Source organism: Colwellia sp. MB02u-6 (genome assembly GCF_014077095.1).
Taxonomy (GTDB): Bacteria; Pseudomonadota; Gammaproteobacteria; order Enterobacterales; family Alteromonadaceae; genus Cognaticolwellia.
Genome location: NZ_JACGVG010000032.1, coordinates 1 through 57,671, shown reverse-complemented (window position 1 = coordinate 57,671; position 57,671 = coordinate 1). Strand labels below are relative to the sequence as shown.

Sequence of the window (57,671 nt, the reverse complement as noted above, 5' to 3'; positions counted from 1 at the left end):
ATAAAGTGCTGGAATAATTAATAAACCAGCCATAAAAGCAATAAAGGTATCGAGTGCGGTAATAGAAATAGCGAGCTTACCTATATCGTCATCTTTCTTCATATAAGAGCCGTAAACCATCATGCCACCGACGCCAATAGAGAGTGAGAAGAAGGCTTGGCCCATGGCAGAAATAATTAACTTTGGATTAGTGACCTGTGAAAAATCGGGTATTAAATATGTTCTTAAGCCTTTTTCTGCACCGGGTTGTTGCAATATATAAGTAATTAACGCGACTAGCATGATCAATAAAACTGGCATTAATCGCGCAGACCATTTTTCAATGCCGGCGTTAACCCCTTGATGAATAATAGCCGCGCCAAGTAATATAAAGACGGGTGTAAACAATAAATTTCTTAACGTGCTTGATGTAGCAAGCCACTGAGAAATTTCATGATAACCCAATAATTCTGCAAGTGGTGATATTGCATGTGCGAGCATCCAGCCAGCCACAATGGTGTAGAAACTTAACATCATGATGGCGCCGCCTAAACCAATCAGACCGGCATATTTACCAAGCCTAGGTGAGGTATCGCGACAAGAATCTTCTAATGCTGAAACTGGGTTTTTCTGTGCTTGGTTACCAATATAAACTTCGGCATAAAGTGCCGGTAGGGCAAGTAATATGGTAACGACTAAATAAACAAATAAAAAGGCGCCACCACCATTATTGGCTGCTTGAGTTGGAAAACCCCAAATATTGCCTAAACCAATGGCCGAACCTGCGGCAGCGAGAACAAAACCTATTCTCGAATGAAATGAATCTCTGATATTACTCATAAATGATAATTATTATTGTAGTTATTAATGCTTTGGTTTGAGCTTACCTAGTTAACACGGGTTAGCAAAGTTTTTTTAACGATTTATTGGTTTTGATTTTATGTTTTTATCATTTTATTTTCACAGGGTGACTTATGGGCTATTAAACCGGCAATAGTTAATAGAACGTCAAGGATTAAAATTTTAAATGTACAATAATGGTACGAGAAGATGGACAGTGTAAAAGGTAAACTGTTTAAAAATAAGCTGCTAAGACACTTTGTGTTTCATTATCTTATCTAAATCGATGGCCTGCACTAAGATAAAGTAAACACAAAGCTATTAATCAATAGTTTTGTGTTTTACTTAGTTCATCCTGTGCTTAGGATTAAGGACGGATTTGTCCTTGGCCAGCAACACGATATTTAAATATGGTTAGTTGCTCAAGACCTACAGGTCCACGTGCGTGAATTTTACCGGTAGCAATACCGATTTCAGCGCCCATACCAAATTCCCCACCGTCTGAAAACTGAGTTGATGCATTATGCATCACTACCGCTGAATCAACGGCGCGCATAAAAACTTCTGCTGTTTCTGCATTTTCAGTAATAATAGCGTCAGTATGTTTAGACGAGTGCTGGTCAATAAAATCAAGCGCTTCTTCTAAGTTTGCTACAACTTTGACCGATAAAATAGCGTCAAGATATTCGGTGTCCCAGTCAGCGTCATTAGCGGGATTAATTCGTGCGTCACAGGCTTGAGCTGCAAGGTCACCTCGGACCTCACAATGCTCTAAGGTATTGAGCAGTTTAGGCAAAAACTCAGCAGCTATTGCTTGGTTTACGACTAAACTTTCGGTCGCACCACAAACACCAGTTCTACGTAGTTTGGCATTTTTAACAATACTCAATGCTTTTGCTAAGTCGGCGTCTTTATCAATATAAATGTGGTTATTGCCATCGAGGTGCAGCAATGTTGGCACCTGAGCTTCGTTTCTCACTAGCTCTACAAGGCCACGGCCACCACGAGGTATAACTAGGTCAACATATTCAGCACAACGCAGTAATGCAGCAACTGCAGAACGGTCATCAGTATCAACGAGTTGTATACAAGTGGTTGGTAAATTAGCTGCACGCAAGCCTTCTGCCATACACTCAACAATAATGCGAGTAGAATTAAGACTTTCAGAGCCGCCACGCAATATTACCGTATTACCTGATTTTAAACATAAGGCACCAGCATCTGCACCCACATTGGGGCGAGACTCATAGATCATGCCAATAACACCGATAGGGGTTGATACACGGGTTATTTTTAGGCCATTGGGACGATCAAATTCTGCTAGGGCTCGACCAATAGGATCGGGTAGTTTGGCAATGCTTTCTAGAGCGACAGCCATAGCTTCGACTCTTTCAGGGTTCAATTCAAGGCGATCAATAAATGACTCAGCTTTACCCGCTTTTCTAACACTTAAAACGTCTAAAGCATTTGCTTCGAGTAGTGCTGGCGTATGCTGACGTAAAGCATCGGCGGCAACGGTTAATGCTTGGTTTTTTTGTTCGGTAGTGGCACTGGCCAGAATCTTGGCTGCGGCTTTAGCCTGCTTACCAAGATTTTCAATCATAGTTTCAGTATCGATAATTTTATTACTATTTGACATAAATGAGTTTCCTTTTGCTTATTCGCTTCACTCTAAACTGTTTGGTAAATTCAAGATTATGCTATTGAATGGTTAACTTTTATTTTTATTGCCAATATTTATATTAAAACAATAGTAAAAGTTCAGCTTAAAGCACTTAGTAGTATTCATTGTGCTCAATACTACTTTAGATGTTAATTTAATCGTTATTTATTTAACCTTGCGCCACTTCATCGCCTTGGCGAAGAAATATCAACGCAGCGCCACTGGCTGTTGAGCAGTTGCTAAAACGGTCGAGTTAATGAGTGTATCTCATTTGACATTTTGCTTAGACGCTGCCAATTCTGCTTCCATTGTACCATTTTTACTGATCACTTAGTTGCATCATATTTAGACGTGCTGTTCGTGCGTCATTGCCAGTTCCATTAATCCACCCAGTGTGTCGAGTATCCGTGCTTTGGTGGTGCGAGGTCAAAAACCCAGTGTTATCGCTGATTCAATTCAGTAGCGCGTAACTTTAAAAGCACAAATTGGCCGTTTCCTACCAATACTGTCACTCGGTTTAGCTCAGCTTCGCTGGCAGCCAAATCCGTATAACCCAATGCTTTAGTTAACCCCACAACAGTGTCTAATTGCGCTAACACCTTGACCAATTTGCGCCAGCATATTTTACATCAAAGACAGAATCGTTTGTTTGCCAACCCGCTTTTCTATTGAAGATACCGAGTAACCCTCGGCGATAGCAATAAGGTAACCTGAATCAGCAAGGTAGCGAAAATAGGCTAACCCTATTTTTTAATAAGTGCGCTTTAATCGCCATAACCTTGATTAGACAGCTCTTTAATTGCTTGTGTGACAACAATACTGGGAGGCTTTTTGACTAAAGAAGGATTAATGATGGTCATTGTCTGATCAGTAGAAGTTACCTAGTGAGTCAATAATGAAGCACAATCGTCCCACAACTAATCATAATTAATGACACAAAACTCCAAACACTTTTAGTTTGCTATTGAATGAAATACAGTCTGTTTTGTAAGTGTTCAATATAATCTTAAAAACTCGTGTTACGGAGGTGATTTTAAGTTCAATTGAAAAAATAGGGTTTTTAGTATATAATCTCCCAAATCATTTGTCGATTGTTGTCAAATTTTAACGTTTTTTAAAACGTTTCAGCAATTTTATATCTATCATCCCCAAGGTAATATATTGCTAGTAAAACTAATGTTTTGATAATAAGATAATTATACAACGACAAATAATATTACGGAAATATCTGAAGATTGATGTACCAACATTTTATTGGTTCAGCCCAGATATTTAATTATATTAATCAGAAAACGGAGTCATTTTGCCCTCATTCGAACAACCAAAATCAGAAAAAGTTTCACGAATCAAACCTCGTATAGTCATTAAAGTTGGCTCGAGCCTATTAGCAAACGTGAAGAATTTAACACCTAGTTTCGCCTTCATGCATGGCTTGCTTAGTGATATTTCTACGTTACGTGATCAAGGATACGAAGTTGTACTTACGTCCTCAGGATCAGTTGCATTAGGTCTTAATACCGTTGGCTGCACCATTGAAAATGCCAGCGTTCAAGACAAGCAAGCAGCCGCGGCTTGTGGACAACCCATCTTAATGCATGCTTATAAGCAAATTGCATTAGAGTATGGTTTTGATATTGCACAGGTATTAGTTACCTTAGATGATCTCGAAAATCGACGTCGCTTTCTTAACGTCAAAAATACGGTACACCGTTTGATAAAACAGGGTGTAATGCCGATTGTCAACGAAAATGATACCGTGACTACCGAAGAAATTCGTGTTGGTGACAACGATAGACTAGCAGCGAAAGTCGCTCAAATGATTGGTGCTGAGTATCTATTTATTTTAACTTGTATCGACGGCGTTTATGACCGGAACCCTTCAGAAGAAGGTGCGGTATTTGTTGAGTCTATCGAAGATGTAAGCAGTTACATGGAAGCGGCAAGCAGTACCAGTTCTTTAGGTACCGGTGGTATGCTAACTAAATTGCAAGCAGCAAATATGGCACAGAATGCGGGTTGCACCACGATTATTGCGAGAGGAACAATGGAAGATCCTGTTACTGCAATACTACGTGGCGAACGCAAGCACACCAAATGTATTGCCCATTCATCTCCTTCATCGGCATGGAATATTTGGTTAACAGATCGCTTGCAAATGGCTGGTAGCCTAGTGATAAAACAAGATGTAGCTGACTCATTATATGGTGGTGACGATGGTTTTACCTGCCATGATGTTGTTTCTATACACGGAAATTTTGAACGCGCAGACGTGCTTCACGTCTATGATGAAAAAGGTGAAGAAATAGCACGTGGTTTGTGTAATTTCTCATCAGATGAAACGGCTATTATTTCAAGCCGTCCAGAAGAGACTGTTGAGAATATACTTGGCTATGCTGCATCACATCGTTTGATTAACAGTGAAAATTTAGTCGTATTGGCTGAACATCATCTTTCTTGGGATGAACCTGTTCAAGGTGAATAGTTAATCACTTTGATATAACAACAAGGGCCGTTGTTGAATACTACTTTCGCTATATCTGCGTTACTGTCGTATTTAACCGGCCTTATTTTAATTTAAAAATTGCTACTACCCCTTCATTTATTTTTACTTCGAAAAATTTAATAAAATTGATATTTACTCTTAGCCTAAATGCTTCAGTGATAATTGCCATAACTGAGTTTAAGTTTCAGCTAGGCTGTTGATCATGATATTTCTGCGCACAACAAGATCAAAAACTTAATAAAACTGTCAGAACCTGTTATTAAAGTCATCGTTAGTATCGATTTGATTAATGAGTAACTCAGCTTTTTCATAACAGAAAATGAATCATGACAAGCCATAAAACTTAGTCAGTATTTAGGCAACTTATAAATCTCATAACAAAGCAGCCGTTTATGTTAACCCTTAACGTGAGCAAGTAATTAATCAAATGGGTATGAATAGCTTTTACTGATTTTAAGATCACCAGCACAGATCTCAGTTGACGTATTCCTTATTTTAATTAATATTCATAACTAAACAGATTGCAATGGAGCTTAATATGCAAAATAACTCAGACCTTGGTTTACAAGATAGTCAGTTAGTTAAAAATTGTTCATACATTAATGGTAATTGGCGTAGCAGTGAAGCTCAGATCATTGTGACCAATCCAGCTGATGGCAGTGAAGTAGCAAAAGTAAGTAATGCTGGTGTTGTTGAAACCGAATTGGCGGTAAATGCCGCTAAAAGCGCATTAAAAATGTGGTCGGCAAAATCGGCCAACGAGCGCGCAGGCTTAATGCGTAATTGGTTTGATTTGATCATGCAACATCAAGACGATCTTGGGCGAATATTAACCTTAGAACAAGGTAAGCCACTTTCTGAAGCTAAAGGCGAAGTAGCTTATGGCGCGGCATTTATTGAATGGTTTGCAGAAGAAGGTAAGCGGGTTTATGGTGATACAATTCCAGGACCATCAGGGGATAAACGTATTATAGTGATTAAACAGCCGGTAGGTGTTGTTGCCTCGATCACACCATGGAATTTCCCTAATGCTATGATCGCCAGAAAAGCCTCGGCTGCACTAGCGGCTGGTTGTACCTTCGTTGTTCGTCCGGCAACACAAACACCACTTTCAGCGTTAGCTATGGCTGAGCTTGCCGAGCGAGCAGGCATTCCTGCAGGGGTATTTAATGTGGTGGTTGGTGACGATGCTAGTGGTATAGGCAAAGTGTTAACTCAGCACCCTGATGTTGCCAAGTTTACTTTCACAGGGTCAACGCCGGTAGGAAAAACGTTGTTGAGCCAATGTGCTACAACAGTGAAGAAAGTCTCAATGGAGTTAGGCGGCAATGCGCCTTTTATTGTTTTTGCCGATGCTGACATTGATGCGGCTGTACAAGGGGCGTTGCTTTCAAAATATCGTAATGCTGGCCAAACTTGTGTTTGCACTAATCGTATTTTCGTTCAAAACCAAGTGCTGGAACAATTCACTGAAAAATTCACAGCTAGTGTGGCGAAATTAGCGATAGGTAATGGTTTGGATGACAGGATTACCATTGGTCCTATGATTTCTAGCCAGGCGGTTAATGATGTTGATAAATTAGTGCAAGCATCTATTGCTGCGGGCGCGAAAGTAATTTTGGGAGCTAAGAAAGACCCTGTGGGCGAAAACTTTTACCAACCAACAATTTTGAGTCATGTTACCAATGATATGCCCGTTGCTAAAAATGAAATATTTGGTCCAGTTTCTCCAATTATCGCCTTCGATAATGAAGCCGAGGTCATCGCTATGGCCAATGATACCGAATTTGGTCTAGCCGCTTATTTTTATGCCAGAGATATTGGCATAATTTGGCGCGTTGCTGAAGGGCTTGAGTATGGAATGATTGGTATTAACGAAGGTATTATTTCTGATGCTGCTGCGCCGTTTGGTGGTGTTAAACAATCAGGTAGTGGCCGTGAAGGCTCGAAATACGGCTTAGATGATTATTTAGAAATTAAATATTTATGCCTGGGTGGTTTAGATAAGTAGCACTTTTGTGCCAGTACTATCACTTGCTTTATTGATCATAACGCAGTTTATTTTCACTGGGTATTGCGATTTTTCGGCCATTTAAAATATGGCATGAATAGTTAAAAAATAGGGTTAAATCTGCTGTGACTTTTAGTGACGCCAGATTTTTATGTAAGTCATACTGATAATTAAAGGTCGTCGACAAAGTTATCAGTATGACAAAGGTGTTAACTTATAACGCGTGAATCCAAAAAGCCCCTTAACTAATGACTCTTTTTGTTATCCAGCTGCAAAATAAGTGTTTTTAATTCTGTTATCTCTTGTTTTAAGTCACTCAACGTTGGCTGATTTTTGTTCTTTACTTTTGAGCGCTCTTCTTCCATCACATTAACCACAATGCCAATGACCATGTTGAGAAAGGCGAACGCGGTAAAAAAGATAAAGGTCATGTAGTAAATCCAGCTATAAGGATAAATTTCCATCGTCTCATATTGGATGTCGGTCCAATCTTCAAACGTCATCACCCTAAAAAGTGTTAGCATCGATATCGCGATGTCACCCCATAATTTTGGGTTAATGGTATTAAACAAAAAACTACCAACAGCAGCATAGATATAAAAAATAATAAACATCAATAACACGACATAGCCTAATTGAGGCATGGCCTTAACCAGTGAGTTAATGAGTATTCTAAGTTCAGGCACAACAGATACCATTCTTAAAACACGAAACACTCTAACTAATCTGGCCAGTAAAGCCATTTCAGAATCATTTACTGGGATAAGGCTGATAACAACGACTAGCGTATCGAAGATATTCCAAGCTGATTTAAAAAAGTTTATTTTCTTTTCTTCTGTCAGAAAGCGTAACGAAATTTCAAATAAGAAAAAAAGTGTGATGAAAGTATCGAGCAGTGAGGTAATAGAAATAGCTGTATTTGAAAGCGGGAAAGTCTTAGCGCCAATTTCAAGTGCAGAAATTATAATGACACAGATAACACTTAATTCGAAAAATTTATTGTTTTTTAACTTGGTGAATGCAACTTTAGTTTTCTGATACATTGAGGTAACTTTACTCATGGATTTGGGTATATTTAATCTCGGATTATAAGCCTTTTGTGACGCTCTTGGCTAAGTTTTTAGTAAAGTTTTAGTAACTATTTATGTTGAAATAACAGCCATTGTTCTGGGGGAATTGTCGAGGTCTTACAGCCCAAATGTAAAAGTAATGCAAGACAATATAATAAAATATAATAAAATATAAGACAATGTAAGATAAGGTAAAAATCAATTACCCTTTGCATTGTTAGTAAAATAGTAAAATGATATAACTACCGACCACATATACTTTTATCAATTGAAATAATAGATTATAGCTATATGAGCAAATATGTTTAAATATAAGCATTTACTAGTTAGTAAACAATCAGCGCATTTTAAGGTGTTATGGATGACAGTTCCCAACCGAACGTTGTTATTATTTTTCTTGATTTTATTTGCAAATTTACTCATCGGCTTTACTGTGCAAAGCCAAGACTTCGATAAAAATTTTGGTCAGAAGCTATCCACAATCGAAGCCATGGTGGATCAAAACCAAGCTTTAGATTTAATCACCTTACTCAGTGCAGACAAAACCTTATCGACCTTAGATAAACTTTCCGTTTTAGCCAGTCAAAGCAGAATATATCATCAATTAGGCCAACTTGAGCACGCCATTGAAAGCGCCCAAAAAGAGCAGCAACTTGCTACTGAATTTGACTTAAAAAGACTGGCGGCTAATGCTTATAAAAGAGTGGGCGTTTATGCTTATTATAACGGTAAAAATCGCTTGGCTTTATACTCATATCAACAAGCACTTAATTATTACCTTACTCTCGACGAGCCTATTTCCCAAGCCAACTTATACAACAACATTGCTTTGGTTTATGGTAGAACAGCCCAAAATGAGCTTGAGTTAGCGATATATCAGAAAATTCAACCTATTTATCATGAGTTTGGTAGTAAAAAAGATCAACTTGACGTCTTAAATAATATTGCCAATTTGCATTTGCGCTTAAAGCGCTATGATGCATCAATTCAAATGTTTTATGACATCATAGAAAAACGCAAAGAAATTTCAGATATCATTGGTCTAGCCATGGCGTATAGTGATTTAGGCTCCTCCTATAAGTATGCTGGCGATTATCAACAAGCTGAACACTTTATGAAATTGGCACTTGGTTTACATCGTCAAAATAAAGATGATTATAATGCCGCGTCTACATTACATAACTTGGCCGAACTTAATAATGACCTTCACAACATCGACCAAGCGATAACTTATGCTAAGGAAGGTATTAACTTAAGTCTTGAACAGGGACACAACAATGCCTATGTAGGGGCAAAATATAGTCTAGCTACCGCTTATTTTTATCAAGGAAAGTATGATCTAGCATTGCAGCATCTTGAACAATCTACTGAAGTGATCAACCAAATTGGCAATAAAGAACAACTTAAGCACAACTTATCCTTACAAGCCCTTATATATTCAGCGCAACATCATCCTCTTAAAGCGGTTAAAAGCCTACGTGATTTTATGCAAACACAACTTGAATTAGCCAATAACCAACTTAACTCACAATTAGCTATTTTTGATTCTGAGCAACTAAAGCAACAAGTTGAGCAGTTAAAGCAACAAAAACGCTTACAAGTACTGGAAATGAGCCGTTCGTCACAAGTGCGTATTATTATTATGATTATGATTATTGCCAGCTTACTGATTGGTTTTTTAATTGCACGTCGACTAATAGAGCAGCGCTCAAAGCAAGCACTTGAGTCAAAAGTTAAACAAAGAACCACTGAACTTGAATATTTAATGCAAGAGCTACAAAGTGCAAATAAGATTAAAAGTCAATTTTTAGCGAACATGAGTCATGAAATTAGAACACCTTTAACCACAGTTATTGGTCAAGCTGAGGCGATAATGAGTGGTGATGTTGAAGATGAATTTATTGGTAAAGAAGTTAAAATTATTCATGGCAATAGCTTACATTTACTTGAACTGACTAACAACATTCTTGATTTAAGTAAAATTGAAGCCAATAAAATAGAACTTGAAATACAAACACAAAACTTGCACGACATTTTGCAAGAACTCGCGAATATGTTCAGTTTACAAGCAAGTTCTAAAGGCTTAACTTTTGACATTATTCATTGTTTGCCAGAGCCTTTTTTAATCGAGATGGATGGTTTTCGAGTTAAACAAATTTTGATCAACTTATGTGCTAATGCAGTTAAGTTCACCCCAAGAGGACATGTAGAGTTGAACATTAGTCAAAGCAAAGATAATTTGATGTTTAAAATTACTGACAGTGGCATTGGCATGAGTAGTTCGCAGTTGCAAAGCCTATTTGAAAGCTTCACCCAAGGGGATAGTAGTATTAGTCGACGCTTTGGTGGCACCGGCTTAGGGCTATGTTTATCAGACCAGTTGGCTAAAATCATGGGCGGTAAAATTGAAGTTGAAAGTGAGTTAAATCAAGGCAGTGTTTTTGCCTTTAGCTTACCTTGTACAGCCAGTTTTACTGAGCAACACAGTGAAAATAAAATATCGTCCACCGAAGTTACTATTGAGCAAGAACGCCCACAATTGCAGGGCACCATTTTACTGGCGGATGATCACAACGATAATCGACGACTTATTGCTCGGTTATTAGTGTCATTGGGGCTAGAGGTGTTAACTGCCCGTAACGGTCTAGAAGCGGTCGTTTTGTTTGAACAACACCAACCCGAGTTGATTTTAATGGATATTCAAATGCCAGAAATGGATGGTATCGAGGCATTTAATATTTTGCGGCAAAAGGGCTGTAAAACTCCGATTATTGCATTAACGGCAAACGCCATGTCGCATGAAATAGCACATTATTTATCCTTGGGCTTTAATGGTCATTTATCTAAACCTATTGAACGAAATATTTTTATACCAACAATTATAAAGTTTTACGATGGTAGCCTTTCGCACGAAAAAGCCAGTGAAATTTTTAGTAACCTTGATATGTCAGACTTAGTGCAAAAATTTAAATCGAACCTAGTCTTAGAGCAACAAGATTTAGTCTTACACATTAATAATAATGATCTTGAACAACTAGGTAAACTGTCACATCGCATTGCTGGAGCCGCGCAAATGTTTGGCTTTGCTGAGCTATCTAAATGTGCCCTGCAGTTAGAAACAGTTATTAAAAACAATCAAAAAAATCAAAGCTCGAGTGTGAATCATTACACCCAAGAATTATTGAATGAGATAGACCAAGTACTATGGTAAACGTATCTAAATAACCTTTATCATGTAAAATAAAGGTTATTTTTTAATAATTAAATTGTTTATTAAAAATTGGTGTTATATCTGATTAAGGCAACAGAAAAAATCAATTACTCAGAGCGTTGTTAGTCGAATACTAAAATGCTATAACTAGCAGCCAAATAATATATTTATCAATTGAAATAATAGACTAAAGCTAAATGAGCAAAAAAAGCAATTTACTTGTTAGTAAAAAATACGCGTATTTTAAGCTGTCATCGAAAGTAATTTTCAAGCGAATATTGTTATTACCTTTATTAATTTTATTGACAAATTTGTTCACCAGTTCTGCGGTGAAGAGTCAGAACCAAAGTCAATATATAGGTAAAAACTTTGGCCAGCAGTTATCGGTAATCAAAACCATGGCCGACAAAAAAAAAGCCCTAGTGTTAATTACCTCGCTCAGTGCAGATAAAAACTTATCAACCTTAGATAAACTCTCTGTTTTAGCTAGTCAAAGTAGAATACTTCATCAATTAGGCCAACTTGACCACGCCATTGACGTTTCCCAAAAAGAGCAAAAACTTGCTAAGGAGTTTGACTTAAAACAACTTGAAGCTGACGCCTATAAAAGAGTAGGAGTCTATGCCTACTATAAAGGTAAATATGCTTTGGCTTTACATTCATATCAACAAGCACTTAGTTATTATCTTATCCTCAATGAGCCCATTGCCCAAGCAAATTTGTATAATAATATTGCCTTAGTTCATGCAAAAACAAGTGAGTTCGAAAGTGCGTTGTTGAGCTATCAACTAGCGGAAAAAATATATCAAAAATTTGGTAGTGAAACCGATAAAATTGATGTGAAATTTAATATAGCCGATTTTCATTTAGAGCTAAAACGCTACGATATAGCGATATCTATGTATCATGATGTAATAGAAAGTCGGATAAAGATTTCAGATAAAAAAGGTATCGCTATGGCATATAGTGATATAGGCAAGGCTTACAAATATGCCGGTGATTATGAAAAAGCTGAGTATTATATGACACTGTCGCTTAACTCTTCCCGCAAAAATAAATATGATTTTTATACTGCCACAGTGTTATATCATTTAGCCGAACTACATAACGACCTTCACAATATCGACCAAGCCATAGCCTATGCCACAGAAGGTCTTCGCTTAAGTATTGAGCAAGAACACGACAATGCTTATGTAGGTGCATTATATAGTTTAGCTAAAGCCTATTTTTATCAAGGGAAATATGACTTGGCATTACAATATACTCAGCGTTCAAGTGAAATGGCTGAAAAGAGGGACCATAAAGATCAAATACAATATAACCTTTCACTACAATCACTTATATATGCCGCGCAGCATAAAAACTTTAAAGCAATGAAAAGTCAACGTGATTTTTTGCAAGTAAAATTGGAATTAGATAATAACGAACTTAATTCAAAATTAGCCTTATTTAACTCTGATCAATTAAAACAAGAAGTAGAACAATTAAAGCAACAAAAACGTTTACAGGCACTCGAAGTGGAGCAGTCTTCACAAACGCGTATCATTATTATTATTGTGACTATTGCCATCTTAATGATTGGTTTTTTAATTACACGTCGAGTAATAGAGCGGCGATCAAAGCAAGCACTTGAGTCAAAAGTCAAACAAAGAACCAACGAACTCGAATATTTAATGCAAGAGTTGCAAAGTGCTAATAATATTAAAAGTCAGTTTTTAGCGAACATGAGTCATGAAATTAGAACACCATTAACCACAGTTATTGGTCAAGCTGAGGCGATAATCAGTGGTGATGTTGAAGAGAAGTTTATTGGTAAAGAAGTTAAAATCATCCATGGCAATAGCTTACATTTACTCGAACTGACTAACAACATTCTCGATTTAAGTAAGATTGAAGCCAACAAAATAGAACTTGAAATACAAACACAAAATTTGCACGACATTTTGCAAGAACTTGCGAATATGTTTAGCTTGCAAGCAAGTTCGAAAGGTTTAACTTTTGACATTATTCATTGCTTGCCAGAGCCTTTTTTTATCGAGGTGGATGGTTTTCGAGTTAAACAAATTTTGATCAACTTATGTGCTAATGCCGTTAAATTCACCCCAAAAGGGCATGTAGAATTAAACATTAGTCAAAGTGCGAATAACTTAATGTTTAAAATTACCGACAGTGGCATCGGTATGAGCAGTTCGCAGCTGCAAAGTATATTTGAAAGCTTCACCCAGGGGGATAGCAGTATTAGCCGGCGCTTTGGTGGTACCGGCTTAGGACTATGTCTATCAGATCAATTAGCCAAAATCATGGGCGGTAAAATTGAAGTTGAAAGTGAGCTAAATCAGGGCAGTGTTTTTGCTTTTAGTTTACCCTGTACAGCCAGTTTCAGTGAGCAATGCAGTGAAAGTAGTATATCGTCCACCAAAGTCACGGTTAAAGAAGCAGCTGCGCCATTACAAGGCACCATTTTACTAGCAGAAGATCACAACGATAATAGACGACTTATTGCTCGATTATTAGCGTCATTGGGGCTAGAGGTGTTAACCGCCCGTAACGGTGTAGAAGCGGTCGCTTTGTTTGAACAACACCAACCGGCGTTAATTTTAATGGATATTCAAATGCCAGAAATGGATGGTATCGAGGCGTTTAATATTTTGCGGCAAAAGGGCTGTAAAACGCCGATTATTGCCTTAACGGCAAACGCCATGTCACATGAAATAACGCATTATTTATCCTTGGGTTTTAGTGGCCATCTATCTAAACCCATTGAACGAAATGTTTTTATACCAACGATTACAAAATTTTACGATGGTAGTTTTTCTTACGAAAAAGCCAGTGAAATTTTTAGTAACCTTGATATGTCAGACTTAGTGCAAAAATTTAAATCGAATTTGGTATTAGAGCAGCAAGACTTAGTGTTGCACATTAATAATAATGACTTTGAACAACTGGGCAGACTGTCGCATCGCATTGCTGGTGCCGCGCAAATGTTTGGCTTTGCTGATCTGTCTAAATGTGCCCTGCAACTAGAAATGACCATTAAAAGCAATCAAAAAGATCAAAGTTTGGTGGTCAATCATCACACTCAACAATTATTGAATGAAATAGATCAAGTGTTATGGTAAAACGTATTTAATCAAGCTTATTGGTAGTTAAACCTTGTTTTTAAACGGATATTTAAGTCTGGCGCTATGTTAAATTTGAGCACTAATGTTGCAAGTGCGCTATCAAGTCTACTGTTTTAATTGTATGTTGGTGGGCAAGTTCAATCCTGTTCAGTAATTTTGTGCTATATCCAAGTAAACTAAAGCCAAGCAAAAAAACTTAGAACTTAAGTTTACCCATCAAGATGTCTTTATACATAACCCAGTCACCTAACAAACTGTACCAAGGATAAGTGAAGGTTGCTGGTGTATTCTTCTCAAAGAAAAAATGACCAAGCCAAGCAAAGCCATAACCCAGAAAAGGTAGGATCCAGAATAATGGCCAAGCAGCATTAATCAAGACATAGGTCAGAGTGATTATAATTAAACTAGAGCCAATAAAATGCAACCTTCTGCAGATAATATTTTCATGTTGGCTTAAGTAGAACGGATAAAACGACTTGAAATTTTTATATTTTTTAACAGCTGTATTTGTCATGAAAATCACCTAATTTATTTTGCTGATCAATACTTTTAAGCCGATTAAAATCATAGCGCCACCAAGTACACGATTGATCCAATGGCCTAAGCGCTGAAATTTTTCATTAACACTTGGCTGAGAAAGTAAAACCACCACGATAGAAAACCACAGCAGCTGTAATATCATCATCCATATACCGTAAATAACCAAGTGTAATAGCGGTAAATTGGGTGATAAAACTACAGTAAACAAGGCCAAAAAATATATTGGCGCTTTTGGGTTTAAGGCATTGCATAAAAAACCTTTCGCAATTGCTCTTAAACGGGGATATTTTTTCAGTACTTTTTGCTCGCTGACTTTGCCAATAGGGTCAAGGTTACTAACCGGTTTAGCGCTTAAACCTTGCACACCTAAGTAAATTAAATAACCACCACCGATAATTTTTATCGCCCACAAAGCGGTTGCTGAGTTGGCGATAACAGCAGCCAATCCTAGCGCAGAATAAATAATATGCACCGACAAGCCCAATGCAATACCAATACTGACCATAAAACCTGTTTGTTTGCCGTTAGACAAAGTTTGCTGCGACACCAAAACAAAATCAGGCCCTGGCGATGCTGCCGCCAACAAATGTATGGAGGTTATTAATAGTAAGCCTTGTATTAAATCCATGAGTATTCCCTAAACAGCAACCTTAAAAATATTCTTGTAAAATAGCCTAAAAAGCGACTAATAACACCTATGTTGATAATATGATCAAAACTTATTACCAAATTAACACTGCTAAAATATAGCTGCAAATATTAGTTTAGAAAGCATAACTTATTGATAAAAAACTCACTTGTATTGAACATGTTATAGCGTTAGGTGATTTTTTAGGTCTCACTCCAGTCCATCAACCGCTAAGCTGGCGCTTAATGTGGTGCGCCGAATATGTATAGCCAAGTTAATTTTATCTGGACGACAATAATGAACGACAACAGAGTAATCAAAACTGATAGATCGTCAGAAGTTAACTTGGTTGAAGTTCAGCACAACTCGGCGTTTGTCGCTAAATCTGTCCAGATATTGCTACTTTATGCCATTGGTAAAGAGTTAATAAAAACTCGTATGGTACAGTGCAGGTATTATTTAATATTATTACCAAAAATGCTCAAACTCTTTTACACGTGCTTGGCTGATAAGCAAGCAAGTCTGATGTGCAGTTGAGGCTTTATCAGCTATAAAATAAGTCTAAGTTATTATTTATATTGAGAAGTATTATGATGAAAGATGTAAAAAATGAAATTATGGATGAAATTGAAGCAAAATTATTGTATTGGCGTAATATAAAAAGTAAGAGAAATAAAACCTTGCTCATTGTTTTTCTTTTAAGCTTGGTTGGCTTAAAGGTATTTACCACAGTGTTAACTTTTGAGTGGCTAGCGGGTTTATTTAACTGGGTATAAAGTAAGGTTTTAAATAGATGAGTAATTGTACAACTTAGGTGGCGTTAGTTGTGCTTACTGAGCCTAGTTTAAGTCAGAGTTATGTAACCGATTAATTTATATCAAATTTATTATTTGTTGTTAAAGAAACTTAAGCGGTTATTCAAGATGATTAACACGAGTTAATTAAGCAAAATACCTCGACAGTTTTTAAACATGTAAGGCAATATAAATATTGCTCAGCTTGTCACTAGTGAAGTAACTCGGCTATTTTCATATCGTTAATTATTTTAGCTTATTTTAATTTAAGCTGACCTTAATTTTATACTCAAATAGGTGCTAAGAGCTTAAGGAATATAGTGATTTCAAAATTACCCCGATGGGTAGAATACGGTGCATTTGTGCTTGCTTTAGTGGCCGGACTTATTAATGCGGTTGGATTGTTAGGCTTTAAACATCAATCGATTTCGCACTTATCTGGCACGGCTACACTGCTTGGCACAGGAGTTGTAAACTCGACATTTACTGATGCTTTTCATTTACTGCTTATTTTATTTAGCTTTTTAATAGGGGCAGGTATATCGGGTTACTTTATACATGGTGGGGCATTAAAATTAGGCCGCAATTATAGTGGTTTGCTGTACCTAGAAGCGGCATTGCTTTTTGGTGCTATTTATTTCTTAACAAAAGACTCTTTAAATGGCCATTATTTAGCCTCAACAGCGTGTGGATTGCAGAATGCCTTAGCCACTACTTATAGTGGTGCGGTGATCAGAACAACTCATGTCACAGGTATTTTTACTGATTTGGGTATTATGTTAGGTGCAAAATTAAGGGGCGATACATTTGATAATAGAAAGGCATTATTATTTCTGCTAATTATTATAGGATTTGTTGTCGGTGGGGGCTTAGGTACTTATTTATTTAGTTTGTTTAAATTTTATGCGCTATTTGTACCCGCAGGTATTTGTATTTTCTTGGCTTTAATATATTCAATCTATAATGCCAAAGCCAAAGCCAAAGCTAGGAACTAGCACTTTTACCATTTTTTCATGTTGCCAAGGTAGGGGATAAATTTATCACTAGTCTATTAGGTCGCTTTATTGACACTTTAACAGATTGTGTTTGTTACAAAGGTGGAGTTATCGATGAACCCCCCCCATATCAAATTATGTGAGCATAAAATCATCGTGCTAGCTTTCATATAGGAGAAATAATGCAAGACTTGAAGCAACAATTAGATTTTATTTTAGAGTTAGACCGTCTTAAAGCTGTCTACCGAAAAGTGATGGTAAAGTCGGACAAAAATAGACCAGAAAACAGTGCTGAGCATAGCTGGCATATTGCCATGATGGCGCAAACCTTACATGTTTATGCCGCAGAGCCAGTCAATGTTGCTCGAGTCACTATCATGTTACTTATTCATGACATAGTAGAAATTGATGCCGGCGATACTTTTGCCTTTGCAGCACAAGCAGAACTTGATGCGCAAGAAGCAAAAGAGCTTGAAGCGGCAAAGCGTATTTTTGGTTTGTTGCCTGAACAGCAATGCTCAGAAATGTTAAATTTGTGGTTAGAGTTTGAAGCGGCAGAAACAACCGATGCTAAATTTGCCAAAGCAATGGATCGGGTATTACCTTTACTGCAAAATATGAAAAATGACGGAGGGAGCTGGGCTAAGCATAATGTTAGCCGATCTGAAGTTATTGCGCGTCACAATTTCTTAGATAGTTTAGCACCAAAACTATGGACTTATGTTGCTGAGCAAATTGAGTTTGCCGTAGAAAAAGGCTGGTTACGCAATGCTTAGCGTCAATAAAACTTTTAGGTATGTAAAGTAATGCCTTAGCTGCTTGTTAATATATCAGTCAACAAGCAGCTAAGCTTCTATCTTTTAAATTTAAGAATATGACCTTTGAAGTCTTGTTTAATGTAATCGGTATGCTCAGGTTTAATATGGGTAGAGCTAAAACCAAATTTTAGCATTTTTGTACTTAATTTAGTTTTGCGTCCGCGACCCGGATCAACAAGAATAACTTCACAACTTTTGTTTGCATGGGCCTGGATGAAATTTGCAAGCAATTCAATATGTTCATTTTCATATAGTAGGTCACTACCAATGATTAAATCAAAAAGTCCTAAGCTATCTTGTTTATTTGACCAATTAGTTTGCTCATAGTTAATCGGACCGTCTTGATTAAGCAGGGTGTTTCTCAGTAAAAATTTCCCTACTTCTGGGTGGTAATCTGTTGCGGTTATATCTGCTTTTTGTTTGTTTAATAGTAAGCTACTAAGCGCTATGCCACAGCCTACTTCTAATACCCGTTTTTTGCCAACGGGGTATTGCGAGATAAAATGTGCCAGCACTAAGCTTGATGGCCAAATAACACCAAATAAAGACCAAGTTGCTGATGAAATGCCTAAGTTTTGGGCAATGTCTTCAGGGTCATAAAATTCTTGTTTATCACGTAAGGTACAAAGATGGATATCAGTGTTACCAAACTCGATTGTTTGATAACTGTAACGAAGGTTTTTCATTGTGCTGCCTAGGTAGGCGCGGAGCCAAGTCTCTGGAGACAAATGACCAAGTGCGCGAGTCGGCTAAGATTACAGTGTTTAGCTTAAATGACAATATATTTCGTGCGCTATAATTGAGCCATTAGAGGTTTTTTGTCGTAAATTTTCTTTGCGACTAAACGATAAAATGCTAAATCATATTAAAGTTTTTAGACGTCTATACGTTTAGAGGTTGACATAGCTAGCAATCCAAGTCACATTGTAGTTAGATATAAATGGTAAAGAGCAATATTTTTTTTCAGCGTTGTTTTATAGCGATCACAGATATAATGAATTACCCGACATTAGGTTAGTACTATGCCCATAAAAATCCCCGATGAATTGCCGGCTTTAACGATTTTAGACAAAGAAAATATTTTTGTTATGTCTGAACGCCGCGCTGCAGATCAAGAAATTCGCCCAATGGAAGTGGCTATTCTTAACCTAATGCCCAATAAAATTGAAACTGAAGTGCAAATTCTGCGCATGTTGGCTAATACACCATTGCAAATTAATGTTGAATTTGTCCGCATACATGCCAACGAATCTAAGAATACGCCGCAAGCACATCTAGATAATTTCTACCGCTTGTTCGACGATATAAAACATAAACAATATGACGGTTTAATTATTACCGGTGCGCCGCTGGCGTTGTTGGATTATCAGCAAGTAACCTTTTGGGACAAAATTTGTCAAGTGTTTGACTGGGCAGAAAAAAATGTGACTTCAACTATGTTTTCTTGTTGGGCAGCACATGCAGCGCTTTATCATCATTATGGTTTAAAGCGACATTTGCGTAAAAAAAAGCTCTCTGGTGTTTATCACCACCATTGTTTGAAACCAGAAGAGCAGTTAACCCGAGGCTTCGATGAAAGTTTTAATGTGCCTCATTCTCGTTATGGTTATATCGATAAATCGGATTATCAAACACTGGAACATCTAGAAATATTGGCGGAGTCAACTGAGGCCGGGGTGTATTTATCTGCGAGTAAAAACAAGCAGCAAGTCTACCTTACCGGCCATCCAGAGTATGACGCAACAACCTTGAGTGAAGAGTATTTTCGTGACCTTGAAATGGGCCATACCACGTCAATGCCTAAGAATTATTTTACTGATAATGATCCCAATTCAGCCACAGCAAACACGTGGCGCAGCCATGGTAGTTTGCTTTTTACCAATTGGTTAAATTATTACGTTTATCAAATTACGCCGTATCAATTAGATGCAAACCATATTAAAGCCATTCATCCAGGGAAATCTCGTGTCTAAGCAAGTCAATACTCAATCAAAAGCACCTGTGGTGCAGTCAATTTCTTATGGCCTATTACAAGCCGAATTAAAAAAGCGCATTCTTATTTTAGATGGTGCTATGGGCACTATGATCCAAGCGTATAAATTTGAAGAGCAAGATTATCGTGGCGAGCAATTTGCTGATTGGCATAGCGATGTTAAAGGTAACAACGATATGTTGGTGCTGACTCAACCTGAGATTATTAAAGCTATTCACCGCGAATACCTTGTTGCCGGTGCTGACATTCTTGAAACTAATACTTTTAACGCCACCACTATCGCCATGTCTGATTACGATATGGCGGAGTACAGTGCTGATATTAATTTCGCTGCGGCGCAATTAGCACGTGAAGTCGCTGATGAATTTACCGCGAAAAATCCAGATAAACCACGTTTTGTGGCTGGCGTGTTAGGGCCAACAAATCGCACTTGTTCAATTTCTCCTGACGTTAACGACCCGGCGTATCGTAATGTAACCTTTGATCAACTCAAAGATGCTTACATTGAATCGACCAATGCCTTGATTGACGGTGGCAGTGACATTATTTTAATTGAAACAATATTTGATACCCTTAATGCTAAAGCCGCTATATTTGCCGTTGAAACCGTATTTGAAAGTCGTGGTGAACGTTTACCTGTGATGATTTCAGGCACGATTACTGATGCATCAGGGCGAACGTTATCAGGGCAAACCACCGAAGCTTTTTACAATTCTTTACGTCACGCTAGACCGATTTCATTTGGTTTAAACTGTGCGCTTGGCCCGGTTGAATTACGCCAATATGTGGAGGAATTAAGCCATATTTCAGATGTGGCTGTTTCTGCTCATCCTAATGCGGGTTTGCCTAATGCTTTTGGTGAATATGATTTTACCGTTGAAGATATGGACGAGCATGTTGCTGAGTGGGCCAATGCGGGTTTTTTAAATATTATTGGTGGCTGTTGTGGCACCACACCAGCGCATATTAAAGGCATGGCTGATGCCGTAGCGAATATCGCGCCTCGGGAAATTAAAGCGAAAGAAATAGCTTGTCGTTTATCTGGCTTAGAAGCACTGACCATTAAAGATGATAGCTTGTTTGTTAATGTAGGTGAGCGTACCAATGTGACGGGTTCTGCGGTTTTTAAACGTTTAATTACCGATGAAAATTACGATCAAGCCATCGCAGTAGCTTTGCAACAAGTTGAAAATGGCGCGCAGATTATTGATATCAACATGGATGAAGGCATGTTGGACTCACAAGCAGCCATGGTTCGATTCCTGAATTTAATTGCTGGTGAGCCAGATATCGCCAAAGTGCCGATTATGCTGGATTCTTCTAAATGGGATATTTTAGAAGCGGGTTTAAAATGTATCCAAGGTAAAGGCATTGTAAATTCAATCAGTTTAAAAGAGGGTGAAGACAACTTTCGTGAACAAGCTGAACTGCTGCGCCGTTATGGTGCTGCGGTGATTATTATGGCGTTTGATGAAAAAGGCCAAGCGGATACTCGTGAACGTAAGTATCAAATTTGTCAGCGCGCTTATCATATTTTGGTCAATGAAATTGGCTATCCTGCTGAAGATATTATTTTTGATCCTAATGTTTTTGCGGTGGCTACTGGCATTGACGAGCATAACAATTATGCGCGTGATTTTATTGAAGCGGTAGGTGACATTAAGCAAAACTTACCCCATGCCATGATTTCTGGTGGTGTCTCTAATGTCTCATTCTCATTTCGCGGCAATAATCCAGTGCGTGAAGCGATACATGCGGTTTTTCTTTATCATGCGATAAAAAATGGTATGGACATGGGGATTGTTAATGCTGGCCAGTTAGCGATTTATTCTGATATCCCCGACAACTTGCGCCTAGCAGTTGAAGACGTTATACAAAACTCTGATGACGGCGCTACTGAACGCCTACTTGATGTGGCACAAGAATATCGTGGCCAAGCCGGTAGTCAAAATAGCAAAGCTGATTTAACCTGGCGTGAGTTAGAAGTGAATAAACGCCTAGAATATTCGCTCGTTAAAGGTATTAATGAGTTTATTCTTGAGGACACTGAAGCGGCTAGACTAGTCGCTAAACGGCCATTAGATGTTATCGAAGGGCCGTTGATGGACGGCATGAATGTGGTTGGTGATTTATTTGGTGCTGGCGAAATGTTTTTACCGCAAGTGGTTAAATCTGCCCGAGTAATGAAACAAGCGGTCGCACATTTAAACCCTTTTATTGAAGCAGAAAAAACTGAAGTAAAATCTAACGGCAAGATATTGCTGGCAACGGTGAAAGGTGATGTTCATGACATTGGTAAAAATATTGTTGGTGTGGTTTTACAGTGTAATAATTACGAGATTATTGACTTAGGTGTGATGGTGTCATGTGAAGAAATTTTACGTGTTGCCCGTGCTGAAAAGGTCGATATTATAGGTTTGTCAGGGTTGATCACTCCCTCACTTGACGAAATGGTGCATGTTGCTAAAGAAATGAAGCGCCAAGAATTTAACTTACCCTTGCTCATCGGTGGTGCCACAACCTCTAAAGCGCATACCGCAGTAAAAATTGAACCTCAATATCAACATCCTGTGGTTTATGTGCCTAATGCTTCACGTTCGGTTTCTGTTGTAAGTACACTACTTTCTGATGAGCATAGAGCTGCCTTTGTTGAGCGCCAAACAGCTGAATACGTTAAAGTGCGTGAGCGCCATTACAAAAAAGGCCCGCGTTCCAGTTTGATTTCTTTGAAAGATGCGCGTGCCAATGCGGTGCCGATCAACTTTGATAACTATACACCTAAGGTGCCCAATAAATTAGGTGTAACTGTACTTGATAATATCGACTTAAATATTGTTAGGCATTATATCGATTGGACGCCATTCTTTATGACTTGGCAGTTATCTGGCAAGTATCCCTTAATTCTTAGACATGAAGTCGTAGGCGTGGAGGCAACTAAGTTATTTAATGACGCTAATGCGATGTTAGATGATGTTATTAATAATAAAAAATTAACTGCAAAAGCGGTATTTGGTTTGTTTCCAGCTAATCGTGAGCAAGATGACTTACAACTTTACACTGACGACTCGCGTACTGAACCCTTAATGAAATTGCACCAATTACGTCAACAAAGCAAAAAGCCCACGGGCCAATATAATCGTTGCTTAGCCGATTATGTCGCAGACAAAGCCTCAGGTGTTGATGACTATATTGGCGCTTTTGCCGTGTCGGCTGGTTTTGGTGTTGAGGCGTTAGTGAAAGCCTTTAATGCCGATCACGATGATTATAATAGTATTTTAATTAAAGCAGTTGCCGATAGACTAGCTGAAGCCAGCGCTGAATATTTACACCAGAAAATTCGCAAAGAATATTGGGGCTACGCGCCAGATGAAACCTTAGATAATGATAGTTTAATTCGTGAAAGGTATCAGGGTATTAGGCCTGCGCCAGGCTATCCCGCCTGTCCAGAGCACACAGAGAAAGGCTTGCTTTGGACCTTACTTAATGTCGAAGAAAACATTGGTATGGACTTAACCTCAAGTTTTGCTATGTGGCCTGGTGCTGCGGTAAGTGGCTGGTACTTCGCGCACCCAGAGTCTAAATACTTTGCCGTGGCAAAAGTGGCACAAGACCAAGTTGAAAGTTATGCCGCCCGTAAAGAAATGACCATGCCACAAGCTGAGCGCTGGTTGTCAGCTAATTTAGATTATGAACCTTCTTAAATTATAAGTCTTAGCTTAAAGTGACGAGGGAATATTTTTATTCACCTATCTTATAGCGCAGCAATAACAGCAAAGATAGGCTAATAAAAAATGCTATAAACCTAAAAATTGCTATAGCTACATAAGCTATAGCAATTTTTTAATATTGGCTATCACCCTCATCTTTGGACAAGGTAACGTTGTAAGATTCAGGTCATTGTGTGCTTAATTTTCGTTATACAATAACGAAAACACCTTTAAGTTAAGCTGTTTTAGAGCTAAATAACCTTAAAAATAATTTGGCTTTGATCATATAATGGTTATATTGAGTGACACTATCTCAACAAACAGACTCAACTAAGACAAGTGTTTCATCAGTGACGGTGGTTGAGCTAGGTTGAATTTTTAGTCATCAGATTCAGACTTAGTGAGCAATTGTTGGACTGAAAATTTTGGACTGAAAAAAAACAACGATTTTTTTGTGCATTTAAAGTGCTGACTATTGGTTTAACGCTAACGCTTCTGCTCGCTAATTGCCGTTATTTTGCATCAACTAGGTGAATCAGAGGTTTAAATTCTTAGTAGGCGTTATCGACATAACAGGGCTCCATTTTGTATGGCCAATCTCATAGGGTAAATAAACCTGTAAAACGATTGTTATGATAGCTAAAGAATATTTTGTGAGGTTTTAATAAAAATTAAATTTACTCTTTCTAATTATTTAAAATTGTGAAATATTATTCAGCAGATATTACGGAGAATTTCGCATAATATTGTTAGGGTTTCAATCTACTTAGAATGATTAAAATAGGGTTAACTTATTATGTTTGAATTGCTTTATACCAGTATCTCTCCTGCAGGCTTATCAGAGGCCGAATTAATGCTTATGCTAAAACAATGGCGATTAAAAAACAAAGCACTCGATATAACCGGAATGCTGTTGTATCACGACCGTGAGGTCATGCAAATTCTAGAAGGAGAAGAAGATAAAGTTAAAGCACTGTTTCAAACTATTCTTATGGATAATCGACATAGAAATATTGAAGTGATCTATGAAGGGAATATCAAAGATAGAGCTTTTGGTGAATGGTCAATGACATTTAAGCTACTTGACGAAAATATCATAAAAATAATTTCAGCTGGTTATGAGGAATTTAACCTAAAAATGTCTCCTATTACTATGATTAAAGAGAGTCCCAACCGTGGTAAGAAAACATTTTTAACCTTACGAGACATGCTTTAAAGTAAAATGAGTTACTGAATATCGTAACCAGCGTTTACAGTTTAATAGCAAAAGCTCAAATTGTGGGATAACTGAAGCCGGTGTTAGCAATATAATATTTAATCAAAATAAAAAATCCCGATCCCTCTCGGTTTTTCAACTTGAACCGTCGCTATCGTATGAAAGCCATCGTTAAACAAAGTGATTATTATCACAATGTAGCGCACTTTGTAGCATTAGTGCCAATTGATCTAATGCTATTTTATGCCATTTACTGTGCAATAATCTCGCTAACGATGTCTGTTACCAAGGCACTATTTAATCAGTTCAATTAACTCATGAATAGTTTTTACGGGCGATATTTTAGCGCCTAAGCCTTCCATCGATTTATGATAATTTCGAAATGGAATAAATATTTCAGTAAAGCCATGTTGAGCCGCTTCTTTAACACGCGGCACACCACTGTCAATCGGACGCACATCACCATTTAAGCTCAACTCACCCATGATGCAAGTGGTTCTTGGGATAACAAATTCATTCAAGCTACTTAACAATGCTGTAACTAAGGCAAGATCAATACAGGTTTCTGACTCGTCTATTTTTAGACCCCCGATGATATTGAAAAATGTATCATGATAAATTTTGGTTTTGGTATGTTTGCGTAAAATTCCGGTTAACATTTTAATACGATTCATATTGAGGCCAACACAAACGCGTTGTGGAAACTCAGCTTCGGTTTCTGTGGTGAGACACTGAATTTCTAATAGTAAGTTTCGATTGCCTTTGCGAATACAAGTAATGGCTGAGCCAGGTGATTCAGTACTCGAGCCAGATAAAAATATTTCACTGGGATTATCAACACTTAGCATACCGCGTTCACACATTTTAAAGATTCCCACAGTATCAATGTCACCAAAGCGATTTTTATTTGCTCTTAATGTGCGTATTTGGCCATCATTAGTATCGATATGTAGTAAAGCATCAACAATATGCACTAAGGTTTGAGGTCCAGCAATTTCATTGTTTTTATTGACATGTGCAATCAGAAACATGGTGACGTTATTTTGTTTACAGTATTGCGTTAACAACTGAGCAGCACCTTTTACCTGTGATGGAGAGCCCGGGCTACCATTAGCATTGTCGGTAACCACAGCTTGAATGGAGTCAATAACGGCAAATTTGATTTGCTTTTGCTCTAGCTCCTCAATAATAGCTTCAACGCTGGTTTCTGACAACAAGTACAATTCGTCAGGATTATACTCAAGCTTTAAACGCTGTACCCTATTTTTGAACTGCGAAAGCGACTCTTCGGCAGTACAATAAAGTGACGGCATTATTTTTGACATACGGGCAACTAAATCGGACAGCAAGGTCGTTTTCCCCGCGCCTGGATCACCTGATACGATATTGACAGAACCTGTAGTAACGCCGCCACATAATACTCGGTCAAGCTCACCTATGCCGGTTAATTGCTTTTCAGCCTCAGTAGAGGCTATTTCATTGATTTTTTTAGAGCCACCGCCAGTACCACCGGCATAACCACCGGTTGAGATACGACTTTTTGTTGGATGTTTACTTTGGCTGGCGGGGATTTTCATCTCAGCTAAGGTATTCCATGCCCCGCATCGGCATTGACCCTGCCAACGAGGGTAGTTCATGCCACAATCGGTACAAACGAATTCTAATTTTACTAACTTTGCCATTTGGCTGCCTATTATTTAAATTTAAATTTTTTAACCTCTTGCTATGCAATCAGTCAAAATTATGACAAAACATCAAGGTAAAATGCTTAAATGTTGTTTGTCAGGAAAATTATTATGCTTTATATTCAGGGTTTTAGTTGAACTAATATCAGCATTTAGTTTATGGTAAAAAAAACTTTTAGTTCTACTGCTTTTATAGCAAGTTAACAGGTATAGTTATTGCTTTGAAACAGTTAAAGATAAATTGTTTACTATTTATCGTTGAATATAGTGTTGTGGTGTTGATTTTATAACATGGTATGGATACTAAGTTAATATACGATGCGTAGTTGGCTTTATTGTAAAGATATTGAAGCGTAAATGAATAAAGATTTTTCAAAATATAAAAAAATTATTGATGAATTTAGTGGCCAAGTCTTAAATAGTGACTTTGAAACTAAATTTTATGCTGTCTCCAAGAGCCTTCCGCAGACTGAACGTTTTCTATTAAAAATGGAATTAAAACGTCTTGCTGCACCTTGTACTCGTTTGATTGATTTACGAGGTCATGTCGATGGTGAGTGTAAGATTTTTCAACACGAACAAAGGATACATTTTTTAGACAATGTTGCCAGTTTAGTTTTTACAGAAGCGTTTACGCGTTATGGCAGCTATAGTTTGGGTGTCTACGAAGCAACGATGAATACCGAAAATAACTTTCGGGTTATTTATCAAAAAGAGAAAACTCAGGTCAGTAAAGGCTCGCCAGAAGCCAGCAATAAAGTATTTGAAAAATCGCAATATCCAGCAAAATTTTATAGCTTTGGTCCTTATCATAACCGAATTGAAGAGCGGATGAATTTTGTTATCTCGATTCAAATCACTATCGGTAATGATCAAAAATTTAAATGTACCACTTTAGACTTAAGTGTCAGCGGCTGTAAGTTTAAAGTGAATGACCTAAGGCCTATTGGTATTGGTCAAAAAATTACAATACGTTTCAGTGGTTTGGAAGATCAGTTTCAACTAATGGCTGAGAGCGACTTTACTTATGTAGTTAAAAATTTGACCGTATTAGATAATATGCAGCTGGTAGGTGTTAAAAGAACTCATCAAGACAAGCTTGGCCCCAATAGTTTTACACAATATATGGTTAGCTTTATTCAAGGGAATAAACGTCGCTACAAAATCAATTTAGATAATACTATTAGTGCCTTGCAAGCTCGCAGTTTTGAACAATATGTCTTGCCTAAATCTAATGAATTACCTGTTTTTATTGAAAAAAATAATACTAGTTTAACGCCAAAATATGCACTGACTTGCCCTAATAACCAAGGTCTTTATCAGTATTGGCAGGATGAAAAACATAATTCGACATTATTTTGTTTAATTACACCAGAACGAATCACTCGACTTAAAAAGCTGGCGCTATCTGGACAATCGCTATTAGTGTTTAGTTTTATTCATCAAAGCCAAGGCAAGTCATATTTTTATACTGCCGATGAACTCCAGCTTGGCGATGATCCTGAATTTACCCCACAGTTTTTGGCTTTTGCAGCGGCAAAAGAAAACTTTTTAATTACCCAACTCACTTTGTTGGATGTAGTGCCAAGTCGCGCCCAGTCAAACTTTACTTTATCTAATAGCATGACTGAGAAAAATGCGTATTTAAATGCGCCAATATCTAATGAGATTCAGGCATTATTGGCTAAAATACCTTATATTGTTGTGATAAATGATGTTACAAAAAATGAAAGCATTCAGGCATATCAATCCTTGTCTTATGAGGGTATTAATAGCGTTAAATTGAAAAGATTTGGTCATAAACGCTTAAGTGAAAAGTTCAGTGTTGATAATATTGGCATCAACTATAGAAATAAGCGACAAGAATTACGTTTTACTTATAAAACGCCAGTTCACGTTGAAATTGATCACGTTATCTTAACCGGTATTTCTCTTGATTTTTCTACCTCTGGTTTGAAGATTTCATTAGATAAAACAACAATATTGCTCAAAGGTGACATGGTTTACTTAAGTTTCCCAAAGCTACAAAAAATAACCTCAGCATTTGCTTTAACTGACTTACCCTATGAAGTTGTACGGGTAAATAGTGCTAAAAATATTATTAATTTACGGATTTTTGTTCAGCAGCATCAACATATTGGCCGTAAGTTTTTTAAAGCTTTGATTGATAAAAACAGCGATAAATTAACCTCTGACGAATGTGATACGTTTAGCCCCGACTTAGCCAGAGCATTTCGTAATATCTACAGTGCAAGCTCAACCGTTCCTGCGCTTGTTATGCAAACAAGTGGTAGTCGTTATAAATCAGAGGTGATCGCTGGTGGAGACTGTCGTGGCAACTTAATGTCAGTAATGCAGCAATTAAGTGATGGTAATTTATATTACAACTTATATCCTATCTTGGGTCACGCGGATATAATGCCAAGCTTAAGTGCTAAGCTAAAAAAAATGCAGGAAACAGACTCGCCAAGTTGCCATGTACTGTATATTGCGTTTAAAGCTGGTGCTGACAAGGCAGACAAAGCGGTCAGTATAAAATTGTCTTCAGAGTTAAATAGTGAAGCATTAAAACAAGGCTTTATTTATCAGGCGCTGAAAAATGGACAATTTTTCTGTCTGATGATAAAGCTTTCACGCGTTGGCGAACCTGACATGAGCTACCTTCATCCTGAATTAAGTTATATTAGTGCTTATGCACTTCATCGCGGTAAACAAATTGAACAAAATATTTGGAGTGTTTTGGGCATCGGACAAATTTTTGATATCACTCAAGAAGAGCTTTTTCGCTATCGTTCAACGAGCAACGCTTAACGTCTTACTACTAAGGCTGATACCAAGTTGATTAATCAAGTGATCACCTTTTTCATTTTAACCATTTGGAATGAGCAGATAATTAATCAACTTGCTATGACATATTAACGTTGAAAAATTTGGGGCAAGTTAGTTAAAGGCTAACTTGCCCCTAAAGCTCTACTTAAGCCAATGCAGTAAACAATCTAGGCCTGAGGTAGTAATACAAGCATCTGCTTGCGCTAGTACTAAAGGCTTAGCGTGAAAGGCAACACCTAAGTGTGCTGCTGCCATCATGACCAAGTCGTTGGCACCATCGCCCATCGCAACTGTTTGTGTCGGCGCAATATTAAATTCATTCTTCAGTTCTACTAAGCAATTTGCTTTTGCTTTTGCATCAATAACTTCACCTAGCACTTTTCCGGTTAAAAGATTGTTTTTTATTTCTAAAACGTTAGCTACAGCAGCGTCAAGTGATAACATTTGTTTTAAGTGGTCGGCAAAATAGGTAAAGCCACCTGAGGCAATAGCAACGCGCCAGTGATGTTTTTTCAGTTCGCTAACTAAGGTTTCTAAGCCTTCCATTAAGGGGATGTTACTGGCGACTTGTGCCAAAATTTTTTCAGGCGCATGTTCAAGTTTAGCAACACGTTGATGTAAACTCTGGCTGAAATCTAGCTCTCCTAACATGGCCAGTTCAGTCACTGCTGCTACTTCTTCACCAACACCCGCCAGTACCGCTATTTCATCGATACATTCAATTTTTATGGTGGTCGAGTCCATATCCATGACCAATAAGCCAGGTGTTGAAAGTGTTGGCGCATTCAGTAATAACGCCGATTCAATTTGTTCACTAATATTAAAGCTAGCGAGGCGATCTTGTGCCTGTTTAATATCCTTTATTTGTACACCGAATCGGTAGCTTGTAGCGTTATTACGTTGATTAATTTTATGCAGGCAGTGCAGGGTTAATTCACACTTGCTCAGCAAATTGACTAAAGTAGTAACTTTAAGATCACCAAAAACAATAAGTTCTATGGTTTCTGATGAGTTTGTTAGGCTTGGTAGGTTGTTATTATTATTATCAGATAAAACAAAGGCTTGTTGCGTTTTATCAAAAGTAATGGCGATATTGTTCGAGCTTGCGTCAACCGGTAGCCATTGTATTAAATTTAAGTGCTGGATATTGTCTAAAGAAAATAATTTTTTTTGGGTTGTCACGATACTACCTTATATGAAAAACACGATTTAAAATAACTGTCCTAGTATAAAAAGTTGAAATATGGTTCTATAATACAGTTATAGAAATATAGGAAGCAATTCGTTTGATGAAGCAAATAGAACAGCCTTTATACCCTAAATTATCACCGATTTATAATAAAATATTACAATTAGCGCTCGCTATTTTATTATTAGTATTTTTGATGGATTTTTGGGTGAGCAGTCGTGATAATCATCAACTACAGATCCAAGATCATGCCAGTAAAATGGGCCAGCTTTATTTAGCACAAGCAGCAACAAGCACATTACCTTATTTGGCGCAAAACCCTAGCCAGTTACAGCAATATACCGACAACTTAGTACAGCAACCATTAGTAAAGAGTGTGCATATTTATGGTATTACTGGGCAAAACATTGCCAGTTCAGAGCAAGCAGAATCTATTAATGATCTTTTTGGTCTTAGCCTGCGAAAAATAAACCAAACTGATGATGTGATCCCTTTCGTGCAGGAACTGCGAACAGATAAATTGCACGGCTATATTCGACTCTCGCTTTATCGCTCAATATTAGCCGATGAACTGATTAAAAATAGCCGTGATCAATACGATATTATGCGTTTGTTGATGATGGTGGCAGGCGTTATTGGCTTTCTCTTAACTCGTGGATTAAATCGTTTTAGCCGTCAAGGTTTTAGACCACCTAGCCGTTAGTGTCAAGCATTTTTTAACACTGTTTTATCTATGTTTAACTCTGTTTTACCTAGCTTTAGCGAAAGCTAAAACAGTGTTTATATTCGACTCCAATGCATGGGCAATTTCACTCGATGATTCAGAGCGTATGCTTACCAGTGCTTGAAATACTTTAATCAGCTGTAAGGGCGAATTATCTTGGCCTTGAAAACCATATAATGGCATTGATGGTGCGTCTGTTTCCAACACTAAGCTTGCTAGTGGTAGTCGCTTTATGGCTTGAATGGTTTTTTCCGCGCGTGGATAGGTAATTGTGCCGCCGATACCCAGTTTAAAACCTAAATCAATATACTGACATGCTTGCTGGTAACTACCTGAAAAAGCGTGGATAATCCCACCTTTAGTAAGGTTTATTTGTCGTAACATAGTGATAATATGCTGATGCGATTTACGATGATGAACAATAATGGGTAACTGGTAGGATTTTGCTAAGGTAAGTTGTTGTTCAAAAACTTGAATTTGCTGCGCTAAATTATTTTCTGCTTGAGCAATAACGCCATCAATACCTGCTTCACCGATAGCCACAATATCATTGCGATGACTTTTAACTAAGTGTTCTAAAACAGTCAGACTATCAGCACTTAAGTCCTTCAGAAACCAAGGGTGAATACCTAAACTCGGATGCAATGTTAGTGTTTCACTACTGTAATTTTTTGCTAGTGTTAGTGTCTTATGCCAGTTTTTAGGGCCAATGCTAGGTATAACGATATGGTGAATATTCGCTTGCTGGCATTGCTTAAGTAAGTCGGGTAAATTGGCAGAAAAAGCGTCAAAATCAAGATGACAATGGCTGTCGGTAAAGCTTAGCATGTCTGTCATTTGCTCCCCCCACTTTACGTTAACTAACCATTTTCGAAGTGTTAATTCACTTTTTTAATGAGCGAATCAACACTACCTAGTATGGCTATCTTATTTACATGCGTTCCATTACGTCAATGCCTAAAATATCTAAACCTTGTTTAAGCGTATTGGCAATTATGTAGCTTAGTGCCAGTCGCGATTGCTGTACATCACTGGCTATATCATCTTTTAATATTGGGCAGGCTTCGTAAAAACTCATATAAAGACTGGCCAGTTCATATAAATAATTACACAGCAAGTTTGGTGTACATTCGCTAATAACTGAGTCGATAACATTTTCTAACTGCAATAATTTTAGTGCTAAGGCTTTTTCTTGTGGTTCAACAATAGCAATGGCGGGTAAGTTATTATTGGCTGAAAAGTCTGCTTTAGTAAAAATACTTTGAATACGAGAATAAGCATACTGTAAGTAGGGCGCGGTAGCACCTTCAAAACTCAGCATGGTTTTCCAGTTGAAAATATAATCACTGGTACGGTTTTTTGATAAATCAGCAAACTTGACCGCGCCAATACCCACTTTTTTGGCAATTTCAGTTAAGTGTGCTTCGCTGTAATCAGGGTTCTTTTCAGCAATCACGGCTTTGGCTCTAATAACGGCTTCATCAAGTAATTCAGCTAGTTTTATTGTGCCACCAGTTCGCGTTTTAAAAGGCTTGCCGTCGTCTCCCATCATCATACCAAATGGGCAATGATCATAACTGACATGCTCGGGTAAGAAACCGGCTTTACGCGCGACAATTTCAACTTGCTTAAAGTGTAAAGCTTGACGAGCGTCAGTAAAAATAATAATACGATCAGCTTTTAACTGACCACTTCGGTAGCGACAAGCTGAAAGGTCGGTGGTGGCATATAAGTAACCGCCGCCAGACTTTTGTACGATAAATACTGAGGGATCACCATCTTTGTTGGCCATTTCATTAATAAAAACAACTTTAGCGCCTTGATCTTCTACCGCTATTTTTTGTGCCATGAGTTCATCAATAACGTTTGATAAATCATCGTTATATGCACTTTCACCCATAATATCTTTGCGGGCTAAGGTCACGTTGAGTTTTTGATAAATTTCTTCGCTATGGCTAATTGAAATATCAATAAACTGTTGCCAAAGTTTTGCACAATGGCCATCGCCACTTTGCAGTTTTACGACGTAATCACGAGCACGATCAGCAAAGCCGTCTTCGTTATCAAAACGCACTTTCGCTTCACGATAAAAGTTTTCTAGATCTGAAAGGGCAGTTTCTGCCACTTCATTAGACGCTAACTTATCGCTTAAATGGGCTAATAACATACCAAACTGTGTACCCCAATCACCCATGTGATTTTGGCGGATAACATGTTCACCACGAAACTCAAGCGCGCGCACAACGGCATCACCAATAATGGTTGAGCGTAAATGCCCTACGTGCATTTCTTTTGCCAGGTTAGGAGCAGAGTAATCAACGACAACATTTTGAGGCTTTATTGCTTGTATTACGCCTAAATTTTTGTCATTTGATATTGTATTTAATTGGTTTGCTAACCAGTTTTTGTCTAAATGAATATTAATAAAGCCAGGGCCGGCTAATTCAACTTTTTCAGCGATACCGGTTAAGTCCAGAGCAGCAACTACTTTAGTTGCCAGTTCACGTGGATTGGTTTTTAATTTTTTAGCCGCACCCATGACACCATTAGCTTGGTAGTCACCAAAATTTGCTCGGTTAGATAAACTTATCGCAGGGTTTGTACCTTCTGGTAAACCTGCCGCTGTCATAGCAAGCTTAACTTTTTCATTCAGGATGTTGCTAATATTCATTTAAATTAACTCTTCTTCGATTAAAGGCTCAAGTGAGCGGCGATAACTTGAGTGAATAAGCGTAATACTTTTAATTACGCTTATGGATAAATTATGGGCTATCAATGGTTTTCAATTACAAGACACTTATTAATGCTCACGTGTTTTTTGAAATTCAATATCTGGGTGGCGCTCTTGCGCTAGACTTAAGTTAACCATAGTCGGGGCGATATAGGTTAAATTATTGCCACCATCAAGTGCTAGGTTATCATAAGCTTTCTTTTGAAATTTCTCTAAAGTGCGCTCGTTATCACAAGTACACCAGCGTGCAGTCGCTACGCTGATCGGTTCATAAATAGCGTCAACTTTGTATTCAGTTTTTAAGCGTTGTACGACAACTTCAAACTGCAATACACCTACCGCACCAACGATCATATCGTTAGAGTTAAAGGGTCTAAATACTTGTACTGCACCTTCTTCTGATAATTGAATCAGGCCTTTTTGTAATTGTTTTGCTTTGAGTGGATCGCGTAAACGAATACGACGGAACATTTCTGGCGCAAAATTTGGAATACCACTAAATTTCATATCTTCACCTGCGGTAAAGGTATCGCCAATTTGAATACTACCGTGGTTATGTAAGCCAATAATATCACCAGCATAAGCTTGCTCGACATTAGATCGATCACCGGCCATAAAAGTTACAGCATCAGCAATTCTAACGTCTTTGCCGATGCGGACTTGTTTCATCTTCATGCCTTTTTCGTACTTGCCTGAACAAATGCGCATAAAGGCAATGCGATCACGATGTTTAGGGTCCATGTTGGCTTGGATTTTAAAGACAAAACCAGAAAACTTCTCTTCTTCAGCTTTAACAATTCGGGTATCAGTTTCGCGTGATAATGGCTTAGGAGCCCAGCGAGTAAGACCGTTTAGCATATGGTCCACACCAAAGTTGCCCAATGCAGTACCAAAATATACGGGTGTTAATTCGCCTTTTAAAAATTCTTCATGATTAAATTCATGAGAAGCACCAACAACCAGTGCTAATTCTTCACGTAAGTCTTCAGCGTAATTACCAATAACGGCATCTAGCTCTGGGTTATCTATGCCTTTAATAACACGTTTTTCTTGAATAGTATGACCTTGACCTGTCTGATACAAATATATCTCATCAGTCAAAATATTATAGACACCTTTAAACTCTTTACCCATGCCAATTGGCCAAGTAATAGGGGCACACTTTATTTTTAATATGTCTTCAACTTCATCCATGACTTCCATTGGATCTCGCACATCGCGGTCCATTTTATTCATGAAGGTAATGATAGGGGTGTCGCGTAAACGGGTAACTTCCATCAGTTTAATGGTACGCGCTTCAACACCTTTAGCTACGTCAATCACCATTAAGCAAGAGTCGACTGCGGTCAGTGTTCGATAAGTATCTTCGGAGAAGTCTTCATGGCCGGGGGTATCGAGTAAATTTACTAAACAATTGTTATACGGAAATTGCATTACAGAAGTTGTAATTGAAATACCACGTTCTTTTTCCATTTCCATCCAGTCAGATTTTGCATGTTGTCCCGATTTTTTACCTTTCACGGTACCTGCTTTTTGTATAGCTTGACCAAAAAGTAAGACCTTTTCAGTGATAGTCGTTTTACCTGCATCAGGGTGACTAATAATAGCGAAGGTGCGTCTAAGGTCGACTTCTTGCTGTTGTACAGACATGCAAATTACCTGTTTTTAAAGTGGATGAAAAAAATTTAACTTAAATTTTAAAGCGCAACATTATAGCGAAAACGAGTGCGAAGGGCAGTAACAATATCTTGTATTGTCACTTTATTTTCTATTTTTTACCCTGATAGGTAATGGTTCTTGCTAGACAGAGCATTTCTTTAATTGTGCTAAGGCAAATTTTAACTATTGACGTGCGCTTAATCAATGATGGGTTAGCCTTTTTATCAAATGAATAACTAATAAATAGTTAAGAAAATATAAGTATGATCACCCTTTGCATGTTTTATAACTAATTATGTTTTTTTGCTAAACAAGCTTATGTTATTTAAAGTTTTTGTCTGCTCAATATAGTAGATATTTGATTTATATTAAGTAAAGAAAAGGAAGGTGTTGTATTGTCGTTCAATTAAAACAGCATAAGGTAAAAAGCAAACCTTATAGCTTGCTTTTTATTTTTGTATTACTGAGTTATTAACATCTGACTACTTGATCGGTGAAAGTAATTCATGATTAGTGATTAAGTTTCTGACTCCATGGGCATGATCTTCGTTAAACTCATTGCTTTCACACCACTGAGCTATTGTATCAATATTGACTTTAGCCACTTCAGGTCGAACACTCCAAGTGATTTGAAAAGGCGAACCTACTTCATTATAACTAGGGCCAGTGGTTGAGCCACTATATACCACGGGTTTACCGGTATTGTTGGGCAGATTTAGTGCTTGATATTGTTTGTTTTTTTTGCCAACTAAGGTTAACTGATTAAAGTTTAACGCGTTATTATTGTTAACCAGGACATAGACCTGAGTTTCCACTCGTAGTTGGGGGTTTTTAATCGACTCACTTAAACAAGCACCTAACGTCGCTCCAGGTTTTATCTGCGCAGATGAATGAACGTAATGCACTTCAATGGTATCGCCAGATTGTAAGCCGCCGTGTTTACTAGGACAAACATTCTTAGATACTGGTTGTAGTTGCTGTGCAGTTAACTTGCCTGAATATAGATAGCCGCTTTGATATCCTTGACCATCACCATTACCGGCATATTGGGTAAATTGTCCACCGGCATGCTCAGCATTTTTGTGAAAATGAATGTTGCATAAATTCATGGTTTCGTAGGCGGGTGCTGTGCCAAAATCAATAGTGTTTGTGCCCACAATAGCATCTATATCTCTAGGAGATTGTGGGCCAAAACCTTTATTTTTTGTGTTGTTGGCAAGTGCGGTTCTTTGCTGACTAATAAGGTCGTTGCTAACCGTGTTTAAGTGCGTTGAATTCGCCTGAACAGTGAGTGATAAAATCAGTGGCATAATTGCTAGGAAGTAATTTATTTTAATCATTAGAGCTCCAAAATTAGCATTAATCTAGTCATCGCACATTATCATGTTTTAGACAAGGTGTTGAATAATAGACTTTAAAATTATGAAATATAATTGTAATGACTGAAGATAATATAGCAAGCAGTAATAGTTCAGTTATTGGCTATAAATTTAGTGATAGTCATAAGTTGTTAAGGGCAGTGTAATTCTGCTGAGGCGGCTAGAGATAGGTTAAGCAGTAATTGCTCAGCTTAACCAGACAAGTTTGGCCAGACAGAATTTGCCTGACATTGTCTTCCAGACACAATGGTTTGATAATAAAGTCAGTATTATCCAAAGTATTGAGGAGAAAAATGGTAAAGGTTTTATTGTGCGTTATTATGGCAAAACCACGCAGACTTTTACTTCACCTAACTTTAGCTTAGTTTATTTTAGTTTTTTTGACATCACTATAGCGTCTTCATAACCAAAACCAGTATTACTTGGGTAATAGCCGGTTCTGCGTGATATTTCAGTAAAGCCTTGATTAATATAAAGCATTTGTGCGCTAATATTTTTTGCCCGTACTTCGAGGAAAATACTGTCAGTAGCAAGTGTTTTACAATATGTGAAAAACTGTAACAACAGAGCTTTACCGTAACCTTTACCTTGTTGCTCCGGCATAACACAAATATCCATTAATGTTGCTTCACCTAATATGAATTCGCCAACATAAAAACCGACAATACTATTATCTATGGTTAAATAATCACCAAAATATCGCCCACTGATACAACTTCTAAAGGTTTTTTCACTCCACGGGTGTGGGTGGCAGGCAAGTTCAATCACCATAAGCTGTTCAACTATATCTTGATGCACAGGCGTAAAGGTAGTATTTATTATTTTCTTCATGTTGAGCTTAAAGATCCTATTGATTGCCACAATGATTTTTTTAATTCTGGCGAGTTGGCAAGCGTGGTTAAATCGGGTGTACTTAAGCAGTTATGCTTAAATTCAATGCGTTCATTTGGCGTGAATTGCCAATTAATAATACCTAAATCGATTTTATTATGGCTAATGGATAAATCGGCGCTATTCGCACCTAAACAACGAATAATATCTTTAAATAGCGGTTGTTTAAGTAATGACTTTAGATCGACAGCAAGACAGTCACTTTCTGCTGTTTGTACTATTTTCTTAATTGTATCCGGACTTGATTGTGATAATGCGGGTGAGGTAACTGCGGTGCTTGAGTCGCTATTTGTAGCGTCATTTTGAGCAATTTCAGTAGCATTAGGTGACAATAAGTTATGGCTGGATAGTTTTCGCCTTTGCCAAACGGTAATGCCCATCGCTTGTAATAATTCAAATTGTTTTTTATTAATGCTCATATCATTTTAGCTACAGTTGGAAATCACAGTTATCATGACAGAATTTTTAAATAGGAAGAACTAGAATTTTTTATAAATACAATTTGGTTAGCTAATTAATCAAATTAATAAGAATTAACATAAACTAACATAAGAAAGGAATTGGCAGGGGTGGAGAGATTCGAACTCCCAACCGTCGGTTTTGGAGACCGCTGTTCTACCAATTGGAACTACACCCCTGCAACAGATTCGAATTATACTGATGCCGAGCTAAAGGTAAAGCGTAAATTTAAAAAAAGTGACTGTTCGGCTAAATAAACAGCAGATGTACGGGTTTTTATTAATTTCTGTTGGTTTTATAGCCGTTCCACTTAAGGTGCCGCTTAAAGTGGAACGGCGAGATAGCCAGAAACTAAAGTTGTTTGGCTATCTCGTGTGGTTTTATTTACTTTGCCAATGACAAAAACGCGATTCTTCAGAATATGGGTAAACATCGGCAAAAACACCTTTAGCCACACTCGCTTGGCAGTCTTGCCAATATTGAGCTTTCAGTAAGTTAGCATGATGACCTAAAAATGCTTGTCGATAACGGTTATTGGCTAAAGCAAAAGTGGCTATTTCTTCTGGAAATACATCACCAGGGTCAACAGAGTACCATGGCTCTGCAGCGTAAATTTGCTCTTCTGTGATGGCTTCTGGTTTAACGCGAAAATTAACCTCATTCATATAGGTAATTTCATCGTAGTCATAAAATATTACCCGACCATGGCGCGTGACACCAAAATTTTTCAACAACATATCACCTGGAAATATATTGGCGGCAATTAACTGTTTAATCGCTTCGCCGTAGCCATACATTGCATTGTCTACTTGGGCATCATTGGCTGTTGCCAAGTACAAATTCAGTGGCGTCATTTTACGTTCGATATACATATGTTTAATGATCACTAAATCATCTTCATATTTCAACAACGAGGGGGCAACAGCATTGAGTTCTGCAAGTAGCTCGGCTGAGAAACGTTGTTTTGGAAAAGCGACTTCGGAATATTCCATCGTATCAGCCATTCGTCCAACTCGATCATGCAATTTAACTAAACGATATTTGCCTTTAACATCGTCCCGAGTCATATTCTTACTGGGGGAAAACTTGTCTTTAATAATTTTAAAAACATAGGGATATGATGGCAGCATAAATACCGACATCACCATACCTTTTATGCCCGGCGCGAGTACAAGTTTGTCATCACTGTTATCCAGGTGGTTTAAAAAATCACGATAAAACTGGGTTTTTCCCTGTTTGTGAAAACCGATGGCAGAATATAAATCTGCGCTAGTTTTATGGGGCGTTAAACGATTAAGAAAGACAATTAAGGCGTGTGGGTGCTGACAATCGACAAAGAAATAAGCACGAGCAAAACCAAAAACCACCGCCATATCTTCACCTTCGGTGATCAAAGCGTCAATAAATAAACCTTCTTTTTCAGTATTTAATAGCGAAATAATAAAGGGTGTCTCACCACCTGGGGAAATTACCCGGCCAATAATGTAAGCACCTTTATTACGGTAGAAAACAGAATCCAAAATATCGAATTGTAAATCTGATAACTGATAGTGCGTTTTATCTGCGTGTTGACGAAATTTTGCTATTAAAATATTGATATCTTTTTTCAAGTGCGTAAATGGCACTGAAAAATTTTGGCTACTCATAATGTGGTTGATGGTTTTAAACAATCCTTGTTCGGCAGGAAAGTAACTGGTGAATATTTTTGGTGTCGGTAATGTATCTAAGCGTATGGCGGTTGATTGCACAAAAATATAGGCATTATGATAATATTCACGCTCAAACAGATGGCAAAATATTGAATTATAAAAACTCTCAGCTAACTCTGGTTGAGGGTGTTTACTGAGTAGGTCTATATAGCAAATTTTAACATATTGCCAAAGCTCATCACTTAATTCAGTGACCAGAAAATCTTGTTTAATCGTGGTGAGTGTTTCTTCTATACGTAGATCGTAAAAGTCAGTACGGGCTTTAGCGGCTAATTGTATGTCATGCCAACGTTGTTGTTCAAAACGTTGTTTTGCCGTTTTTGTTATTTCACTGTAAAGATAAATATGTCGCTCAAAACCGTTGATAATAGTTTTTGCGATAGCGAAAGCAAGATTTTTCATGTGCTTACCTGACTAAGTTATTTGATTTCAGCATACGTCAAAATAAAGGTTTTAGGTGATTAGTTTTACACTATAGTCGCTATTTATTCTCGTGATAGCAGTTAGGTACTTTAGGTGATATTGCAGTCATAACCCATGCTGACTTTTACAAGTTAATACTTGCTATTCGTGGCGTGCAGCACTAAAATTACGCGTTTTTTAACCTTTAAACTAGTTTATTTACCATGCGTGTTGCTGATTTTTCATTTGATTTACCCGAAGAGCTTATCGCTCGATACCCAAAAGCCAACCGTTCAGCCAGCCGTTTAATGACCTTAAATGGTAATAGTGGCGTGCTTAATGATGAAAATTTTACTGACCTTGTTGCCCATGTCAAAGCGGGAGACCTGTTAGTTTTTAACAATACGCGGGTGATTCCAGCGCGCATGTTTGGTCAAAAATCAAGTGGAGGTAAGTTAGAGGTTTTAGTTGAACGCTTACTCGATGAACACCGGGTGTTAGCACACATTCGCTGCAGTAAATCGCCAAAGCCGGGTAGTGAAATACTCCTAGAAGGTAAAGTTAAAGCCACCATGGTGGCAAGACATGACGCCTTATTTGAGCTTAAATTTCATGGTGAACAATCAGTGTTATCAATATTAGATGATGTTGGACATATGCCGTTGCCGCCTTATATTGATCGACCTGATGAAGACAGCGATCGTGAACGCTATCAAACAGTTTATAATGAAAAACCCGGTGCGGTAGCCGCGCCAACAGCCGGTTTGCATTTTGATGATGTATTAATGGCAGCACTGAAAGCTAAAGGTGTAGATTTTGCTTTTGTGACTTTACATGTTGGTGCAGGTACCTTTCAACCCGTAAAGGTTGAGGAAATAGCTGACCATATAATGCATGCTGAATATGTTGAAGTGCCAGCGAGTGTTGTCACTCAAATCGAGCAAACTAAGGCCAATGGCGGTAAAGTTATTGCTGTTGGCACCACGTCAGTTCGTTCACTAGAAAGTGCCGCTAAAGTGGCTAAAGAACAAGGTAAAGCCTTTAGTGAGTTTTATGGTGATACCGATATTTTTATTACCCCAGGTTACGAATTTCAAATTGTTGATAGTTTAATTACTAATTTTCACTTGTCAGAATCAACCTTACTGATGTTAGTTAGTGCCTTTGCTGGTTACGACAATATTATCGCGGCTTATCAACATGCGGTTGCACAGCAGTATCGCTTTTTCAGTTATGGTGATGCCATGCTGTTAACGAAAAAAGATCTCAATACTTAATTATAAAAAATACAAGTTGGCTAGGTTATAGCCTCTTAAACGTAAAAGCAGCTAGCCTGTTTCGCTAGTGGGCGAAGGATGAAATATGACAGATAAAACAGAAAAAAACGCTATGCAGTACCAGTTACTGACCACAGACGGTAAAGCTCGACGTGGTCGCTTAACCTTTGACCGTGGCACAATAGAAACCCCAGCGTTTATGCCAGTGGGTACTTACGGCACAGTAAAAGGCATGAAAGCTGAAGAAGTAGCAGAAACAGGTGCCGAAATTATTTTAGGTAATACCTTCCACTTGATGTTACGCCCAGGTACAGAAATTATCGAACAACACGGTGGCTTACATGGCTTCATGAATTGGGATAAACCGATTCTAACCGATTCAGGTGGCTTTCAAGTATTTAGCTTAGGTAAAATGCGTAAAATCACCGAAGAAGGGGTTAAATTTAACTCGCCCGTTAACGGTGAGAAAATTATGCTAACACCTGAACGCTCAATGGAAGTTCAGCGCAGTTTAGGCTCTGACATCGTGATGATATTTGATGAATGTACCCCTTATCCTGCAAGTCATGAAGAATCAAAAGTGTCAATGGAGCTTTCATTGCGTTGGGCGCAGCGTTCAAAAGATGCCCATAAGGGTAACCTCAATGCTTTATTTGGTATTGTACAAGGTGGCATGTATGAAGATTTACGTGAAGTCTCTGTTAATGGCTTAACCAGTATTGGTTTTGATGGTTATGCTATTGGTGGCTTATCAGTTGGTGAACCCAAAGAAGATATGATTCGAATATTAGATCATACCGCGCCCTTGATACCAGAAAATAAACCCCGATATCTTATGGGAGTTGGTAAACCTGAAGATTTAGTTGAAGGTGTACGCCGTGGTATTGACATGTTCGATTGTGTGATGCCAACACGTAATGCCCGTAACGGACATTTATTTGTTACTGACGGTGTTATCAAGATTAGAAATGCTCGTCACAAAACAGATACTGGCCCATTAGATCCTGAATGTGATTGTTATACTTGTAAAAATTATTCGCGTGCTTATTTACATCATTTAGACAAATGTAATGAAATTTTAGGCTCGCAATTAAATACCATGCATAATTTACGTTTTTATCAACGTGTAATGCAAGGATTGCGTGACGCGATAGAGCAAGGCAAACTAGATACGTTTGTTGCCGAGTTTTATGCGCTACGTGATTTACCTGTTCCGCCATTAGTTAGTTCATTAGCGGACAATGAAACAGCATAAACAGCTGCAATTTCGCCATTTTATAAAATTAATCAGAAAAATAAAAAGAGGTATTTATGAGTTTATTTATTAGTCAAGCCCACGCTGCTGCAGGTCCCGCTCAAGGGGCTGATGGTATGTCAATGTTAATTATGCTAGCTGTATTTGGTTTAGTGTTTTATTTTATGATCTATCGTCCACAAGCCAAACGTGTGAAAGAGCATAAAAGTTTGATGTCTGAATTATCAAAAGGTGACGAAGTGCTAACACAAGGCGGCATTGTTGGTAAAATTGTTAAAGTTTCAGATGAAAAAGATTTTATCGTTGTAAGCATCGCCGAAGGTACTGAAGTCACAGTACAAAAAAGTGCAATTAATGCTGTATTACCTAAAGGTACAATGAAATCTCTATAATGAGATTTTCTTGGCTTTTTTCGCTATAGCCGTTTTTAAGGTGTGCATTGATAGTTATCAATTGCACGCCTTAAATAGCTTGTGCAATAGTGATAACCAAAATTATAATAAACTTTCGTGCGATAACTCAGCTTAGTATTAGCGCGCGATTCAAAAGAAAATAGGGTGATATTGTGTTAAACAAATATCCATTATGGAAGACATTGATGGTACTATTTATAGTAGCTGTTGGTGCTTTGTATGCGTCTCCTAACCTCTATGGTGAAGATCCCGCAGTACAAATTTCTGGCTTGCGCGGTATTGAAACAAACGCAGCAACGTTAGATGTAGTTAAGTCACACTTAGATGAAAAGAAAATCTCCTACTTAAGTCTTGTGATGGAAAACGGTCAAATATTGGCGCGTTTTAATAACACAGAACAACAATTACGGGCGCGTGATCTACTTGACGACAATATTGGTGATGAGTATTCAGTTGCCTTAAACTTAACACCTGCAACACCCGCATGGTTAGCAAGTGTTGGCGGCACGCCAATGAAGTTAGGTTTAGATTTAAGTGGTGGTGTTAGCTTCCTAATGGAAGTAAACATGCAGGAAGCAATTGTTAAGGTACAAAAAAGTTTAGTTGATGATTTTCGCACGGGTTTACGTGGCGAAAAAATTCGTTATCGCTCAGTTAAAGAAGTTAATGATGCCATTAATATTCAATTTCGTAATGCTGAAGATTTAGCAAGTGCAGAGTCATATCTAGAAAAACAAAACCGTGATCGTGATTTAGTATTTTTTAGTGATGAGGACAGCTTAACCTTATCCGCAAAAATGACGGATCAAAAATTAAAAGAAACTCGTGAATATGCATTGCAACAAAACATTACTATTATTCGTAACCGTGTTAATGAGTTAGGTGTTGCTGAGCCACTAGTTCAACGTCAAGGTCAAAAGCACATCGTTATTGAATTACCGGGCGTTCAAGATACAGCGAAAGCAAAAGAAATTTTAAGTGCAACTGCGACGATTGAATTTCGTTTAGTTGATACTGAAGGGGATTTAGGTGCAGCGCTTAATGGTCGTGTTCCAGGTAGTTCAGAGTTACTAAAAGAACGTAACGGTCAACCGGTATTATTGAAAAAACGTGTGATGCTTACGGGTGATCATATTGTTGATGCGGGTTCAAGTTTTGATGAATATAGTCGTCCACAAGTTAATATTACCTTAGATTCTGCTGGCGGTAATAAAATGTCAAGCAGCACTAAAAGCAATATTGGTAAACCAATGGCGACGGTATTTATTGAATTTAAACCAACCGACCGTGTGGATGCTGAGGGTAATACTATCTTCGAGAAAGTTGAAGAAGTGATCAGTGTTGCTACTATCCAAGCACGCTTAGGTAAAACTTTTAGAATTACGGGTGCAGGTAGCCAGTCCGAAGCACATAACTTAGCGTTACTGCTTCGAGCGGGTGCTCTGGTTGCTCCGATTCAAATTGTAGAAGAACGAACTGTTGGTCCAACACTAGGTGCTGAAAACGTAAAACTGGGTTTCCAAGCGATTATGATGGGCTTTGGTTTAGTCTTCATCTTTATGCTGATTTATTACCGTGCCTTTGGTGTGGTGGCAAACTTAGCGTTAGGGGCAAACTTAGTCTTAATTATTGGCATTATGTCGTTGATCCCAGGTGCAACACTATCGTTACCAGGTATGGCCGGCATTGTGTTAACTGTCGGTATGGCAGTTGATGCTAACGTACTTATTTTTGAGCGTATTCGTGAAGAAATGCGTGCAGGTAAATCAATTCAGCAGTCAATTCATCAGGGCTACGACGCTGCCTTTTCAACTATCATTGATGCCAATATTACCACGTTAATTGCTGCCTTGATTTTATTTGCTATCGGTACCGGCCCAGTTAAAGGTTTTGCGATCACGTTATCAATCGGTATTATTACTTCGATGTTTACCGCGGTTATTGGTACTCGTACTATCGTTAACGCTGTTTGGGGTGGTAAACGTCTCGACAAACTTTCTATATAGGGCTGCAATAATATGCAAATTTTACAATTAAAAGAAACTGTTGCCTTTATGCGCTACCGCAAGGTGGCCTTGATCTTCAGTATTGCACTCATGCTAGCTTCGGTTGTCTCATTGGCGACCAATAAGCTTAATTTTGGCTTAGACTTTACTGGTGGTACTTTAATCGAAATTGGTTTCGATGAATCGGCTGATTTGACAAAAGTTCGCGCTATTATGGACTCAAACGGTTTTGATGATGCTGTAGTTCAGTTATATGGTTCAAGCCGTGACGTGGTAATTCGTTTATCACCACGTGAAGATGTAAAAGCAGAAATGCTAGGTAACCAAGTACTTGATATTTTACAAGCAGGTACTGGGCAAACTATTGATATGCGTCGTATCGAGTTTGTTGGGGCGAGTGTCGGCGATGAGTTAGCAGAGCAGGGCGGTTTAGCTATGTTAACTGCGCTGATCTGTATTTTAGTCTATGTTGCTTTTCGTTTTGAATGGCGTTTTGCCTTAGGCTCAGTTATCGCGTTATTTCATGATGTATTGTTGACGTTAGGCTTGTTCTCTGTTTTACAGTTACAGTTTGATTTAACGGTACTTGCAGCGATACTGGCGGTAATAGGTTATTCACTCAACGATACCATAGTGGTCTCGGATCGTATTCGAGAAAATTTTAGAAAAGTGCGTTCTGGTACGCCTGAAGATGTGATCAACATTTCTTTAACACAAACCTTATCACGGACCGTTATTACGTCAATTACCACCTTATTAGTACTTTCAGCTTTGTTCTTTAAAGGTGGAGCGCTAATACATGGTTTTGCAACAGCATTATTATTAGGGGTTTTTGTCGGTACTTACTCATCAGTTTATGTGGCCAGCTCGGTTGCGTTGGCATTAGGTATTTCTAAAGAAGACTTAATTCCTGAAGTGATTGAAAAAGAAGGTGCGGATCAAGAAGAAATGAGACCGTAAAACGCCCTTAGCGCTTATGATTATATTTCATTAAGGCTCGCATTATGCGAGCCTTTTTTTGATCGGCACTTTATAACTCATGGCTTTATTTACTCGCTGAGCTATTCTATGCGAAGAAATATCGATCAAGGTAAGGTGTATATTTTAATAATAGTTTATGCTGGTGATTAAATAATCCATTGATTGCTTATCTAAACCAAGATGAGTACTGACAAAGTTACAGAGAGGGGGGATTACTTTATATTCAGTGAATATATGGTGTTGGCGCATTAAAAAAGCCAGTAAGCAAACTCACTGGCTTTTTATCTATAGGATGTAAGGTCAGTTTTTTGTTCCAGACAAAAAATAAGTACCTACATCCATCCACCTGAGTACTGCAACGATCACGCTACCGCTCTTAACCATAAATGGTTGCTTTTCGATCCATAGCCTTACAGAGCATTAGTGCATCTCGGTAATTACCCTAATGACATATCTCCATGTAAGAACATACACGTAGTAAGGAGACCTACAAACTATTTTAGTGGTAATATTGGTTATAACTGCGATTGAATATAGTTTTGTAAACCGATAGTTTTAATTAGACCTAGTTGTTGTTCCAACCAGAAGGCATGATCAACTTCAGTATCGTCTAATAATTTTTCTAGAATCTGACGCGTTACGTAATCTTTTTCCTGTTCACACAGCGCAATAGCGGCTCTAAGCGCTTTTGCATCGGCATATTCTACATCTAAATCACTTTGCAGCATTTCAGGCACAGTCTTACCAATATTTAAGCCTTGGCGCGTATGCATATCAGGTATACCTTCTAAGAATAAAATACGCTGAATGAGCATTGAGGCATGTAACTTTTCATCGTCAAATTCGTGATCGATACGTTCAAATAACTTATTCATGCCCCAATCTTCATACATCCGAGAATGAATGAAATATTGGTCCATTGCGGCTAGTTCATAGGAGAGTAGGCCGTTTAATGCTGCAATAACTTGCGTATTACCTTTCATATTATTTTCCTTCTAAATGGTCTAGCTTAAGCCGTTTACAGCTGTGCCTGAATAAATTTTTCAATACCCATAGCGTTAATTTGGTATTGCTGAGTTTCCAGCCAATCTAAATGCTCTTCTTCGTCATTGAGTATAGTGTCTAACATTTCGCGGCTGACATAATCTTGTTGTTGTTCACAAATAGTAATGGCGTTACGCACTACCGCAATTTGTGCGGTTTGAAAACCAAGATCACAACGGATCATTTCTTCGGTATGTTCACCGATAGCCAGTGGTGCTAACTGTTGTAAGTTAGGTAGGCCTTCAAGAAATAATATTCGCTCGATAACCTTGTCAGCTTGCTTCATATCGAGGATTGATTTTTTATAGCACTTGCTGTTTAAGGCATTAATACCCCAATTTTTGTACATGCGAGCGTGTAGAAAATATTGATTAATCGATGTTAGTTCACTGGTGAGTACTTTATTAAGTATGGTGAGTACTGAGGTGTTGCCTTTCATTAGCATCTCAAATTTAAGTTAATTAAATATTGACTGCAATTATAGAAAGAAAGTAGGTAAATGAAAAGGATAGATTAAAAAAGCACTTAAAAACAATAGCTTGAGGGGTTTGTACGTTATCAGTTACAGTCAGGTTATTAACCTAAGTGGGCTCTTTAGCCGACTTCTTTAAATAAGCTCTCATTGATAATCGTGTTATTAATAATATTTTGAGCAACCTTGACGCAAGTACCACACTGCGAACCTAATGGTAAGTGCTGTTTTAAATCACGGATAGACCCAACACCAGATTCAGTGACTAATTGTTTAATTTGATGATCTGTAATGCCCTTGCAAATACAAACAAACATGATAATAATTCTCTGGTGATTGATAACACGATTGATAATAGTTCTTATTTAGTTTCGTTTCAAGAATTAATTTGTGCTTTTTATTAGTACACTGATAAGTCTAATAATTAAAATTATTAGAGCGTGTTCGGCATTTTATTACCCAGGTACGTTAAGCACGCTTTATTTTAATATAATCATTTTATAATAAAATTATTATATAACTATTTCGTTATTAAGTGGCTTGGGTTATTATCACCTAAACTGAGCATTAACCAGAAGAGCAGCAAATGAACCCAACTGAGTTTTATAAAAATTTGGCTGATGATATACGGCTTAAAAGTATATTGCTGATTGCCCAAGAAGGTGAGCTTTGTGTTTGCGAACTCATGGCGGCACTTGCTGAGTCTAGTCAGCCAAAAATATCCCGACATTTGGCGCTATTAAAAAGTTCGGGCTTATTATTAACACGTAAACAAAAACAATGGGTTTTTTATAGCATTAATCCTGATATAGCCAGATGGGCACAACAGGTTATCAGTTTAACCTTAAAAGAAAATATCGACTTTATTACTCCACATCTGCAAGCATTACATCTTATGGGCGCTAGACCTGAACGTATTGCAAGTTGTTGTGAGTAAGAGACGCCAAGCTTAAATAAGCCTAATCACTTAGCTTGCTAAGTGATTATAAAATAAATTTTGACAGGAAAATCACCATGACAATTAAAATTGGTATTAACGGTTTCGGCCGTATTGGACGTTTATCGATGCGGGTAGCCTATGGCTGGGATGATGTTGAAATTATTAAAATTAACGATCCTGCTGGTAACGCAGAAACCTTAGCACATTTACTTAATTTTGATTCAATACATGGTATTTGGCAACATCAGGCGCAGCATAAAGCTGAAAATATAGTGATTAACAATAATGAAATTACCTGTAGCCAAAATAGCACTATTGCCGACACGGATTGGTCAGGTTGTGACGTGGTTATTGAAGCAACGGGTGTGATGAAATCTACAGCATTACTGCAAGCTTATTTAGATCAAGGGGTTAAACGTGTGGTCGTTACTGCGCCAGTGAAAGAAGACGGCGTATTGAATATTGTTATGGGCGTTAATGATGACCAATACGACAGCGACAAGCACCCGATAGTCACTGCTGCATCTTGCACCACTAACTGCCTTGCCCCCGTGGTAAAAGTTATTCACGAAAATATTGGCATTAAACATGGTTCAATGACCACCATTCATAATATCACCAATACGCAAACCATCTTAGATGCACCGCATAAAGATTTACGTCGTGCCCGTGCTTGTGGCATGAGCTTAATTCCAACCACTACCGGCTCAGCAACGGCTATTACCCATATTTTCCCGGAACTTAAAGGTAAGCTTAATGGCCATGCGGTACGAGTGCCACTGGCTAATGCGTCAATTACCGATTGTGTTTTTGAGCTAGAACGAGCCACAACAAAACAAGAAGTGAATGATTATTTACAAGCGGCGGCGAATGGCGAGCTAAAAGATATTTTAGGTTTTGAACAGCGGCCACTGGTTTCAATTGATTATAAAACCGATCCACGCTCGTGCATTATCGACGCACCCTCAACTATGGTGGTTAATGGCACACAAGTTAAACTTTATGTTTGGTATGACAACGAATGGGGCTATGCAAATCGTACAGCGGAAATCGCTCGTATGGTGGGTCGCTCTGATCTGAATAGTTAGACATAAAACTCACCAAGTTAAAAGCTAAAGTAGATTTGCATAAATGACAGCACTCAGTGACCTATCAGTTCAGGTAAAACAGTATTTGATGATCACCGGTAATTATTGGGCATTTACCCTAACCGACGGTGCGCTGCGGATGTTGGTTGTGCTGCATTTTTATCAGCTCGGCTATAGCCCGCTAAATATCGCGTTGCTGTTTTTGTTTTACGAAATTTTTGGCGTAATCACCAATTTAGTCGGGGGCTGGTTGGGCGCTCGTATCGGGCTAAACAAAACCATGAATATTGGTTTGGCCTTACAAATCATCGCTTTGGTTATGCTACTGGTGCCGAGTAGTTTTCTCACTGTGGCCTATGTCATGGTGGCGCAAGCTTTGTCTGGTATTGCTAAAGACCTTAATAAAATGAGCGCAAAAAGTGCCATTAAACTTTTAGTACCAGCAGGGCAGAGCGGTAAGCTGTATCAATGGGTAGCACTATTAACAGGCTCTAAAAATACCTTGAAAGGCATCGGATTTTTTCTTGGTGGCGTGTTGTTAACCTGGTTAGGTTTTACTGGCGCCATTGCACTGATGGCGGCCATGTTAACGATTGTGTGGCTGTTAAGTCTGTTTAAGTTACAAGCAGACTTAGGTAAAGCTAAATACCGACCTAAATTTAAAGAGATACTATCCAAAAGCCGAGCGATTAACTTACTTTCAGCCGCGAGGTTATTTTTATTTGCCGCGCGTGATGTGTGGTTTGTTATCGCTTTACCTGTTTTTTTAGCCACCGAATTCGCTTGGTCGCATAGTGGGGTCAGTGGCTTTATGGCTGGTTGGATCGTGCTTTATGGTCTGATGCAAACGCTCGCGCCAAAATTAACTAAAAAACCTGCCAATAAAGCACCCACAGGCAGAGATGCCGCAATATGGGGTACTATATTGGTTGTGGTTCCTGCAGCAATGGCGCTTGCCTTACAGAGCGATTTCTCAACGAAATGGGTGGTTATTATTGGTTTAATGGTGTTCGCGGTTTTATTTGCCATTAATTCGTCATTACATAGTTTTTTGATTGTTGATATGGCGGGTAAAGACGGTGTGTCGCTTGATGTGGGTTTTTATTATATGGCTAATGCCTGTGGCCGGTTGTTAGGTACTGTACTTTCAGGCTGGGTTTTTCAGCTTTATGGCTTAGTGGCCTGTCTATATATATCAGCAGTTTTTATTGCTTTCGCTGTGCTATTTGCCGGCTTAATTAATCCCGCTAGTGGTGATTTGACCAAGCAATCAAGCAACCGCGCTTAATTAGGCGAGATACACTTGATGATGGTGTTTAGGTTAAATAGGGTAGTTTAGTTACTCTACCTTTATTGGTAGAGTTAACTTTTAAGGTGTTTTTTATATCTTTCCAAGCGGTGATCTTACCGCCGACATTAAGTTTTTCAAAACCTAAGCTAGCGGCTTTATAATCATTAATATCGACAGTTAACGCTAAAAAGCTGAGTAACTGTTTATAGCTCTGACTGTCGCTAATATCTATCGATAAAAAGTCATCTTCCCTATCTTGAAAATACTGATAAACCTGGCTTTGATGTTGTTGGTAGCATTGTGCTAAAAACTCAAAATCCTTGATGTTATCTAGATTATAGGGCGTAAATATTGTTTGATAACAGCGTTTAATTATTGGGTTAAAGCCACCATCGTCGCGAATAAGGTTGGTATGCATACGGGTGAGTAACTTCTGGATGGAAGGTAGCCATTTATCCATAGTACGCGCTAAGTAGATAAACTTAGCATTGGGATAAGCTCTATCTAAATATTGATAATCACAAAATATTGGCGTGTCGGCGATCACTTGCGCTTCAGCGAATGAACGATCGGTATACGCGGTATGTGCAACATGAAAACCTAGCTCAAGCATAGCAGCACAAACACTGGTAGTACCGGTTCTAGGTAAGCCAATAATAAATATTTTGTTCATAATATTTGCGATATTGTTGCTGAAAAATGCATTATTGTAAAAGGTGAGTGCCGCGTTGTATGAGCTGAAGACAATAAAAACTTAGTATATTTAGTGTTTTATGACCCAGTAACAAAATTTGTGACAGGGTTAGTTTAAAGCACAATTATTTATTGCGATCAACCGAGACCTGCAAGTCTTTTAAAATACCGTCGTGCAAATTATAAACAAAGCCATGCACGGTAACATCTTGTTTTATATCCCAAGCTTTCTTTAAGATAGTTGTGTTACAAACGTTGGCAACTTGTTCTATCACATTTAATTCGCAGAGCAATTTTAGTCGTTCAGTTTTATTTTCAACAGCATCTAAACGCGCTTTATGAAAGCGATAGACATCTTTAATATGATGTAACCAATTATCAATTAAACCATGGCTTTGATTGTCTAAAGAAGCAATGACGCCGCCACAGCCATAATGTCCACAAACAATGATGTGCTTTATTTTTAAAACATCAACCGCAAATTGAATGACAGACAGGCAATTTAGGTCAGTATGGATAACTTGATTAGCAATATTACGGTGCACAAAAACTTCACCCGGTTGCATACCCAGTAATTCATTAGCCGGCACGCGAGAGTCTGAGCAACCTATCCATAAATATTCAGGATTCTGTTGTTCTGATAAATGCTTGAAAAAATTAGGATCTTCTTGTTTTATCTTGTCAGCCCATTGCTGATTATTGTCAAATAAATGCTGTATTGAACTCATTGGGGGAACAACTAAGGAAAATATACCGTGATTCTAAGTTGTTACGCTAACAAGTAAAGAAAAAACTGGTCTTATATCTGAGGTTATTAGCATAGCTATGGATAAAGTGATGAGTTTTGCTCAAGATGATTACAGCGTTAATTAAAAGTATTTACTTTGCCTTGGCCATAATTAGTTATAATAACGCTATTAACCTTAAATTGGAGAATAATGTGGCTGCTGCATGTGCCCGTCATATCTTAGTTAAAAGCGAAAAGCTTGCGCAAGAATTAAAGGCTAAAATCGCCAAAGGGGCTGACTTTGGACAGTTAGCCAAGAAAAACTCAACTTGCCCATCAGGTAAGAAGGGTGGGGATTTAGGCGAATTTAAGCCGGGCCAAATGGTAAAAGCGTTTGATGACGTGGTTTTTAAAAAAGCGATATTAACGGTACATGGTCCAATTAAAACCAAATTTGGTTATCATCTTATTCAAACTATTTATAGAAACTAATAATAGAGAAAAACTAAGTCCTAGTAAGGCTGAGTAGTTATACAGCTCAGTAGTTATAAAAATTGAAGGGCTATCCACTTAGCCCGACCAACTACTACATTTTGTGGTTCCTTTCTTTTATCATTTAGGTCTTGTTCGTGCGCAAAGGGGAAGTTAGCTACTCGTTAATTCTAATGTCCGCTTGAAGCTCAAAGCTGCCGTTCGTATTCGATTATTAAACGTTAACTATGATTTTTTTAGAGACATTTGACTTTACGATCATAACGATTACCTAAAATATTCAATATGCTAATGAAGACTGTACACTATTAAACTATCTTAATTACACGTAGCTACGTGTAGGTGCTTGCCATCGGGTACAACATAAACTGAAGCAGTACCATTACGTTCATCAGCCTTTTTTATTCCTTAGCTTTTAAAAACTGAAATAATTTTCAAAGTACCATCATTGAGCTTTGCCAAGGTTAATAAGGGTTATCGGATTTAGAGGCTACAAACACACGCGATTCATTTGGTGATGTTGTAATATATCCTTCTCCTCTAAGCCCACTAACCTGATACAGCATTAACAGCCAAGGCATTATCAATGTCATTTGAATCGCGTGGCAGACCTAAAGGTGTGATGTTTCACTCTGATCAAGGCTGTCATTATACCAGTAAAAAACCCCGTCAATTATTATGGCGATATCAAATAAAGCAAAGTATAAGTCGTCGTAATTGCTGGGATAATGCGCCAATGGAACGATTTTTTAGAAGCTTTAAATCAGAATGGATGCCAACTGTGGGCTATAAATCTTTTAATGAAGCTAAAACCGCCGTAGTTAATTACATTACTGGATATTACAGCAAAGTCAGGCCTCACCGTTATAATGGTAAGTTAACACCGAATGAGTCTGGGCGAAGATATTGGAAAACTTACAAATACGTGGCTAATATTACTTGACCACTACACACTGAGGATGAACTCAGTAAGCTCAGAGGTGATCTCCTCTCGACATAGAGACCGTGATTATTGTGCGTCATTGAGAAGCCTTGGCCCATGATAGACAGTGACTTGATCAAATCTGGTATGGTCATCGTTGAAGCTAGGAGCTTACGATTTAAGTTCCTAGCTAGCTATTTATATTACGATTTTCCCAGCATTTTTTCCATTTGATGAACTCTATGGCAGGCATCGGTTTTGCAATGACATAGCCCTGCAGTTCGTCACAGTTCAGGGTTGTCACCAGATCCAAATCCTCTTGAGTTTCCGCGCCTTCAGCGACCACTTTCATACCCAGCGAGTGGCCCAATTTCACGCTTGACTCGAAGATGGCGCGCGCCACGGGATCGTTAGCGGCACCGAAAACGAAAGCTCGATCCACCTTAAGCTCCGTAAAGGGCATCTGCTTGAGCTTCTCCATGCTTGAGTTCCCGGTGCCGAAATCATCAATCGACAAACCGAATCCCAGGAGCCGCAACCGGGTGATAATTTCGAGGCTGGTGGTAAGGTCACGTATTATGCTGCTTTCCGTGACTTCCAGCATCACCTGGTGAGTTTCTATACCCGCCTGGCGCACGATACTGGCCAACACATCGGGTAAATCGAGGTGCTGGAGGTTGTCAACTGAGATATTGACCGAGACCCTTAACGCATGGCCCTGGCGCGTCCACTCGCCCAGATAGCCCATCGCCTTGGTAAATATCTGCAGGGTCAGCGTGTCGATCAATCCATGCGCCTCCGCCACTGGGATCACGGCGAGCGGTGAGATAATGCCTTGCACCGGGTGACGCCAACGCAGTAGGCACTCAGCTCCAAGCACACGCTGGCCATTGACCGCTATCTTGGGCTGAAAAAACAACTCCACGCACCCCGTCTCCAGGCCCTCGCGAACTTCATCGGGTGTCAGCAACTCTAGCGGGCTCTGGATCTGTGTTTTTGGCACGGCACCGCTGAGCTTCTTCAGCAGCGCGTACAGCAATGCCTGATCAATGGGTTTTTCAAGCGCACCAACATAGTTCAGCTTATGCTCCATCAGCAAATTTCCGACCGTGTCGAGTAAACGTGCGTTAGCGCCGGACAACAGGATTACCGCGCCCTCGTAATTCAAATCCGACACATGGCGCAAGCATTCAATGCCGTCCATCTCCGGCATCTGGAGATCGCAAAACAGCAATTGGAACTGCTCGACTGCTCCAGCGACCTGAGCCAAGGCCTCTGTGCCGCTGTTGGCACGACTGATATTCTCGATACCCCACTGGCTTAGCACTTCCTCGATGATATCCAGCATGAATTCGTCATCATCCACCAGCAGAACGCGCAGCGATTTGATCTCATCTGGAAGTGACATCGGTGTAGTCATTTCGTTTTCGGTTGATACATTCATACTCTTTCTCCTTTAATTCTGAATCGGTAAGACAACGCCAGTATCAACTCATTTCGCGTTCTATCTGCAGGGCGATTTGGTCGATCAGCGGCTGCAGTTGCACCAGCAGCGTCTGCGTTTTCTGCCAATCTCCGGCTTTGCTGGCCACCTCTAGCGCTTTATACAGTTCGGTCGAACTCCACGCTCCCACCGAGGCCGCCGCTGATTTTTGTTTGTGGCACAGCCCGGCAAGTCGTTGCAGATCGTCATTGTCGTGCGCGGCCTGCATCTCGGCCAACGCCACGCGTGACGTCTGCAAAAATTTCAGTGCGAACTTTGCGATTTTGACTGAGTCATTTCTGAGCAGCTTGTCCAGTACGGTCAGATCGATTGGCGCTACTTCAGTTGCTTCGGCGCCGTCAGGCAACCACTTGACCAGCTTCCGATACAAATCATCCGCGTCGATCGGCTTGGTCTCGAAGTCATCCATCCCGGCATCTAGGCAACGGCGCCTATCCTCGGCCATGGCGTTAGCGGTCATGGCGATAATGCATTGGCTTGCCAGTGCAGGCGTCGCCCTGATCCTGCGCGTGGCCTCAAAGCCATCCATGACCGGCATCTGCACGTCCATCAGCACGATATCGAAGCGCTCGTTGGCCAACAGATCCAGCGCTTCTTGCCCGTTTCCGCAAAGCCTGACTACCACGCCGCATTGCTCCAGCAGCTCTTCGATCAGATCCTGGTTGAACTCATTGTCCTCGACCACAAGAATGCGTTTGCCCTTCAGCCTCAATAGCGAGTTGGCTGACGGCATCACGGAAGCCCTGTGATTAATAACCTGGCTCTGATCGCCGCGCCCAAAAAGTACCGTGAAGCAAAAACTGCTACCGGCCCCGAGCACGCTCTCGATCCAGATACGCCCCCCCATCAGCTCGACCAGCCGCTTGCTGATCGCCAGACCCAGCCCCGTACCGCCGTACTTGCGAGTGGTCGAGGTATCGACTTGGGTGAAGGCCCCGAACAGCCCATCGGCCTGCTTCTGGCTGAGACCAATGCCGCTGTCGATCACCCGGAACTCAAGCTCGACTGACTCTGATGTTGCTTCCTTCAGTGCCACTAACACGCTGACGCCGCCGGCAGAGGTGAACTTCACCGCGTTGGACACCAGGTTCAACAACACTTGCCCAATACGCAGGGGGTCTCCTAGAAGATACGGCGGCACCTCAGGCTCGATCTTCGTGTTGAAGTACAAACCCTTGTCCCGCGCCAGGTAATAGAGATTCGATTCGAGAACACTCATGCTCCCCTCTAGGGCGAAGTGCACCTGTTCCAAAACGAGCATGCCGGCATCCATCTTGGAGAAATCGAGAATGTCATTAATGACACCCAACAGACCCCGGGCCGATTGGTTCACTTTGGCAATGTACTGGTGTTGCTTGTCGTTCATATCAGTTTGCAAACACAGCCGCGACATCCCGATAATAGCGTTCATCGGCGTGCGGATCTCGTGGCTCATGTTGGCAAGAAACTCGCTCTTCGTGAGGTTGGCGGCCTCTGCGTCCTTCATGGCAACCACCAGCGCTGACTCAGCGCGATCACGTTGTTCACTGTCGGTCGCGAGCGTGCTGATCATCTTGTTGATATCGCCCTTGAGCATGTTTACCTCGCCCAGGGCATCGACCGTGATCTTCTGTGACAGGTCGCCCTTGGCCACCGCAGTGGTCACCTCTGAGATCGCGCGTACCTGCGTGGTCAGATTATTCGCCATCGCGTTGACGTTGTCGGTCAGCTCCTTCCAGGTGCCATCGACGCCCGGCACTTGCGCCTGACCGCCCAGCGTACCCTCGGTACCTACTTCGCGCGCCACCCGCGTCACTTCCTCGGAGAAGCGATTAAGCTG

Annotated in this window: 43 protein-coding genes, 1 tRNA gene and 1 pseudogene (1 of these 45 running past the window's edge); 22 read left to right on the top strand and 23 right to left on the bottom strand. The window is 38.9% G+C overall.

The genetic code is table 11. The features are described 5' to 3' along the window. Both H4J46_RS08355 and H4J46_RS08350 read right to left on the bottom strand, forming a co-directional pair. Positions 1–819, bottom strand: partial view of a sodium-dependent transporter gene (locus tag H4J46_RS08355; RefSeq protein ID WP_182233064.1) — the 5' portion only. Its footprint begins 519 nt before the window's first position; 819 of the gene's 1,338 nt are visible here — the first part of the coding sequence; it begins with the start codon at positions 817–819; the stop codon falls past the left edge of the window. Positions 820–1,186: 367 nt separating this feature from the next. Beyond that, positions 1,187–2,458 carry a glutamate-5-semialdehyde dehydrogenase gene (locus tag H4J46_RS08350; protein WP_182233063.1) on the bottom strand — a complete coding sequence of 424 codons (1,272 nt, stop codon included), beginning with the start codon at positions 2,456–2,458 and terminating at the stop codon, positions 1,187–1,189. Positions 2,459–3,785: 1,327 nt separating this feature from the next. Between H4J46_RS08350 and proB the strand changes: the two genes are divergently transcribed. Together proB and H4J46_RS08340 are read left to right on the top strand one after the other, a co-directional pair. After that, entirely contained in the window at positions 3,786–4,964 is a 1,179-nt protein-coding gene (gene proB, locus H4J46_RS08345) for a glutamate 5-kinase (RefSeq protein WP_182233062.1), read from the top strand. 559 nt (positions 4,965–5,523) lie between these two features. Further along, the gene (locus tag H4J46_RS08340; RefSeq protein ID WP_182233061.1) at positions 5,524–6,996 is read left to right on the top strand and encodes an NAD-dependent succinate-semialdehyde dehydrogenase; all 1,473 of its coding nucleotides are present in this window, start codon (positions 5,524–5,526) and stop codon (positions 6,994–6,996) included. 245 nt (positions 6,997–7,241) lie between these two features. On the opposite strand, the gene H4J46_RS08335 is transcribed toward H4J46_RS08340, so the two are convergent. Next, a complete protein-coding gene (locus H4J46_RS08335) occupies positions 7,242–8,039 on the bottom strand; it encodes an ion transporter (RefSeq protein WP_182233060.1) in 798 nt (265 codons plus the stop codon). A gap of 388 nt (positions 8,040–8,427) precedes the next feature. Between H4J46_RS08335 and H4J46_RS08330 the strand changes: the two genes are divergently transcribed. Together H4J46_RS08330 and H4J46_RS08325 are read left to right on the top strand one after the other, a co-directional pair. After that, positions 8,428–11,277: a response regulator gene (locus H4J46_RS08330; protein WP_182233059.1), complete on the top strand. Its 2,850-nt coding sequence runs from the start codon at positions 8,428–8,430 to the stop codon at positions 11,275–11,277. 398 nt (positions 11,278–11,675) lie between these two features. After that, entirely contained in the window at positions 11,676–14,396 is a 2,721-nt protein-coding gene (locus H4J46_RS08325; protein WP_182233058.1) for a response regulator, read from the top strand. Between the two features lie 199 nt (positions 14,397–14,595). Here H4J46_RS08325 and H4J46_RS08320 read toward each other — a convergent pair whose 3' ends face one another. Both H4J46_RS08320 and H4J46_RS08315 read right to left on the bottom strand, forming a co-directional pair. Then, complete coding sequence (locus H4J46_RS08320; RefSeq protein WP_182233057.1) at positions 14,596–14,913, bottom strand: DUF962 domain-containing protein; 318 nt, start codon at positions 14,911–14,913, stop codon at positions 14,596–14,598. Between the two features lie 9 nt (positions 14,914–14,922). Next, positions 14,923–15,567 carry a LysE family translocator gene (locus tag H4J46_RS08315; RefSeq protein WP_182233056.1) on the bottom strand — a complete coding sequence of 215 codons (645 nt, stop codon included), beginning with the start codon at positions 15,565–15,567 and terminating at the stop codon, positions 14,923–14,925. A gap of 590 nt (positions 15,568–16,157) precedes the next feature. Between H4J46_RS08315 and H4J46_RS08310 the strand changes: the two genes are divergently transcribed. From H4J46_RS08310 to H4J46_RS08300, 3 genes are all read left to right on the top strand, one after another. After that, positions 16,158–16,343, top strand: a complete 186-nt coding sequence (locus tag H4J46_RS08310; RefSeq protein ID WP_259365741.1) for a hypothetical protein — start codon at positions 16,158–16,160, stop codon at positions 16,341–16,343. 338 nt (positions 16,344–16,681) lie between these two features. Then, positions 16,682–17,356: a YoaK family protein gene (locus H4J46_RS08305; protein ID WP_182233055.1), complete on the top strand. Its 675-nt coding sequence runs from the start codon at positions 16,682–16,684 to the stop codon at positions 17,354–17,356. 182 nt (positions 17,357–17,538) lie between these two features. Continuing rightward, entirely contained in the window at positions 17,539–18,132 is a 594-nt protein-coding gene (locus H4J46_RS08300; RefSeq protein ID WP_182233054.1) for an HD family hydrolase, read from the top strand. Positions 18,133–18,209: 77 nt separating this feature from the next. Here H4J46_RS08300 and H4J46_RS08295 read toward each other — a convergent pair whose 3' ends face one another. Beyond that, the gene (locus H4J46_RS08295) at positions 18,210–18,860 is read right to left on the bottom strand and encodes a methyltransferase (protein WP_182233053.1); all 651 of its coding nucleotides are present in this window, start codon (positions 18,858–18,860) and stop codon (positions 18,210–18,212) included. Between the two features lie 336 nt (positions 18,861–19,196). On the opposite strand from H4J46_RS08295, the gene metA reads away from it, so the two are divergent. The 3 genes from metA to H4J46_RS08280 all read left to right on the top strand — a co-directional run bounded on the left by metA (position 19,197) and on the right by H4J46_RS08280 (position 25,090). Then, positions 19,197–20,147, top strand: a complete 951-nt coding sequence (metA, locus tag H4J46_RS08290; RefSeq protein WP_182233052.1) for a homoserine O-succinyltransferase — start codon at positions 19,197–19,199, stop codon at positions 20,145–20,147. Positions 20,148–20,175: 28 nt separating this feature from the next. After that, complete coding sequence (metH, locus tag H4J46_RS08285) at positions 20,176–23,868, top strand: methionine synthase (RefSeq protein ID WP_310650220.1); 3,693 nt, start codon at positions 20,176–20,178, stop codon at positions 23,866–23,868. Positions 23,869–24,670: 802 nt separating this feature from the next. Then, complete coding sequence (locus H4J46_RS08280) at positions 24,671–25,090, top strand: BLUF domain-containing protein (RefSeq protein WP_182233050.1); 420 nt, start codon at positions 24,671–24,673, stop codon at positions 25,088–25,090. Between the two features lie 293 nt (positions 25,091–25,383). Here the strand turns inward: H4J46_RS08280 and radA are convergent, their stop codons facing one another. Continuing rightward, positions 25,384–26,772: a DNA repair protein RadA gene (gene radA, locus H4J46_RS08275; protein WP_182233049.1), complete on the bottom strand. Its 1,389-nt coding sequence runs from the start codon at positions 26,770–26,772 to the stop codon at positions 25,384–25,386. A 360-nt stretch (positions 26,773–27,132) separates the two neighbouring features. On the opposite strand from radA, the gene H4J46_RS08270 reads away from it, so the two are divergent. Further along, positions 27,133–29,586: a PilZ domain-containing protein gene (locus tag H4J46_RS08270; protein WP_182233048.1), complete on the top strand. Its 2,454-nt coding sequence runs from the start codon at positions 27,133–27,135 to the stop codon at positions 29,584–29,586. 159 nt (positions 29,587–29,745) lie between these two features. Here the strand turns inward: H4J46_RS08270 and serB are convergent, their stop codons facing one another. Further along, complete coding sequence (serB, locus tag H4J46_RS17510) at positions 29,746–30,786, bottom strand: phosphoserine phosphatase SerB (RefSeq protein WP_310650219.1); 1,041 nt, start codon at positions 30,784–30,786, stop codon at positions 29,746–29,748. A gap of 107 nt (positions 30,787–30,893) precedes the next feature. Between serB and H4J46_RS08260 the strand changes: the two genes are divergently transcribed. Continuing rightward, positions 30,894–31,496, top strand: a complete 603-nt coding sequence (locus H4J46_RS08260; protein WP_259365743.1) for an AhpA/YtjB family protein — start codon at positions 30,894–30,896, stop codon at positions 31,494–31,496. Positions 31,497–31,541: 45 nt separating this feature from the next. On the opposite strand, the gene H4J46_RS08255 is transcribed toward H4J46_RS08260, so the two are convergent. From H4J46_RS08255 to aceK, 8 genes are all read right to left on the bottom strand, one after another. After that, a complete protein-coding gene (locus H4J46_RS08255) occupies positions 31,542–32,354 on the bottom strand; it encodes a TatD family hydrolase (protein ID WP_259365740.1) in 813 nt (270 codons plus the stop codon). A 94-nt stretch (positions 32,355–32,448) separates the two neighbouring features. After that, positions 32,449–34,188 carry an arginine--tRNA ligase gene (argS, locus tag H4J46_RS08250; protein WP_182233046.1) on the bottom strand — a complete coding sequence of 580 codons (1,740 nt, stop codon included), beginning with the start codon at positions 34,186–34,188 and terminating at the stop codon, positions 32,449–32,451. Positions 34,189–34,317: 129 nt separating this feature from the next. Next, on the bottom strand, positions 34,318–35,898 hold the full coding sequence (gene prfC, locus H4J46_RS08245) for a peptide chain release factor 3 (protein ID WP_182233045.1): 1,581 nt from the start codon (positions 35,896–35,898) through the stop codon (positions 34,318–34,320). Between the two features lie 491 nt (positions 35,899–36,389). Further along, the gene (locus tag H4J46_RS08240; RefSeq protein WP_182233044.1) at positions 36,390–37,247 is read right to left on the bottom strand and encodes a delta-class carbonic anhydrase; all 858 of its coding nucleotides are present in this window, start codon (positions 37,245–37,247) and stop codon (positions 36,390–36,392) included. Between the two features lie 405 nt (positions 37,248–37,652). Next, on the bottom strand, positions 37,653–38,117 hold the full coding sequence (gene rimI / locus H4J46_RS08235; RefSeq protein ID WP_182233043.1) for a ribosomal protein S18-alanine N-acetyltransferase: 465 nt from the start codon (positions 38,115–38,117) through the stop codon (positions 37,653–37,655). Further along, entirely contained in the window at positions 38,114–38,596 is a 483-nt protein-coding gene (locus H4J46_RS08230) for a DNA polymerase III subunit psi (protein WP_182233042.1), read from the bottom strand. The genes rimI and H4J46_RS08230 overlap by 4 nt, the downstream gene beginning before the upstream one ends. A gap of 142 nt (positions 38,597–38,738) precedes the next feature. Beyond that, positions 38,739–38,815: transfer RNA gene (locus H4J46_RS08225), tRNA-Trp, on the bottom strand. 201 nt (positions 38,816–39,016) lie between these two features. Beyond that, on the bottom strand, positions 39,017–40,747 hold the full coding sequence (gene aceK, locus H4J46_RS08220) for a bifunctional isocitrate dehydrogenase kinase/phosphatase (RefSeq protein WP_182233041.1): 1,731 nt from the start codon (positions 40,745–40,747) through the stop codon (positions 39,017–39,019). Between the two features lie 224 nt (positions 40,748–40,971). On the opposite strand from aceK, the gene queA reads away from it, so the two are divergent. The 5 genes from queA to secF all read left to right on the top strand — a co-directional run bounded on the left by queA (position 40,972) and on the right by secF (position 46,658). Beyond that, positions 40,972–42,024 carry a tRNA preQ1(34) S-adenosylmethionine ribosyltransferase-isomerase QueA gene (queA, locus tag H4J46_RS08215; RefSeq protein ID WP_182233040.1) on the top strand — a complete coding sequence of 351 codons (1,053 nt, stop codon included), beginning with the start codon at positions 40,972–40,974 and terminating at the stop codon, positions 42,022–42,024. A gap of 112 nt (positions 42,025–42,136) precedes the next feature. Then, complete coding sequence (gene tgt / locus H4J46_RS08210; RefSeq protein WP_182233073.1) at positions 42,137–43,279, top strand: tRNA guanosine(34) transglycosylase Tgt; 1,143 nt, start codon at positions 42,137–42,139, stop codon at positions 43,277–43,279. Positions 43,280–43,335: 56 nt separating this feature from the next. Continuing rightward, positions 43,336–43,671 (top strand): preprotein translocase subunit YajC, encoded by a 336-nt coding sequence (gene yajC / locus H4J46_RS08205; protein ID WP_182233039.1) that lies wholly within the window; start codon positions 43,336–43,338, stop codon positions 43,669–43,671. Positions 43,672–43,844: 173 nt separating this feature from the next. Further along, on the top strand, positions 43,845–45,698 hold the full coding sequence (secD, locus tag H4J46_RS08200) for a protein translocase subunit SecD (RefSeq protein ID WP_182233038.1): 1,854 nt from the start codon (positions 43,845–43,847) through the stop codon (positions 45,696–45,698). A 12-nt stretch (positions 45,699–45,710) separates the two neighbouring features. Next, positions 45,711–46,658: a protein translocase subunit SecF gene (gene secF, locus H4J46_RS08195; RefSeq protein WP_182233037.1), complete on the top strand. Its 948-nt coding sequence runs from the start codon at positions 45,711–45,713 to the stop codon at positions 46,656–46,658. A gap of 536 nt (positions 46,659–47,194) precedes the next feature. On the opposite strand, the gene bfr (H4J46_RS08190) is transcribed toward secF, so the two are convergent. The 3 genes from bfr (H4J46_RS08190) to H4J46_RS08180 all read right to left on the bottom strand — a co-directional run bounded on the left by bfr (H4J46_RS08190) (position 47,195) and on the right by H4J46_RS08180 (position 48,512). Further along, a complete protein-coding gene (bfr, locus tag H4J46_RS08190; RefSeq protein WP_182233036.1) occupies positions 47,195–47,662 on the bottom strand; it encodes a bacterioferritin in 468 nt (155 codons plus the stop codon). A gap of 35 nt (positions 47,663–47,697) precedes the next feature. Beyond that, complete coding sequence (gene bfr, locus H4J46_RS08185; RefSeq protein ID WP_182184261.1) at positions 47,698–48,162, bottom strand: bacterioferritin; 465 nt, start codon at positions 48,160–48,162, stop codon at positions 47,698–47,700. 155 nt (positions 48,163–48,317) lie between these two features. Beyond that, the gene (locus tag H4J46_RS08180; RefSeq protein WP_182233035.1) at positions 48,318–48,512 is read right to left on the bottom strand and encodes a (2Fe-2S)-binding protein; all 195 of its coding nucleotides are present in this window, start codon (positions 48,510–48,512) and stop codon (positions 48,318–48,320) included. Between the two features lie 269 nt (positions 48,513–48,781). Here H4J46_RS08180 and H4J46_RS08175 point away from each other — a divergent pair, with 269 nt between their 5' ends. From H4J46_RS08175 to arsJ, 3 genes are all read left to right on the top strand, one after another. Beyond that, positions 48,782–49,132: a metalloregulator ArsR/SmtB family transcription factor gene (locus H4J46_RS08175; RefSeq protein ID WP_182233034.1), complete on the top strand. Its 351-nt coding sequence runs from the start codon at positions 48,782–48,784 to the stop codon at positions 49,130–49,132. A gap of 77 nt (positions 49,133–49,209) precedes the next feature. Further along, positions 49,210–50,223 (top strand): ArsJ-associated glyceraldehyde-3-phosphate dehydrogenase, encoded by a 1,014-nt coding sequence (locus H4J46_RS08170; protein WP_182233033.1) that lies wholly within the window; start codon positions 49,210–49,212, stop codon positions 50,221–50,223. 43 nt (positions 50,224–50,266) lie between these two features. Beyond that, complete coding sequence (gene arsJ, locus H4J46_RS08165) at positions 50,267–51,511, top strand: organoarsenical effux MFS transporter ArsJ (RefSeq protein ID WP_182233032.1); 1,245 nt, start codon at positions 50,267–50,269, stop codon at positions 51,509–51,511. Positions 51,512–51,539: 28 nt separating this feature from the next. Here the strand turns inward: arsJ and H4J46_RS08160 are convergent, their stop codons facing one another. After that, positions 51,540–52,187 carry a sulfotransferase gene (locus H4J46_RS08160; RefSeq protein ID WP_182233031.1) on the bottom strand — a complete coding sequence of 216 codons (648 nt, stop codon included), beginning with the start codon at positions 52,185–52,187 and terminating at the stop codon, positions 51,540–51,542. A 145-nt stretch (positions 52,188–52,332) separates the two neighbouring features. Then, a complete protein-coding gene (can, locus tag H4J46_RS08155) occupies positions 52,333–52,935 on the bottom strand; it encodes a carbonate dehydratase (RefSeq protein ID WP_182190623.1) in 603 nt (200 codons plus the stop codon). A 212-nt stretch (positions 52,936–53,147) separates the two neighbouring features. Between can and ppiC the strand changes: the two genes are divergently transcribed. Both ppiC and H4J46_RS08145 read left to right on the top strand, forming a co-directional pair. Then, the gene (ppiC, locus tag H4J46_RS08150) at positions 53,148–53,426 is read left to right on the top strand and encodes a peptidylprolyl isomerase PpiC (RefSeq protein WP_182135705.1); all 279 of its coding nucleotides are present in this window, start codon (positions 53,148–53,150) and stop codon (positions 53,424–53,426) included. A 553-nt stretch (positions 53,427–53,979) separates the two neighbouring features. After that, positions 53,980–54,369: pseudogene (locus tag H4J46_RS08145) on the top strand (integrase core domain-containing protein); the annotation flags it as partial. A 169-nt stretch (positions 54,370–54,538) separates the two neighbouring features. Here H4J46_RS08145 and H4J46_RS08140 read toward each other — a convergent pair. Together H4J46_RS08140 and H4J46_RS08135 are read right to left on the bottom strand one after the other, a co-directional pair. Next, positions 54,539–55,792, bottom strand: coding sequence for an EAL domain-containing protein (locus tag H4J46_RS08140; protein WP_182233029.1), 1,254 nt, complete (start codon positions 55,790–55,792; stop codon positions 54,539–54,541). Positions 55,793–55,835: 43 nt separating this feature from the next. Continuing rightward, a partial coding sequence (locus H4J46_RS08135) for a hybrid sensor histidine kinase/response regulator (protein WP_182233028.1) occupies positions 55,836–57,671 on the bottom strand: 1,836 nt, incomplete at its 5' end.

Coding starts and splice junctions, on each gene's coding strand:
- H4J46_RS08160 (WP_182233031.1), bottom strand. CDS start 52,187: ATGAACAAAATATTTATTATTGGCTTACCTAGAACCGGTACTACCAGT.
- H4J46_RS08230 (WP_182233042.1), bottom strand. CDS start 38,596: ATGAGCATTAATAAAAAACAATTTGAATTATTACAAGCGATGGGCATT.
- H4J46_RS08300 (WP_182233054.1), top strand. CDS start 17,539: ATGCAAGACTTGAAGCAACAATTAGATTTTATTTTAGAGTTAGACCGT.
- H4J46_RS08350 (WP_182233063.1), bottom strand. CDS start 2,458: ATGTCAAATAGTAATAAAATTATCGATACTGAAACTATGATTGAAAAT.
- H4J46_RS08280 (WP_182233050.1), top strand. CDS start 24,671: ATGTTTGAATTGCTTTATACCAGTATCTCTCCTGCAGGCTTATCAGAG.
- radA (WP_182233049.1), bottom strand. CDS start 26,772: ATGGCAAAGTTAGTAAAATTAGAATTCGTTTGTACCGATTGTGGCATG.
- H4J46_RS08260 (WP_259365743.1), top strand. CDS start 30,894: ATGAAGCAAATAGAACAGCCTTTATACCCTAAATTATCACCGATTTAT.
- H4J46_RS08180 (WP_182233035.1), bottom strand. CDS start 48,512: ATGTTTGTTTGTATTTGCAAGGGCATTACAGATCATCAAATTAAACAA.
- H4J46_RS08295 (WP_182233053.1), bottom strand. CDS start 18,860: ATGAAAAACCTTCGTTACAGTTATCAAACAATCGAGTTTGGTAACACT.
- aceK (WP_182233041.1), bottom strand. CDS start 40,747: ATGAAAAATCTTGCTTTCGCTATCGCAAAAACTATTATCAACGGTTTT.
- metA (WP_182233052.1), top strand. CDS start 19,197: ATGCCCATAAAAATCCCCGATGAATTGCCGGCTTTAACGATTTTAGAC.
- queA (WP_182233040.1), top strand. CDS start 40,972: ATGCGTGTTGCTGATTTTTCATTTGATTTACCCGAAGAGCTTATCGCT.
- H4J46_RS08175 (WP_182233034.1), top strand. CDS start 48,782: ATGAACCCAACTGAGTTTTATAAAAATTTGGCTGATGATATACGGCTT.
- H4J46_RS08270 (WP_182233048.1), top strand. CDS start 27,133: ATGAATAAAGATTTTTCAAAATATAAAAAAATTATTGATGAATTTAGT.
- H4J46_RS08140 (WP_182233029.1), bottom strand. CDS start 55,792: ATGAATGTATCAACCGAAAACGAAATGACTACACCGATGTCACTTCCA.
- tgt (WP_182233073.1), top strand. CDS start 42,137: ATGCAGTACCAGTTACTGACCACAGACGGTAAAGCTCGACGTGGTCGC.
- prfC (WP_182233045.1), bottom strand. CDS start 35,898: ATGTCTGTACAACAGCAAGAAGTCGACCTTAGACGCACCTTCGCTATT.
- H4J46_RS08170 (WP_182233033.1), top strand. CDS start 49,210: ATGACAATTAAAATTGGTATTAACGGTTTCGGCCGTATTGGACGTTTA.
- H4J46_RS08325 (WP_182233058.1), top strand. CDS start 11,676: ATGGCCGACAAAAAAAAAGCCCTAGTGTTAATTACCTCGCTCAGTGCA.
- bfr (WP_182233036.1), bottom strand. CDS start 47,662: ATGAAAGGTAATACGCAAGTTATTGCAGCATTAAACGGCCTACTCTCC.
- rimI (WP_182233043.1), bottom strand. CDS start 38,117: ATGAAGAAAATAATAAATACTACCTTTACGCCTGTGCATCAAGATATA.
- H4J46_RS08255 (WP_259365740.1), bottom strand. CDS start 32,354: ATGACAGACATGCTAAGCTTTACCGACAGCCATTGTCATCTTGATTTT.
- H4J46_RS08310 (WP_259365741.1), top strand. CDS start 16,158: ATGATGAAAGATGTAAAAAATGAAATTATGGATGAAATTGAAGCAAAA.
- yajC (WP_182233039.1), top strand. CDS start 43,336: ATGAGTTTATTTATTAGTCAAGCCCACGCTGCTGCAGGTCCCGCTCAA.
- H4J46_RS08240 (WP_182233044.1), bottom strand. CDS start 37,247: ATGATTAAAATAAATTACTTCCTAGCAATTATGCCACTGATTTTATCA.
- H4J46_RS08330 (WP_182233059.1), top strand. CDS start 8,428: ATGACAGTTCCCAACCGAACGTTGTTATTATTTTTCTTGATTTTATTT.
- can (WP_182190623.1), bottom strand. CDS start 52,935: ATGAGTTCAATACAGCATTTATTTGACAATAATCAGCAATGGGCTGAC.
- argS (WP_182233046.1), bottom strand. CDS start 34,188: ATGAATATTAGCAACATCCTGAATGAAAAAGTTAAGCTTGCTATGACA.
- bfr (WP_182184261.1), bottom strand. CDS start 48,162: ATGAAAGGCAACACCTCAGTACTCACCATACTTAATAAAGTACTCACC.
- secF (WP_182233037.1), top strand. CDS start 45,711: ATGCAAATTTTACAATTAAAAGAAACTGTTGCCTTTATGCGCTACCGC.
- H4J46_RS08315 (WP_182233056.1), bottom strand. CDS start 15,567: ATGGATTTAATACAAGGCTTACTATTAATAACCTCCATACATTTGTTG.
- H4J46_RS08320 (WP_182233057.1), bottom strand. CDS start 14,913: ATGACAAATACAGCTGTTAAAAAATATAAAAATTTCAAGTCGTTTTAT.
- arsJ (WP_182233032.1), top strand. CDS start 50,267: ATGACAGCACTCAGTGACCTATCAGTTCAGGTAAAACAGTATTTGATG.
- H4J46_RS08340 (WP_182233061.1), top strand. CDS start 5,524: ATGCAAAATAACTCAGACCTTGGTTTACAAGATAGTCAGTTAGTTAAA.
- H4J46_RS08335 (WP_182233060.1), bottom strand. CDS start 8,039: ATGTATCAGAAAACTAAAGTTGCATTCACCAAGTTAAAAAACAATAAA.